General features: G+C 55.7%; 37 protein-coding genes and 1 riboswitch. Of the genes, 18 read left to right on the top strand and 19 right to left on the bottom strand.

Annotation, left to right across the window (positions count from 1 at the left end; translation table 11 throughout):
• Positions 1 to 317 precede the first annotated feature (317 nt).
• Both murI and btuB read right to left on the bottom strand, forming a co-directional pair.
• Complete coding sequence (gene murI / locus AX755_RS15315; RefSeq protein WP_032618543.1) at positions 318 to 1169, bottom strand: glutamate racemase; 852 nt, start codon at positions 1167 to 1169, stop codon at positions 318 to 320.
• Positions 1114 to 2967: a TonB-dependent vitamin B12 receptor BtuB gene (gene btuB / locus AX755_RS15310; protein WP_045294688.1), complete on the bottom strand. Its 1854-nt coding sequence runs from the start codon at positions 2965 to 2967 to the stop codon at positions 1114 to 1116. The genes murI and btuB overlap by 56 nt, the downstream gene beginning before the upstream one ends.
• Before the next feature lie 66 nt (positions 2968 to 3033).
• Positions 3034 to 3209: riboswitch (cobalamin riboswitch) on the bottom strand.
• A gap of 104 nt (positions 3210 to 3313) precedes the next feature.
• Between btuB and trmA the strand changes: the two genes are divergently transcribed.
• Complete coding sequence (trmA, locus tag AX755_RS15305) at positions 3314 to 4414, top strand: tRNA (uridine(54)-C5)-methyltransferase TrmA (RefSeq protein WP_013099295.1); 1101 nt, start codon at positions 3314 to 3316, stop codon at positions 4412 to 4414.
• Positions 4415 to 4493: 79 nt separating this feature from the next.
• On the opposite strand, the gene AX755_RS15300 is transcribed toward trmA, so the two are convergent.
• Together AX755_RS15300 and fabR are read right to left on the bottom strand one after the other, a co-directional pair.
• The gene (locus AX755_RS15300) at positions 4494 to 4853 is read right to left on the bottom strand and encodes a YijD family membrane protein (protein WP_008501783.1); all 360 of its coding nucleotides are present in this window, start codon (positions 4851 to 4853) and stop codon (positions 4494 to 4496) included.
• A 9-nt stretch (positions 4854 to 4862) separates the two neighbouring features.
• Positions 4863 to 5501: an HTH-type transcriptional repressor FabR gene (fabR, locus tag AX755_RS15295; protein ID WP_008501784.1), complete on the bottom strand. Its 639-nt coding sequence runs from the start codon at positions 5499 to 5501 to the stop codon at positions 4863 to 4865.
• A 196-nt stretch (positions 5502 to 5697) separates the two neighbouring features.
• Here fabR and sthA point away from each other — a divergent pair, with 196 nt between their 5' ends.
• Positions 5698 to 7098, top strand: a complete 1401-nt coding sequence (sthA, locus tag AX755_RS15290; RefSeq protein WP_014833741.1) for a Si-specific NAD(P)(+) transhydrogenase — start codon at positions 5698 to 5700, stop codon at positions 7096 to 7098.
• Here sthA and oxyR read toward each other — a convergent pair.
• From oxyR to argC, 4 genes are all read right to left on the bottom strand, one after another.
• The gene (gene oxyR, locus AX755_RS15285) at positions 7081 to 7998 is read right to left on the bottom strand and encodes a DNA-binding transcriptional regulator OxyR (RefSeq protein ID WP_014833742.1); all 918 of its coding nucleotides are present in this window, start codon (positions 7996 to 7998) and stop codon (positions 7081 to 7083) included. The two genes, sthA and oxyR, sit on opposite strands and share 18 nt — an antisense overlap.
• 326 nt (positions 7999 to 8324) lie before the next feature.
• The gene (gene argH / locus AX755_RS15280) at positions 8325 to 9698 is read right to left on the bottom strand and encodes an argininosuccinate lyase (RefSeq protein WP_020686924.1); all 1374 of its coding nucleotides are present in this window, start codon (positions 9696 to 9698) and stop codon (positions 8325 to 8327) included.
• Between the two features lie 74 nt (positions 9699 to 9772).
• Positions 9773 to 10549, bottom strand: a complete 777-nt coding sequence (gene argB, locus AX755_RS15275; protein ID WP_020686923.1) for an acetylglutamate kinase — start codon at positions 10547 to 10549, stop codon at positions 9773 to 9775.
• 6 nt (positions 10550 to 10555) lie between these two features.
• A complete protein-coding gene (gene argC / locus AX755_RS15270) occupies positions 10556 to 11560 on the bottom strand; it encodes an N-acetyl-gamma-glutamyl-phosphate reductase (RefSeq protein WP_020686922.1) in 1005 nt (334 codons plus the stop codon).
• An 88-nt stretch (positions 11561 to 11648) separates the two neighbouring features.
• Between argC and argE the strand changes: the two genes are divergently transcribed.
• The 3 genes from argE to AX755_RS15255 all read left to right on the top strand — a co-directional run bounded on the left by argE (position 11649) and on the right by AX755_RS15255 (position 16666).
• Positions 11649 to 12800 (top strand): acetylornithine deacetylase, encoded by a 1152-nt coding sequence (argE, locus tag AX755_RS15265; protein WP_013099301.1) that lies wholly within the window; start codon positions 11649 to 11651, stop codon positions 12798 to 12800.
• 271 nt (positions 12801 to 13071) lie between these two features.
• Positions 13072 to 15723: a phosphoenolpyruvate carboxylase gene (gene ppc, locus AX755_RS15260; protein WP_013099302.1), complete on the top strand. Its 2652-nt coding sequence runs from the start codon at positions 13072 to 13074 to the stop codon at positions 15721 to 15723.
• A gap of 94 nt (positions 15724 to 15817) precedes the next feature.
• Positions 15818 to 16666 carry an AraC family transcriptional regulator gene (locus AX755_RS15255; protein ID WP_029882884.1) on the top strand — a complete coding sequence of 283 codons (849 nt, stop codon included), beginning with the start codon at positions 15818 to 15820 and terminating at the stop codon, positions 16664 to 16666.
• On the opposite strand, the gene AX755_RS15250 is transcribed toward AX755_RS15255, so the two are convergent.
• The 5 genes from AX755_RS15250 to AX755_RS15230 are packed head-to-tail and all read right to left on the bottom strand — an operon-like array spanning position 16653 to position 21615.
• Positions 16653 to 17009, bottom strand: a complete 357-nt coding sequence (locus tag AX755_RS15250; RefSeq protein WP_062857028.1) for a PTS fructose-like transporter subunit IIB — start codon at positions 17007 to 17009, stop codon at positions 16653 to 16655. The genes AX755_RS15255 and AX755_RS15250 overlap by 14 nt on opposite strands.
• A gap of 2 nt (positions 17010 to 17011) precedes the next feature.
• Positions 17012 to 17887 (bottom strand): [formate-C-acetyltransferase]-activating enzyme, encoded by an 876-nt coding sequence (locus tag AX755_RS15245; protein WP_062857027.1) that lies wholly within the window; start codon positions 17885 to 17887, stop codon positions 17012 to 17014.
• Positions 17853 to 20147 (bottom strand): formate C-acetyltransferase, encoded by a 2295-nt coding sequence (locus AX755_RS15240; RefSeq protein WP_058651867.1) that lies wholly within the window; start codon positions 20145 to 20147, stop codon positions 17853 to 17855. Before AX755_RS15240 ends, AX755_RS15245 begins: the two co-directional genes overlap by 35 nt.
• A 53-nt stretch (positions 20148 to 20200) precedes the next feature.
• Complete coding sequence (locus AX755_RS15235; protein ID WP_029882888.1) at positions 20201 to 20521, bottom strand: PTS fructose-like transporter subunit IIB; 321 nt, start codon at positions 20519 to 20521, stop codon at positions 20201 to 20203.
• A 14-nt stretch (positions 20522 to 20535) separates the two neighbouring features.
• Complete coding sequence (locus AX755_RS15230; RefSeq protein WP_062857026.1) at positions 20536 to 21615, bottom strand: PTS fructose transporter subunit EIIC; 1080 nt, start codon at positions 21613 to 21615, stop codon at positions 20536 to 20538.
• 302 nt (positions 21616 to 21917) lie between these two features.
• Here AX755_RS15230 and ptsP point away from each other — a divergent pair, with 302 nt between their 5' ends.
• From ptsP to gldA, 3 genes are read left to right on the top strand one after another with little or no spacing between them, the layout of a single operon-like run.
• A complete protein-coding gene (gene ptsP / locus AX755_RS15225; protein WP_062857025.1) occupies positions 21918 to 24419 on the top strand; it encodes a phosphoenolpyruvate--protein phosphotransferase in 2502 nt (833 codons plus the stop codon).
• A 14-nt stretch (positions 24420 to 24433) separates the two neighbouring features.
• Complete coding sequence (gene fsa, locus AX755_RS15220) at positions 24434 to 25096, top strand: fructose-6-phosphate aldolase (RefSeq protein ID WP_062857024.1); 663 nt, start codon at positions 24434 to 24436, stop codon at positions 25094 to 25096.
• A 12-nt stretch (positions 25097 to 25108) separates the two neighbouring features.
• On the top strand, positions 25109 to 26212 hold the full coding sequence (gene gldA, locus AX755_RS15215; protein ID WP_062857023.1) for a bifunctional L-1,2-propanediol dehydrogenase/glycerol dehydrogenase: 1104 nt from the start codon (positions 25109 to 25111) through the stop codon (positions 26210 to 26212).
• Positions 26213 to 26251: 39 nt separating this feature from the next.
• Here the strand turns inward: gldA and katG are convergent, their stop codons facing one another.
• From katG to metB, 4 genes are all read right to left on the bottom strand, one after another.
• Positions 26252 to 28432, bottom strand: coding sequence for a catalase/peroxidase HPI (gene katG / locus AX755_RS15210; protein WP_062857022.1), 2181 nt, complete (start codon positions 28430 to 28432; stop codon positions 26252 to 26254).
• A gap of 147 nt (positions 28433 to 28579) precedes the next feature.
• Positions 28580 to 29467 carry a methylenetetrahydrofolate reductase gene (gene metF / locus AX755_RS15205; RefSeq protein WP_013099307.1) on the bottom strand — a complete coding sequence of 296 codons (888 nt, stop codon included), beginning with the start codon at positions 29465 to 29467 and terminating at the stop codon, positions 28580 to 28582.
• A gap of 225 nt (positions 29468 to 29692) precedes the next feature.
• Positions 29693 to 32125 carry a bifunctional aspartate kinase/homoserine dehydrogenase II gene (locus AX755_RS15200; RefSeq protein WP_048972178.1) on the bottom strand — a complete coding sequence of 811 codons (2433 nt, stop codon included), beginning with the start codon at positions 32123 to 32125 and terminating at the stop codon, positions 29693 to 29695.
• Between the two features lie 2 nt (positions 32126 to 32127).
• Positions 32128 to 33288: a cystathionine gamma-synthase gene (gene metB / locus AX755_RS15195; RefSeq protein WP_013099309.1), complete on the bottom strand. Its 1161-nt coding sequence runs from the start codon at positions 33286 to 33288 to the stop codon at positions 32128 to 32130.
• Positions 33289 to 33564: 276 nt separating this feature from the next.
• Between metB and metJ the strand changes: the two genes are divergently transcribed.
• Positions 33565 to 33882 (top strand): met regulon transcriptional regulator MetJ, encoded by a 318-nt coding sequence (metJ, locus tag AX755_RS15190; protein WP_003862042.1) that lies wholly within the window; start codon positions 33565 to 33567, stop codon positions 33880 to 33882.
• Between the two features lie 48 nt (positions 33883 to 33930).
• Here metJ and rpmE read toward each other — a convergent pair whose 3' ends face one another.
• Positions 33931 to 34143 (bottom strand): 50S ribosomal protein L31, encoded by a 213-nt coding sequence (gene rpmE / locus AX755_RS15185; RefSeq protein WP_003862040.1) that lies wholly within the window; start codon positions 34141 to 34143, stop codon positions 33931 to 33933.
• A 200-nt stretch (positions 34144 to 34343) separates the two neighbouring features.
• Between rpmE and priA the strand changes: the two genes are divergently transcribed.
• The 7 genes from priA (at position 34344) to rraA (ending at position 42311) form a co-directional block, all read left to right on the top strand.
• A complete protein-coding gene (gene priA / locus AX755_RS15180; RefSeq protein WP_062857021.1) occupies positions 34344 to 36539 on the top strand; it encodes a primosomal protein N' in 2196 nt (731 codons plus the stop codon).
• Between the two features lie 119 nt (positions 36540 to 36658).
• On the top strand, positions 36659 to 37684 hold the full coding sequence (cytR, locus tag AX755_RS15175; protein ID WP_013099311.1) for a DNA-binding transcriptional regulator CytR: 1026 nt from the start codon (positions 36659 to 36661) through the stop codon (positions 37682 to 37684).
• Positions 37685 to 37777: 93 nt separating this feature from the next.
• Positions 37778 to 38779 carry a cell division protein FtsN gene (ftsN, locus tag AX755_RS15170; RefSeq protein ID WP_062857020.1) on the top strand — a complete coding sequence of 334 codons (1002 nt, stop codon included), beginning with the start codon at positions 37778 to 37780 and terminating at the stop codon, positions 38777 to 38779.
• Between the two features lie 94 nt (positions 38780 to 38873).
• The gene (gene hslV, locus AX755_RS15165; RefSeq protein ID WP_008501802.1) at positions 38874 to 39404 is read left to right on the top strand and encodes an ATP-dependent protease subunit HslV; all 531 of its coding nucleotides are present in this window, start codon (positions 38874 to 38876) and stop codon (positions 39402 to 39404) included.
• A gap of 9 nt (positions 39405 to 39413) precedes the next feature.
• A complete protein-coding gene (gene hslU / locus AX755_RS15160; RefSeq protein ID WP_013099313.1) occupies positions 39414 to 40745 on the top strand; it encodes an HslU--HslV peptidase ATPase subunit in 1332 nt (443 codons plus the stop codon).
• A gap of 67 nt (positions 40746 to 40812) precedes the next feature.
• Positions 40813 to 41733 (top strand): 1,4-dihydroxy-2-naphthoate polyprenyltransferase, encoded by a 921-nt coding sequence (gene menA / locus AX755_RS15155; RefSeq protein WP_045901632.1) that lies wholly within the window; start codon positions 40813 to 40815, stop codon positions 41731 to 41733.
• A gap of 92 nt (positions 41734 to 41825) precedes the next feature.
• Complete coding sequence (gene rraA / locus AX755_RS15150; protein WP_013099315.1) at positions 41826 to 42311, top strand: ribonuclease E activity regulator RraA; 486 nt, start codon at positions 41826 to 41828, stop codon at positions 42309 to 42311.
• A gap of 583 nt (positions 42312 to 42894) precedes the next feature.
• On the opposite strand, the gene zapB is transcribed toward rraA, so the two are convergent.
• Complete coding sequence (gene zapB, locus AX755_RS15145; protein ID WP_013099316.1) at positions 42895 to 43134, bottom strand: septal ring assembly protein ZapB; 240 nt, start codon at positions 43132 to 43134, stop codon at positions 42895 to 42897.
• A gap of 398 nt (positions 43135 to 43532) precedes the next feature.
• Between zapB and AX755_RS15140 the strand changes: the two genes are divergently transcribed.
• On the top strand, positions 43533 to 44378 hold the full coding sequence (locus AX755_RS15140; RefSeq protein ID WP_013099317.1) for an MIP/aquaporin family protein: 846 nt from the start codon (positions 43533 to 43535) through the stop codon (positions 44376 to 44378).
• A 21-nt stretch (positions 44379 to 44399) separates the two neighbouring features.
• Positions 44400 to 45908 (top strand): glycerol kinase GlpK, encoded by a 1509-nt coding sequence (gene glpK, locus AX755_RS15135; RefSeq protein WP_038420817.1) that lies wholly within the window; start codon positions 44400 to 44402, stop codon positions 45906 to 45908.
• The last annotated feature ends 104 nt before the right edge of the window (positions 45909 to 46012 follow it).

Raw genomic sequence — 46012 nt, 5'->3', positions numbered from 1 at the left:
TCATTTTTCGTCTTGCGACGTTAAGAATCCATGTCACTTTGAGTGCCCACACAGATTGTCTGATAAATTGTTAAAGAGCAGTGCAACGCGGCTTTCGCTCACCGTTGCGAGGTCCCGTATAATACGTTTTCCTCATTCAGAGTCAAGTGATTATTTTCACTTTTCTCTGTCGGCATTCATCTCTGAACCCCGCCAACCCGGCGGCTTGCAAGCCGTTGTTCCGTGTCAGTGGAGGCGCATTATAGGGAGTTCTCAGACGTTGACAACCCCTCTTTAAAAAAAAACGTTCAACCGTCTCTTTTTTGCTCAAAACCGTGCTACAGCGCGAGTTTTTCGAGCGTTTCAAACCCATAACGGCGCAAAACGGGTAAAAGTTGTTCAGTCTCGTTTGTTAGTGCCATACAAAAAGCGATATTCGCATCGGCAGATTTGGCATCCGGCGCTTCATGTTCCAGCAGCCAGGCAGTACGACGGGCAATAGCCGCACCGGAATCCACCAGACGCGTCCCCTCCGGCAGTACTTCTAACAATTCTTCCTGTAAGAGCGGGAAATGAGTGCAGCCCAATACGACGGTATCCGGCGGTTCCGGCATACGCAGCCACGGGCGAAGAATACGACGCAGCTCCTCAAGTGGCACCGTCTTGCCATGCAGCTTCGCTTCAGCCATCTCCACCAGCTCTGCCGAACCGAGCATCGCGATCTGACATTCATTGGCAAAACGATCGATCAACTCACGCGTATAAGGACGCTTCACCGTGCCGCGCGTAGCCAGCAGACCCACAATACCATTCGCAGTCAGGCGCGCAGCAGGCTTTATTGCGGGAACGACGCCCACAACCGGGAACTGAAATTTTGCGCGCAAGGCTGGCAGCGATACCGTACTTGCCGTATTACAGGCGATGACCGCCAGCGCCAGGGGATAACGCTGCTGTACCGCGGTGACGATTTCAACGACACGCTCAACAATAAAGTCCTCACTCTTCTCCCCATAAGGGAAAGCGACGTTATCGAAGGCGTAGATATAATGGAGATCCGGCAGGAGATGCCGAATCTCATCATAGACCGAAAGCCCACCGACGCCGGAATCAAATACCAGCACGGTGGGACGCGGATTAGAAGGTGTAGCTGCCAGACAAGGTGTATTCCCGTCCTGCAGTTTGGTAGCCATAAACTGTCTCGTAATCTTTATCGAACAGGTTGGCTATTTTACCACGAACTGTAAGGTGAGAGGTGACAGGATATGAAACTGCGACATCCCACAGGCTTACCCCGCCCATTTTCACGCGTTCTGACGCATACGTGTCTGGATCGATTGCGACATCATAGCGGGTGCCGAGGTAACGGTAAGCGAGGTTCCAGTCGAGATCCCATACCTGCCAGTCAAGTTGATACTTAACCTGCTGCTTAGAACGGCGGGCCAGCACTTCATGAGTTTTGGCGTTACGCGGGTCAACATAATCATAGGAGATCTGGTGTCCAACCGGTCCAGTTTCGAACTGTGCCGTCGCTTCCACACCTTTAATACGCGCTTCGTCAACGTTGTAGTACCGATACGTATGCGGATCGCTGCTGATCAGGTTATCAATATCATTACGATAACCGGTGATACGCCAGTTGACCGGTCCCGTCAGGCCTTCAAAGCCCCCTTCCCACTGTTTACTCTCCTCCGGTTTAAGGTTCGGATTGCCGTAAGAAGCGCTGTGGATCTGGCTCATCGTCGGTGCTTTAAAAGCGGTGCCGTAAGAGGCAATCACGCGATAGCCATCCACAAACTCCCACGCTGCGCTGGTTTGCCACGTGCCATGGTTGCCAAAGTTGGAGTTGTCGTCATTACGCGCCGCCGCTTCCAGCGTCACGCTGTTGAACTGCTGCATCGCAGACGCGAACACGCCGGTATTACGTTGCTCGTAACCTTTTTCCAGGTAACCGGTCCCGGCCTGCGTCTTCTGCTTTTGCCAGTCCAGGCCTGCACCGATATTGCCATGGCCAACTTCTATAGTGTTGAGCCATTGGGTGGTGTACTGCTTCACGTCATCCATGGTTGCGGAATCAGCGTAGCGCCCTTTCTTCGGATCATAGTTCTGATCTTTACTGCGGCCGTAACCCGCCACCAGCTGTGACTGGAAAATCCCCTGGCTGTAACGCAAACCGGTATCCCAGTTCTGGCTGTAAAGCTGACGAGTATCAGGTCGTCCATCCACCATAAAATTGGCGTCGTAATGATCGTAACCGTCATACGCAGTGCGGTTGTCATAACCAAAGCCACGGAAGAACCCGCTCACGCTGTCGGTAATTTGCTGTTCCACGGAGCCGTACAGCGATTTACTCATAAAACCATCGCGGTCAGGCTGGCGCGGCGCATCCTGGGCAGCAATATCAAAGCCGCGGGTATAGGTGTAGTTACCCGCCATAGTGATTTTGGTTTTATTCAGCACCTGCTGGAAAGCGCCATCATAGGTCTGGTAGCCCTTAGAGCCGACGCCCGCTGAGATTTCCGCACCCGGCTTATCACGCCCGGTGATGATGTTAATCACGCCGCCAATCGCGTCGGAGCCATACAGCGCAGAACGCGGGCCACGGACGTATTCGATTCGCTGAATCAGCGAGGTTGGGATTTGGCTCAGATCGGGAACATTGCTAATCCCGGCGCTGTTCAACGGTACACCGTCAATCAGGACCAGAACATGACGGGATTCAGTGCCGCGAATAAAGGTAGAAGAGGTGGCCCCCAGGCCACCGCTTTGCGCGATATCTACGCCCGGCAGACGTGACATAATCTCCACAACGCTCTTTGCCTGCCAGCGCTCAATATCTTCACGCGTCACCACGGACGTCGGTGCCAGAACTGTTTTTGCCGGTTGTTCAAAACGATTTGCTGTCACCACCAACGAGTCAGCGCTATCCTGCGCCCAGCCCGAAAATGCCGTAACGGACAACGCCGTTAACAGCGATACTTTTTTAATCATTGTTAAAGCATCCACAATATAAGAAGGATGCCGCAGGCCTCATCTATAGCACGCGATGATGAAACCAAATGCGACGTGAGCCCGGCAGGTCTTCGGGCTGGGTGGCGTTTTGCGGATGAAGACTTCCCATTTTCACAGTGTCTGCAACTCTCATCCCGCCAGTCTTTACCGCTGCGCGTCAGCTCCAGATTTACACTGGATTCCCTTTTCACTCTCAGGAGACCGGAAACAGAATGCTACAATTAGACACGTATAGATGTCCAGATAGCTATTAGCCATTAAATCTGGACATCCACTGCACAATCCCTACAATCCCCGCGTAATTCTTTATCACTCAGGACGCATCATGACCCCCGAACACCTCCCGACAGAACAGTACGACGCACAGCTGGCAGAGAAAGTTGTCCGCCTGCAAAGTATGATGACGCCTTTCAACGCGCCCGTTCCTGAGGTGTTCCGTTCCCCCGTCAGCCACTACCGTATGCGCGCCGAGTTCCGCATCTGGCACGATGGCGACGACCTGTATCACATCATCTTCGATCAGCAGACTAAATCCCGTATCCGGGTTAACAGCTTCCCGGCGGCGAGTGAGCTGATTAACCAGCTCATGACTCTGATGATTGACGGTGTGCGCAACAACCCGGTGCTGCGCCATAAGCTGTTCCAGATTGACTACCTGACCACCCAAAGCAATCAGGCCATTGTCTCTCTGCTGTACCACAAGGCGCTTAACGACGAGTGGCGCGAGCAGGCAGAAGCGCTGCGCGATGCGCTACGGGCGCAAAACATCAACGTTCACCTGATTGGCCGCGCGACAAAAACCAAAATCATGCTGGATCAGGATTACATCGATGAGCGCCTGTCGGTGGCAGGAAAAGAGATGGTTTACCGTCAGGTAGAGAACAGCTTCACCCAACCTAACGCGGCGATGAACGTGCAAATGCTGGAGTGGGCGCTGAAAGCGACCGAAGGGTCAAAGGGCGATCTGCTTGAGCTGTACTGTGGGAATGGCAACTTCTCGCTGGCACTGGCGCGCAATTTCGAGCGCGTACTGGCAACGGAAATTGCCAAACCGTCCGTTGCGGCCGCGCAGTACAACATTGCCGCCAACCATATCGACAACGTGCAGATTATTCGTATGGCAGCAGAAGAGTTTACGCAGGCCATGAACGGCGTGCGCGAATTTAACCGTCTTGAGGGGATCGATCTGAAGGGCTATCAGTGCGAGACGATTTTTGTCGATCCGCCGCGCAGTGGCCTGGACAGCGAAACCGAGAAGATGGTGCAGGCATACCCGCGTATTTTGTACATTTCCTGTAACCCGGAAACGCTGTGCAAAAACCTGGAAACATTAAGCCAGACGCACAAGGTTGAACGTCTGGCGCTGTTCGATCAGTTCCCGTATACGCACCATATGGAGTGCGGTGTTTTACTTACCGCACGGTGATCTGTAGGCCGGATAAGCGTAGCGCCATCCGGCGTTTTTGGCAGGTGGCGCTTCGCTTACCTGCCCTACAAATAATTCCTTACTCTGGCAACTGGCTCTTGCGGCTGCGCATGCGAGAGCCAATCCAGAACACCAGCGCCACAGACAGAACAGCAGGGAAGAAGTTAGAGCCGATATCCGGGTACTCTGCGCGCACCACCGTGCTGTACAGCAACACACCCAGAATAAAGCAGGCAGCGGCCAGACCCGGTAACCCCACCGGCATGGTGCGGTTCAGATAACGCTGGTGCAGGCAGTAAACCGTCAGCACCAGGGCGATAAGCGGGAAAATCGAGAAGGGTACGATGGAGCTAAAAATAGCGGCAAACGTACCATTAATGGATAAGCCAGCGATCAATGCCAGCAACAGCGTCCCTTTATCCTGACCTGACTGTTTCATTACTCACCTTCACTCTTCGGTTTGATGTGCCAGTTTCTCTTGTTCACGGCGATACCAGTAGTACGCACCTTTGGAGATCATCCTGAGCTGCAATACCAGTCGCTCTTCGAGTTGCTTACGTTGTTCAATGCTGACATCCAGCGCTTCGGCACCTGCACTGAAAACAATCGTCACCATCGCTTCAGCCTGTGCTTCGGTGAACGCACGCGGCATATGGTTTTCGAGTTCAAGATAGTCGGCAAGTTCCGCAATGAAATGCTGAATTTCACGCGCGACAGCGGCACGAAATGCCGCTGACGTCCCTGAACGCTCGCGCAGCAACAGGCGAAACGCGTTGGGGTTATTGCCGATAAATTCCATAAAGGTCGACACGGAGGTACGGATAACGCTACCGCCTTTCGCAATACGCTGCCGCGCCTGGCGCATCAACTGGCGCAGCATGAGCCCACTCTCGTCGACCATGGTCAGACCCAGTTCATCCACATCACGGAAATGGCGATAGAAGGACGTTGGCGCAATCCCGGCCTCGCGTGCGACTTCACGCAGGCTCAAACTGGCAAAACTCCGCTCAGCACTCAGTTGACTGAATGCAGCTTCCACCAGCGAACGCCGGGTTTTCTCTTTTTGTTGTGCTCTTACGCCCATCACGATAGTTGAATCCTTCCAAAGGTCTGATGGCACTATACCAGAGAATAAAATTAATCTGTTTACCTGGCTTTGTGAATGATTGTTTACGCGCGCTTTGTGCTCCACTGCCGGAAAAAAGCACAACGATAATTGGGTTACCCTGGCAATGATGTTATGATTCTGTTGCTTTTATGTATAAGAACAGGTAAGCCTTGCCATGCCACATTCCTACGATTACGACGCAATAGTTATTGGTTCCGGCCCCGGCGGCGAAGGCGCTGCTATGGGTCTGGTAAAACAGGGAGCCAGAGTAGCAGTCATTGAGCGCTACCATAATGTTGGCGGCGGTTGCACCCACTGGGGCACCATCCCTTCCAAAGCCCTCCGCCACGCCGTTAGCCGCATTATTGAATTTAACCAGAACCCTCTTTACAGCGACCACTCCCGACTTCTTCGTTCCTCTTTTGCCGATATCCTGAATCATGCAGATACCGTTATTAACCAGCAGACACGCATGCGTCAGGGTTTTTACGAGCGTAACCATTGCGAAATTCTTCAGGGTAACGCGCATTTTGTGGATGAACATACGCTGGCGCTGGAGTGTCACGACGGTTCGGTTGAAACCCTCACCGCTGAAAAATTTGTTATCGCCTGTGGTTCCCGCCCGTATCATCCGGCAGATGTGGATTTCTCACACCCGCGCATTTACGACAGCGATTCCATCCTCAGCCTGCACCATGAACCTCGCCATGTGATTATCTATGGCGCGGGGGTGATCGGGTGTGAATATGCGTCTATCTTCCGCGGAATGGATGTCAAAGTTGATCTGATTAACACCCGCGACCGCCTGCTGGCTTTCCTGGATCAGGAGATGTCAGACTCGCTCTCCTACCACTTCTGGAACAGCGGTGTAGTGATTCGCCACAACGAAGAGTACGAGAAGATCGAAGGCTGCGACGACGGCGTGATCATGCATCTGAAGTCTGGCAAAAAGCTGAAAGCCGACTGCCTGCTGTATGCTAACGGCCGTACCGGTAACACCGATTCACTGGCGCTGGAAAACATCGGTCTGGAGACGGACAGCCGTGGTCAGTTGAAGGTTAACAGCATGTACCAGACTGCCCTGCCGCACGTTTACGCGGTCGGTGACGTGATTGGTTACCCGAGCCTCGCTTCCGCGGCCTATGACCAGGGGCGCATTGCGGCGCAGGCGCTGGTAAAAGGCGAAGCGACGGCGCATCTGATCGAAGACATTCCAACGGGGATTTACACCATTCCGGAAATCAGCTCCGTAGGGAAAACCGAGCAGCAGTTGACCTCCATGAAGGTGCCTTACGAGGTGGGTCGCGCCCAGTTTAAACATCTGGCACGGGCACAAATTGTTGGCATGAGCGTGGGAACGCTGAAGATCCTGTTCCATCGCGAGACGAAAGAGATCCTCGGTATTCACTGCTTTGGTGAACGCGCGGCGGAAATCATTCATATCGGCCAGGCGATAATGGAGCAAAAAGGTGGCGGTAACACCATTGAATACTTCGTTAACACCACCTTTAACTACCCGACCATGGCGGAAGCCTATCGGGTCGCCGCGCTGAACGGTTTAAACCGCCTGTTTTAACGCGTTGTCAAAATGGCCATCCATCGCACCACGGATGGCCTCTGCCAACTGCTCATAGCGGCTGCGCAGCGGTGACCCCGGACGATAAACCAGACCTATAGTACGACGTGGCTCTGGTTTAATGCACGGCAGGTAAACCACACCGTCACGTTTACGCTCGCGCGGCACGGCCAGCGCAGGCAGCAACGTAATACCACTTCCCGCCGCCACCATATTACGCAGCGTTTCCAGGCTGGTTGCGCGGAAATGGGTATCTTCATCCGCTCCCGCTTCAAAACAGAAGCCCATCGCCTGATCGCGCAGGCAGTGACCGTCTTCCAGCATCAGCAGCTTTTCACCGGCCAGATCGGCCATCGGCACACGATCGCGGTTCGCCCATGGGTGATCTTCGTAGATCGCCAGCATCATCGGCTCGTCAAACAGCGGCACTTCGATAAAGGCTTCGCTCTCTTTTACCAGCGCCAGAATGGCGCAGTCGAGCTTGCCGCTATCTAACTGTGCCAGCAGCTGATGGGTTTGCGCTTCATGCAGATACATTTCGAGTTTCGGGAACGTCTGGTGCAGCATCGGAATGATGTGCGGCAGAAGGTACGGACCAACGGTTGGGATCAGGCCAATATGCAGCGGGCCGGACATGGTCTCCCCTTGCTGACTTGCCATTTCCTTGAGCACTTTGACCTCGCGCAGCACGGTGCGCGCCTGATCTACCAGCAGCAAACCCGCCTGAGTGAACAGCACTTTACGACTGGTGCGCTCCAGCAGCATCACGCCCAGCTCATCTTCCAGCTTGCGGATCTGACCGCTCAGCGTAGGCTGGCTGACGTGGCAGGAATCTGCCGCACGGCGAAAGTGGCGATGCTCGGCTAACGCTACCAGGTATTCAAGATCACGAATATTCATTATTCATCCTCCGTCGCCACGATAGTTCATGGCGATAGATAGCATAGCAACGAACGATTATCCCTATCAAGCATTCTGTTGAATAATACACCACATAGACGAGGCGGCACGTGTTTGACCCTTGACGTCCCCGCACCGTCAGCGAGTTTCTCTCAAAACTCGAACAACTAAAGCCAACGTGAACTTTTGCGGACCCCGTGGTCCGCTTTTTTTTGCGTAAAAAAGCCCGGGGGTAAAAGCAAAATGGCAACCGAAGTTGCCATTTTTAGGGTTTGCTCCCTCTCCCTGTGGGAGAGGGCCGGGGTGAGGGCGCCAGCCCGCACAAATCAAACCAACCGGTTTTTTGCGTCCGCAATCGCCTGCGCCACCTGCTTCGGCGACACACCGCCTTTCGCCGCACGCTTATCCAGGCATGACTGCAACGACAGAATCGGGTACACATCCTCCCCGATAACCGCACTGAATTTCTGCAGGTCGGCAAGCGCCAGCTCTTCCAGCGGTTTCCCCTGACGAATCGCTTCCACTACCGCTTCGCCCACAATGTGGTGCGCTTCACGGAACGGTACGCCTTTCGCCACCAGGTAATCCGCCAGTTCGGTCGCGTTTGCATAACCCTGCTGCGCCGCTTCCTGACAACGAGAACGTTTCACCTGAATGCCGTCCAGCACCAGCGCACCCATATGCAGGCAGTCCAGCCAGGTGTCGAGCGCGTCGAACAGCCCTTCTTTGTCTTCCTGCATATCTTTGTTGTACGCCAGCGGCAGCCCTTTCAGGGTCATCATCATGCCGGTCAGTGCGCCCTGTACGCGGCCACACTTCCCGCGGATCAGCTCCAGCGCATCCGGGTTTTTCTTCTGCGGCATCAGGGAAGAGCCGGACGTCACACGGTCAGACAACTCCACAAATCCGGCTTCGCCAGAGTTAAAGAAGATCAGGTCTTCGGCAAAGCGTGACAGGTGGACCATCCCGATAGAAGCATTCGACAGCAGTTCCAGCACGTGGTCACGGTCAGAGACGCTGTCCAGACTGTTACGGGTGGCAGACGCAAAGCCCAGCCAGCCTGCCAGCTGCTCGCGGTCAATTTCATATGCCGTACCCGCCAGCGCACCGCTGCCCAGCGGGCTGACGTCCAGGCGCTTCAGGGTATCCTGCAGGCGGCTTTCGTCACGCGCCAGCATCTCGACATAGGCCAGACACCAGTGCGCAAAGGTCACCGGCTGCGCGCGCTGCAAATGGGTATAACCCGGCATCACCGCGTCCTGGTTGTTCTGTGCCGTTTCCACCAGCGCGCTCTGCAGCTGACGGTTAGCCGCCAGCAGCTCCGCGACGGTATCTTTACACCACAGCTTCAGATCGGTAGCGACCTGGTCGTTACGGCTACGGCCGGTGTGTAGCTTTTTACCCAGCTGGCCAACTTTGTCGATCAGTTTGCCTTCTACCCAGCTGTGAATATCTTCGGCATCGCTTTGCAGAATTTGCTGCGGATCCAGACGCACTTCTTCCAGCAGATTATTGAGCGCCTCTTCCAGCTGCTGCTGCTCCTCTGCGGTCAGCACGCCCACCGTCACCAGCGCTTTAGACCAGGCCACAGAGCCGACGATATCCTGTTCGGCCAGGCGGTAGTCGAAGCGCAAAGAGTCGTTGAACTGTTTGAACCGTTGATCCGCTGCCTGTGTAAAACGCCCACCCCAAAGTGCCATAACATCGTTCCTTTATTCGTTAGTTCCGCCGGGTGGCGCTGCGCTTACCCGGCCTACGGTCATTCATTAATAACTTACGCTAAAATACGCGTGCCAATTGGCGTGCCGTTAAACAGCGCCGGAAGCTGCTCCGCGTGACGCCAGGAGGCGATATCCACCGGTCGACCGAGCGTACGGGCGGCATCCAGCGCGGCATTCACTTTGACGATCATCCCGTCGGTAATAATGCCCTGGGCGATCAGCTGTTCGGCTTTTGCCGCGGTCATTTCCGCAATGCGCTGGCCTTTGCCGTCCAGAATACCGCTCACATCGGAGAGCAGGATCAGGTCCGCGCCCAGCGTTGCCGCCAGTGCCGTCGCCGCCTGGTCCGCATTCACGTTCATCAGCTCACCCTCTTCGGTCACCCCGATAGAGCTCACCACCGGCAGGAAACCGCCTTCCAGCAGCGTGTTAATCAGCTTAGGCGAACCTGGCTGCGCCAGTCCAACGTGGCCGAGTTCTTCATCGAGCTGGGTCACTTTTACGCTGTCACCGTCGCCCAGATAGAGGCCAACGGAGGCAATGTGGTGTTTCTTCGCCCAGGACAACAGAGTCTTATTCGCCGTACCTGCCAGCGCACCGGTGATGATGTCAATCTGGTCGGCAGGCGTCACGCGCAGGCCGTTTTTCTTTTTCACCGGCAGGTTGAGCCCTTTCATCAGCTCATCCACTACGCAGCCGCCGCCGTGCACAATCACCAGCGGACGCTGGTGTGATTCGCGATAGTTAACCAGCGCGGTAAACAGACGCTCCAGCGCTTCTTCGCTGTCCAGCAGTACACCACCGAGTTTGATAATTAATGGGTTCATCATCACACCTTAAATAAGAGCCTGCGTTTCCGGGAAACCGAAACGAATATTTGCACACTGCATTGCCTGAGCGGCAGCGCCTTTGAGTAAGTTATCTTCTGCTGCCACCACGATCAGATGCTCGCCCTGGACGGCATAGCCGATGTCACAGAACGGCAGGCCAACCACGTTTTTCAGCGCGGGCACGCCTTTGTCGTAGAGACGCACCAGCGGTTTATCCGCATACGCCTGAGTAAAGGCCTCGCTCACCTGGTCTTTGGTCACGCCCGGTTTCAGGCGGCAGGTAATGGTTTCGAGGATCCCACGCGGGAAGCTGCCCAGGTGCGGTGTAAAGATGACATTGGCCCCCAGATGGGTAGTGATTTCCGGATGATGGCGGTGATTAAACACGCCATACGGCTGCAGGCTGACTTCACAGAAGCTGTTAGAAATAGCAGCCTTGCGTCCGGCACCGCTGACACCACTGGTGGCGTTGATCACCGGCCACTGGTTCAGATCCAGCAGGTCTGCGTCGATCAGCGGCTTCAGAGAAAGCTGTGCGGCCGTCGGGTAGCAGCCCGGCACGGCAATCAGATCCGCTTCTTTCAGCTTGTCTGCGCTCCACTCCGCCAGCCCATACACGGCTTTTGCAAGCAGGTCCGGGTGCTGATGGGTAAAGCCATAGTATTTTTCGTAGAACGCGCCGTCGTTAACACGGAACGCGCCGGAGAGGTCGAACACCACGCAACCGGCCGCCAGGAATTGCGGCGCCAGGTCGTGACTGACCTCGTGCGCGGTGGCCAAAAACACCACGTCGACGCCGTCAGTGAACTCGCTGATGTCAGACATTGGCTGCAGTGGCAAGTCGACAATGCCCTTAAGCCACGGATGCAAATCGGAAATTAACTTTCCTGCATCATTGCTTTGCGCTGACACGGTCAAAGCGGTTATGGTCATATGTGGATGGCGATTCACGTAGCTTACAAGCTCTGCGCCCGCATAACCGCTAGCGCCTACAATCAGCGTATTCAACATCGGGTTCCTTTATGCTCAACGTTAATGTATTTTTATTCACATTTATTGCATGAATATTGATACTATCACGACCTAAGGTGTGTCAACAATGAAAATGAACTTACCGCCATTTATCGAGATTTACCGCGCCCTGATTGCCACACCCTCCATCAGCGCGACCGAAGAAGCGCTGGATCAGAGCAATGAGTCTTTAATCAATCTGCTGGCGGGTTGGTTTAGCGATCTTGGCTTTAACGTTGAGGTTCAGCCCGTACCTGGAACACGCCATAAATTTAACCTGCTCGCCAGTACCGGACACGGCGCAGGCGGACTGCTGCTGGCCGGTCATACCGACACGGTGCCGTTTGACGATGGCCGCTGGACCCGAGACCCGTTTACCCTGACCGAGCATGACAACAAGCTTTACGGCCTTGGCACCGCCGACATGAAAGGCTTCTTCGCCTTTATCCTTGACGCGCTGCGTGACGTGGACGTGACAAAACTGAAAAAGCCGCTCTACATTCTGGCGACCGCCGATGAAGAAACCAGCATGGCGGGGGCGCGTTACTTCTCAGAAAACACATCGATTCGCCCGGATTGCGCCATCATCGGTGAGCCAACGTCATTACAACCGATCCGTGCGCATAAAGGCCATATTTCCACGGCAGTGCGCGTGATGGGCCAGTCTGGCCACTCCAGCGATCCGGCGCGTGGCGTGAACGCCATTGAACTGATGCACGACGCCATCGGCCGCATCATGACTCTGCGCGACGAACTGAAAGAGCGGTATCACTACGATGCCTTCACCGTGCCGTATCCGACCCTGAACCTCGGTAGCCTGCACGGTGGCGATGCCTCTAACCGTATCTGCGCCTGCTGTGAGCTGCACATGGATATCCGTCCGCTGCCGGGCATGACGCTGAGCGATCTCGACGGCTTGCTGACCGAAGCGCTGGCCCCGGTGAGTGAACGCTGGCCTGGCCGCCTGACGGTGTCTGAACTGCATCCACCGATCCCGGGTTATGAATGTCCACCGGATCATCAGCTGGTTGAAGTGGTGGAAAAACTGCTCGGCGAGAAAACCGACGTGGTGAACTACTGCACCGAAGCGCCGTTTATTCAGACGCTGTGCCCGACGCTGGTACTTGGCCCAGGCTCCATCAACCAGGCGCACCAGCCGGATGAATACCTGGAAACCCGCTTCATCAAGCCCACCCGCGAACTGATTACCCAGGTCGTGCATCACTTCTGCTGGCATTAAGACCGCACCGATTAGTCCCCTCTCCCGGTGGGAGAGGGTTAGGGTGAGGGCAACAAATCCCGCGATCTCCGTCACATTCCCATAAGCATCTCTTATCTGACGCAATGCGAATTAAATTTCGTAAATTGCCCGCATTTATTCGTTTGCTGAACCGTTTTCGCAGCAATTGACGACGGGGGTTTTACGTGGCTTTATAAAGGGAGATGACAAAATAATGTCCAGAAGATTTTCGCATGGGCATAAACAAAAATGATGGGGTGACTGGGTTTTTATGAACGAACAATATTCCGCGTTGCGTAGTAATGTCAGTATGCTCGGCAAAGTGCTTGGAGATACCATCAAAGATGCGTTGGGGGAAAACATCCTCGACCGCGTTGAAACCATCCGCAAGCTGTCTAAATCTTCCCGTGCCGGTAACGAAGCGAGTCGTCAGGAGCTGCTCACTACCTTGCAGAACCTCTCTAACGATGAGCTGCTGCCCGTTGCACGCGCATTCAGCCAGTTCCTGAACCTGGCAAACACGGCTGAGCAATACCATAGCATTTCGCCAAACGGCGAAGCTGCCAGCAACCCGGAAGTCATTGCCCGTACGCTTCGTAAACTCAAAGACCAGCCAAACCTCAACGAAGCCACCATTAAAAAAGCGGTGGAGTCCCTTTCGCTGGAGCTGGTGCTGACCGCCCACCCAACCGAAATCACCCGTCGTACCCTGATCCACAAAATGGTTGAAGTGAACAACTGTCTGAAACAGTTGGATAACAAAGACATTGCCGACTACGAACGTAACCAGCTGATGCGCCGTCTGCGCCAGCTGATTGCGCAGTCCTGGCACACCGATGAAATTCGTAAGCATCGCCCAAGCCCGGTAGACGAGGCCAAATGGGGCTTTGCGGTGGTGGAAAATAGCCTGTGGGAAGGGGTGCCGAACTACCTGCGTGAGCTGAACGAACAGCTGGAAGCAAACCTGGGCTATCGCCTGCCGGTAGATTTTGTCCCGGTACGCTTTACCTCCTGGATGGGCGGTGACCGCGACGGTAACCCGAACGTGACAGCAGAAATCACCCGCCACGTGCTGCTGCTGAGCCGCTGGAAAGCCACCGATCTGTTCCTGAAAGACATTCAGGTGCTGATCTCCGAGCTGTCGATGGTGGAAGCAACGCCAGAACTGCGCGCGCTGGCCGGTGAAGAAGGTGCCAGCGAGCCGTATCGTTTCCTGATGAAAAAACTGCGCAGCCAGCTGATGGCGACCCAGGCCTGGCTGGAAGCACGCCTGAAAGGCCAGCGCCTGCCGAAGCCGGAAGGTCTGCTGAGCCAGAACGAACAGCTCTGGGAACCGCTATACGCTTGCTATAAATCACTACAGGCCTGCGGGATGGGCATCATCGCCAATGGCGAACTGCTCGACACCCTGCGCCGCGTGAAGTGTTTTGGCGTGCCGCTGGTGCGTATCGACGTGCGTCAGGAGAGCACCCGCCATACCGAAGCGCTGGGCGAACTGACCCGTTATCTTGGCATTGGCGACTACGAAAGCTGGTCTGAAGCCGACAAACAGGCCTTCCTGATCCGCGAGCTGAACTCCAAGCGTCCTTTGCTGCCGCGCAACTGGGAGCCAAGCAACGAAACCCGCGAAGTGCTCAACACCTGTAAAGCGATCGTGGATGCGCCAAAAGGATCGGTCGCCGCCTATGTGATCTCGATGGCGAAAACCCCGTCCGACGTGCTGGCCGTTCACCTGCTGCTGAAAGAAGCCGGTATCGACTATGCCCTGCCGGTCGCCCCGCTGTTTGAAACCCTCGACGACCTGAACAACGCCAATGATGTAATGACCCAGCTGCTGAACATCGACTGGTATCGCGGCTTTATTCAGGGCAAACAGATGGTGATGATCGGCTATTCCGACTCCGCAAAAGATGCGGGCGTGATGGCGGCATCCTGGGCGCAGTATCAGGCGCAGGACGCGCTGATCAAAACCTGCGAGAAAGCCGGTATTGAGCTGACGCTGTTCCACGGTCGCGGTGGCTCCATTGGCCGTGGCGGTGCGCCTGCGCACGCGGCGCTGCTCTCTCAGCCGCCGGGAAGCCTGAAAGGCGGCCTGCGCGTGACCGAACAGGGCGAGATGATCCGCTTCAAATACGGCCTGCCGGAAGTGACCATCAGCAGCCTGTCTCTCTACACCAGTGCGATTCTCGAAGCAAACCTGCTGCCACCGCCGGAGCCGAAAGAATCCTGGTGCCGCATTATGGATGAGCTGTCTGACATCTCGTGCGACCTGTACCGCGGCTACGTGCGTGAAAACAAAGACTTCGTACCTTACTTCCGCTCTGCTACGCCAGAGCAGGAGCTGGGCAAACTGCCGCTGGGTTCACGTCCGGCCAAGCGTCGTCCGACCGGCGGCGTGGAGTCTCTGCGTGCAATCCCGTGGATCTTCGCCTGGACGCAGAACCGTCTGATGCTGCCAGCCTGGCTGGGTGCCGGTGCGGCGCTGCAGAAAGTGGTGGAAGATGGCAAACAGAACGAACTGGAAACCATGTGCCGCGACTGGCCATTCTTCTCTACCCGTCTGGGTATGCTGGAGATGGTCTTCTCGAAAGCTGACCTGTGGCTGGCGGAATACTACGATCAGCGCCTGGTGAAACCAGAGCTGTGGGCGCTGGGTAAAGAGCTGCGCGAACTGCTGGAAGGCGACATCAAAGTGGTGCTGGATATCGCCAACGACTCCCATCTGATGGCCGATCTGCCGTGGATTGCCGAGTCTATCCAGCTGCGTAACATCTATACCGACCCACTGAACGTCCTGCAGGCGGAGCTGCTGCACCGTTCGCGTCTGGCGGAAGAGGAAGGTAAAGATCCGGATCCACGCGTTGAACAAGCGCTGATGGTGACAATTGCGGGTGTTGCAGCGGGTATGCGTAACACCGGCTAATGCTCACTGCCCGGCGGCGCTTCGCTTGCCGGGCCTACGACAGGTAGGCCGGGTAAGCGTTAGCGCCACCCGGCAATACCTCGGTATTTACACCATGCAGCATGATATTACCCACATCCTGACTGACCTGATTAGCGGTACGATGCCGCTGCGTCAGGTTCATTTCGCCAACCCCGCCCTCTGCGCACCCGAACTCGCCCTGCAGGTTGATTTCCCCCGTCTGGAGATCGTGCTCGAAGGCTCGGTGAAAGACCAGGCGGCTTGCGTATTACAGCAGGGTGATGTTTTATACGTCCCGGCGGGAGGCTGGAACGATCCGCAATGGCAAACGCCCGCGACAACGCTGAGCATCCTGTTTGGTAAACAGCAGCTTGGATTTAGTCTTTTACACTGGAACGGCGTGGATGCTCGTAATCTTGCAAAACAGCACGTCGCCCGTCGGGGGCCACGCATCGGATCCTTCCTGTTACAGACGCTTCATGAAATGCAGATGCAGCCGCACGAGCAGCAAACAGCGCGACTGATTGTTGCCAGCCTGCTTAGCCACTGCGTCGATTTGTTGGGTAGCCAGATCCAGACCGCCTCCCGAAGTCAGGCGCTGTTTGAAGCTATTCGCGTTTATATCGATGAACATTATGCGACCCCGCTTACCCGGGAATCCGTAGCGCAGGCGTTTTACATCTCTCCGAACTATTTATCGCATCTTTTTCAGAAAACCGGCGCGGTAGGTTTTAATGAGTACCTGACCCACACGCGGCTGGAGCACGCGCGTCAGTTGCTGAAAGGGTATGACTTAAAGGTAAAAGAAGTGGCGCATGCCTGCGGTTTTGTCGACAGTAACTATTTCTGCCGTTTATTCCGTAAAAACACGGAGCGCTCGCCGTCGGAATACCGTCGTCAGTATCACAGCCAGCTAATCGGAAAAGCGGCTAATCCAGAATGACCTGCGTATGCTGCGGTGCGGATACCATTTTTCGTACCGCTGCCATGACCTTTTGCGGGTCCCGCAGGAAAGCATTAATGCCGCATTTCACATAGCGGGCGGATTCGAAGCGTTCGTTGCCCGCCAGCTCAATATCCGTGATAAGTAATACGACATCGGCGCGGCGGATATCGTCCTCCGTCAGCTCACTTTCAATACCTAACGCCCCTTGCGTCTCAATGCGCACTGACCATTTCTCCTGCTGGCAAATCCGCTCCAGCCGTTCTGCGGCCATGTACGTATGTGCCACGCCGCTCACGCACGCGGTTACCGCCACCAGATAACGCCCTGCTATTACTGTCATTTTTAACCTCCAATGGTGACATGAAACCCTTTATCTTCGGCCATACGGCGCATTGCCGCGACCTCGTCAGCTGTCGGAGAACTCACCTCCCGCATCGACCATTGTTGCCCAAGCAGACGGTATTTTGGTTCACCATAAGAGTGAAACGGTAATAAATGCAGCTGCCGTATCCCTGAAGGTAATAAAAATGCCAGCACGCTCGCCATGTTGGCGTCAGTTAGCGTATAGCCCGGAATAAGCGGCACACGGGGGATGACGTTTATGCCTTCGGCCACCAGCTGCGTAAGGTTTTCCATCACCCTGGGAAGATTTACTGCCGTCACCGAACGTGCCTGCTCAGGATCCATAATCTTCAGGTCAAACAGTACTTCATCACACTGGCGTGCCAGCGGCAGCAATCGGGACAGGGGCGCATCTCCCGCCGTCTCAATAGCGGTATGAATACCGTAGCGGCGCAAACGCTTAAGCAGCTGCGTCGCAAAGGGTGCCTGCATTAATACTTCCCCGCCTGACAGCGTCACCCCGCCTCCCGATGAGCGAAAGAAGACGTCATCCTTCATCACTTCGCGTTCCAGCTCGTCCAGCGTCACGTCGCGTCCGATGCGTTCAAACGCGCCGGACGGGCATTCGTCCGCATCACGCAGGCAGGGAGCGCAGTGCAAACATTTACTCTCCCGGCGAACCGTCTCTATTTTCGGCGAGATCGACTCAGGATTGGCGCACCACGGGCAACGGTGAGGACAGCCTTTGAAAAAGACTACCGTACGAATACCTGCTCCGTCGTTCAACGAATAACGCTGAATATTGAAAATACGCGCTACGTCGGCGCGTGTTTCAACGACGTCACAGCTGATGCGCGGTCCGACGGATAATGTCATCCTGGATCTCCTTCGACAGCTCAACAAAGAAGGCGCTGTAGCCGGCAACGCGTACCACCAGCCCGGCAAAATCCTGAGGACGCCGCTGCGCCTCACGCAGGGTTTCCGCGTTGACCACGTTGAACTGGATATGCTGTAACTTAAGCTGCGTAAACGCACGGAGGAAGTCAGCCAGCTTCTGCAACCCGGCATCGCCTTCCAGCGTGGCTGGGGTGAATTTAACGTTTAGCAGCGTACCGTTAGATAACAGATAGTTATCCAGCTTACTCACCGACTTCAGCACAGCCGTCGGCCCCTGCATATCCTGGCCGAGCATCGGAGAAAGCCCTCCATCCGCCAGCTGTTCGCCCGCCAGGCGGCCATCCGGCGTAGCCCCCACGACCGCGCCAAGCGGCACATGGGCGGAGACGGTGTACGAGCCAGGCGTGAAGATTCCACCACGCGGGTTGCGGTATTTTTCGACCTCTTTACAGTAATGGCGCAGCAGTTCCGCACTGATATTATCGACATCGTCGATATCATTACCGTATTTCTCAAAGCGATTGATCAGCCGCGCGCGTACCTTTTCGCCCTCCGGGGTGGCAAAATTCGCTTTTAACACCGCCAGCAGCTCGTCAAAACTTAAGCGTTGCTGTTCAAATACCAGCCCTTTCAGGGCGTGAAGCGAGTCGCTCAAATTAGCAATACCAATCCCCTGCACACCGGAGAAGTTATAGCGCGCGCCACCGTCAGTAATGTCTTTCCCCGTTTCCAGACAGTCGCTGATAAAGGAGGAGAGCAACGGCACGGGTGCCCAGTCGCGATGGCCGATATCGCAAATGTTGCTTCCTTCCACCATCAGTGCAATGTAGTGATTAATCCTGGCGCGTATATGTTCAATTAACCCCTCGTACGTCAGCCCGCTATTGCCTTCGTTCTCCTGCATGGCGATTTCCATTACCTTCAGCAGATTAAACATGGCGATATCATGCAGGCCGTAAGTTTTCCCTGGAATCGACAGTTCAACGCAGCCGACAACCGCATAGTCACGCGCATCTTCCAGCGACACGCCGCGATTCAAAAAGGCAGGTACTATCACTTCATCGTTAAAAATCTGTGGAATGCCGGTGCCCAGCCGAATAGTCTCCGCTGTTTTCAGCAGGAAAGGCCGGTCGATCAGTTCGTTTACCCGTACGCCGAGGTTAGGCTGGGGAAGCTGAACGCTCTGGTAGGCATCCAGACACAGGAACGAAAGCACGTTCACCGCGCTACGCCCGTTTTCCGTCAGGCCACCCAGCAGCGCGGTATACCCGGTCGGGAACCCGGCAAAATAACGGGCGCTGCTGGTCGAGCGCAAGAGCACCACATCGTTACACTTCACCCACAGCGACTCCAGCAACTCTTTCAGAAACGCTGGATCGTCTCCCTGCGTTAACGAGGCCTGATAAAACGGCAGCATATACTGGTCAAAACGCCCGATGGAGAGCGAACTGGCGTTAGATTCGTACTGCAAAATGACGTTCATGTACCAGAACAGCTGACACGCCTGCCAGAAGGTTTGCGGCTTATGCTGTGCGTTGTGTCGCGAGATGTCGGCCATTGCCAGCAATTCTTCGCGGCGAGTAGCATCGCTGCTCTGAGCCAGTTCTTCAGCGAGCGCCGCATAACGCAGAATATGGCGCTGGGACGCTTCGAGCAGAATGAGCGCCGCTGCATAGAACGTGTTTTGCGTATCACGAGCGCAGCGTTCACGCATTTCCGCCACCAGCGCGCCCAGCCCGTTATTAAGCAGGCGAGGATAATCAATAATGATATGCCCCTGCCCTTTATCCGTCTGGTTGACGCTAAAAATCTGCGTCCCTACGGCGGCCTTCACCTCCTCCGTCATCTGGCTGTTGATGAAATCTTTCATCGACCGGTTTTCCCAATAGGGATACAGCACCTCACGGTAGGTCTGCTTATCCTCATCGCTGATTTCAAAGCGATCCTGCGGACGGATGGCGAACTGGTCCAGTTCCTTAAGCAACCAGTAGGGATCCATCTCCGGTGACATAATGCCTGCACGCGGCTTAACGGTGCGGTTTCCGGCAATCAGTTCTTCATCACGAATCGCGATTTCCACATGGTCGAGAATGTGCGCCGTTGCTTTCGCGCGACGGAGAATAACCGGCTCGCCTTCCGTCTGTTGATGGCTGGCTGTATAGAGTAGCGCACGTTCAAGCGAGATCTCGCGAGGGTTGGCAAAGAGCGCATTTTTCAAACGCGGTATACGATTCGTCATGAGGGAACTCCTGTAACGGAAAAAACCAGCCCGCCCCGAAGGGCGGGAGAGCATCAGGCGGTTTGCGCCAGGTGGGCATCGATTTTGTTCATGATGGCGTCGGCACGTTTTACCGCGTCGCTGATATTGACGCGCACGATGGTTTTCCCGGCAAAACGCTCTTCGAATTTAATGCCGATATCTTTAGTCAGGATCACCATATCTGCTGCGGCGATATCCTCTGCCGTCAGTTCGTTCTCAAGACCAATCGACCCCTGCGTTTCTACCTTCACTTCCCAGCCTTTCGCTTTTGCGGCGCTTTCCAGCGCTTCGGCAGCCATATAGGTATGGGCAACGCCAGACGGACATGCGGTTACTGCGATAATTCGGGCCATGTTCTCTTCCTCACTCAGTTAATTTCGAAATCCAGATCCAGGTCATCCTCTTTTTCCTCGACCTGCTTTGTGTTCTTTCGGGCAATACGCTTTAGCACGTTGACGCTGACCGCCGTCACCACTGCACCCACGGCAACCGCCGCGATATAGCCGAGCTTGCCGTCAACCACGGGAAGCACAATTAACCCGCCCCATCCGGCATAGCATTGCGCGCCCATAACCGCAGCCGTGACCGCGCCGCAGGCGGAGCCCAACATAATGGAAGGAATCACGCGTAGCGGGTCCGCTGCGGCAAACGGAATCGCTCCCTCGGTGACACCCACGCAGCCCATCACCAGCGCCGCTTTACCTGCTTCACGTTCTTCACCGGTAAAATTCTTACGGCCGATAAGTGTTGCCAGGCCTAACCCCAGCGGCGGTATGCAAATGGCCACGGCGGCAATTGCAACGACGGTATAGACGCCTTGAGCAACGCAAATCAGCATGAAGGCATAAGCCACTTTGTTGACCGGGCCGCCCATGTCGAACGCCAGCATGAGACCGATAATAATGGCGAGTACCACAATGCTGCCCTGCTGCATGCCTTGCAGCCACTGGGTGAGACCGGTAGTAAGCGCGCCTACAGGCTCGCCCAGTCCCCACATCATGATGCCTGCGGTAATAAACGTGCCGATAATCGGGATGATGAAGATAGGCATAACGGAACGCAGCACTTTCGGCACGGACAGCTTTTTCAGATACCAGACGACAATGCCACCGAAAATCCCGGCGATAATTGCGCCAAAGAACCCTGCACCGAAGCTGTTGCCCACCCAGGCGGCAATAGCACAGGGAGCAAGCGCGGCGCGTTCTGCAATGGAATAACCAATATAGGCGGCGAGGAATGGCACCATCAGTGTTAAACCCGCCACACCGATGTCAAAGAGCTTTTTCAGATTGGGATCGGTTGCGGCATCGGGCACCGCACCTTTGCCGTATAGCATGACCGAAACCGCCAGCAGAATGCCGCCCGAGACCACAAACGGGATCATGTGCGACACCCCTGTCATCAGATGCTGTCGCGTGTTCTTGAGAATATGCACCAACGCTTTCATATGCCGCTCCAGGCCTTTATCCACAAAGATGTTGTGGCAAACAATAGGCAATCAGGAAGACGGCGGACAGGAGACAAAAAGGCCATTTACTGGATTTTTGTAATATCGGAATGAAAATGCGATCCGCCTCGACATTTCTCATCGACTTCGCATTACGCAAACGGTCACAACTTGTGAGTGAAATCTCAATTTTAAGGTGACATTACATTTGTCCAGTTTTTGGCAGTTTTGTCACATGGCGCGCCTCATCATCACGCTCGTATGCTGTTCCGCATAATTGACGATTAGTTTCAGGAGTGTGTATGGCTCTGGTAGTGGAATTTACCTGTGAATTGCCCAACGGCGTTCACGCGCGTCCTGCAAGTCATGTAGAAACGCTGTGCAACACTTTTATCTCGCAAATTGAGTGGCATAACCTGCGTACGGATCGTAAAGGCGACGCCAAAAGCGCGCTGGCGCTGATTGGTACCGATACGCTGGCGGGCGATGCCTGCCGCCTGGTGATAAACGGTGAAGACGAGCAGCATGCCCGGCAGCGGCTGGAGCTGTGGCTAAGAGAGGAGTTTCCGCATTGCGACGCGCCGCTTGAAGGGGTAATCAGCACGGAGCTGGATCCCTTGCCTGAATCACTGACACGCCTGAACCCGACGCTGTTTCGCGCTACTCCGGTATGCAGCGGGAGTGCACATGGCGTCCTGACGTTATTGTCCTCGCTGGATCTCAACGCCCTGACCGATTTGCCCGACGCGCAAAGCGTGGAAACTGAGCAGTCGGCGCTGGATAACGGCCTGACGCAGCTGATCAAACACATTGAGCTGCGCGCCCTGGACAGCGACAGCACTGCCAGCGCTATTCTTGAAGCCCACCGCTCGCTGGCTACAGATACCTCGCTGCGTCAGCACCTCCTGTCAGGGGTCAGCCAGGGTCTAAGCTGCGCCCAGGCCATCATCGCCACGGCGAACCATTTCTGCGACACGTTCTCCCGTTCCAGCAGCTCCTATTTGCAGGAGCGGGTGCTCGACGTGCGCGACATCTGCTACCAGCTTTTACAACATATCTATGGTGAAGCGCGTTTCCCGGCTCACGGCCAGCTGACGCAGCCGAGCATCTGCCTTGCTGACGATCTGACTCCCGGTCAGTTTCTTGAACTCGATAAAACGCAGCTTCAAGGACTGCTGCTGAAAAGTGGCGGCACCACCTCGCATACCGTGATCCTCGCGCGTTCCTTCAATATTCCGACGCTGGTTGGCGTCAACAGTGAAAGCCTGCTGCAATGGCGCAATCAGCCTGTATTTGTGGACGGCAATGCCGGTGCGGTGGTCGTCAATGGCAGCGACGCCGTAGCGCGTTACTATCAGCAGGAAGCGCGCGTCCAGCAGGCGATACGCGAGCAACAGCGCGTCTGGCTTGACCGTGAAGCCAGAACCGCCGACGGCCTGCGGGTAGAAATTGCCGCCAATATTGCCCACGCGGTGGAGGCCCAGGCAGCATTTGGAAATGGTGCCGAAGGCGTGGGCCTGTTCCGCACCGAAATGCTCTATATGGATCGTGCCAGCGCACCCGGCGAAAACGAGTTATACAACATTTTCTGTCAGGCACTGGAAAGTGCAAATAGCCGTAGCATTATTGTGCGTACTATGGATATCGGCGGCGACAAGCCGGTGGAGTACCTGAATATTCCAGCTGAGAACAATCCCTTCCTCGGCTACCGCGCCGTACGCATATATGAAGAGTATTCTTCGCTGTTCACGACCCAGCTTCGGGCGATCCTTCGCGCCTCTGCCCACGGAAACCTTAAAATTATGATCCCGATGATCTCCTCCATGGAGGAGATCCTGTGGGTAAAAGAGAAGCTCGCCGACGCGAAGCAGCAGCTCCGGGCTGAACATATTCCGTTTGATGAGAAAATCCCACTCGGCATTATGCTGGAAGTCCCCTCGGTGATGTTCATCATCGATCAGTGCTGCGAAGAGATTGATTTCTTTAGCATCGGCAGCAATGACCTGACACAGTATCTGCTTGCCGTCGACCGCGACAACGCCAAAGTCACGCGCCATTACAACAGCCTGAACCCCGCCTTCCTGCGGGCGCTGGACTACGCGGTGCAGGCCGTTCACCGTCAGGGTAAGTGGATTGGCCTCTGCGGTGAGTTAGGCGCGAAAGGGTCGGTACTGCCGCTGCTGGTGGGCCTGGGGCTGGACGAACTGAGCATGGGCTCCCCTGCCATTCCTGCCACCAAAGCACGCCTGGCGCAGCTTGATAGCCGCGCCTGTCGCCAGCTGTTGAACCAGGCCATGGCGTGTCGCACCTCGCTTGAAGTAGAACATCTGCTCGCCCAGTTCCGTATGAATCAGCAGGATACGCCACTGGTGACGCCACGCTGTATTTCTCTGAATAACGACTGGAACAGTAAAGAAGAGGTCATGAAAGGCATGACCGATAACATTTTGCTCGCCGGGCGATGCCGCTATCCGCGCAAGCTGGAAGCCGATTTATGGGCACGCGAAGCCGTATTTTCCACCGGGTTGGGTTTTGGATTCGCCATTCCACACAGCAAATCAGAACACATTGAGCAATCCACTATCAGCGTCGCACGCCTGAAAGCGCCTGTTATGTGGGGTGACGAGGAGGCGCAATTCATCATCATGCTGACGCTGAATAAACACGCCGCTGGCGACCAGCATATGCGTATTTTCTCCCGCCTGGCCCGTCGCATCATGCATAACGATTTTCGCAGTGCTCTGGTTAATGCCAGTTCCCAGGAGGCTATCGCTTCCCTGCTGCAACACGAATTAGAACTCTAAAACGAGGAAAAATAATGGAACTGTATCTGGATACCGCCAACGTGGCAGAAGTAGAACGCCTTGCGCGCGTTTTCCCCCTTGCAGGCGTCACCACCAATCCGAGCATCATTGCCGCCAGCCGTGAGTCAATCTGGGAGGTGCTGCCGCGCCTGCAAAACGCCATTGGACCGAAAGGCAGGCTATTCGCCCAGACAATGAGCCGCGACGCAGAAGGCATGGTGGCCGAAGCCAAACGCCTGAGCAATGCTATCCCGGATATCGTGGTGAAAATCCCGGTCACCACCCAGGGGCTTATCGCCATTAAGGCGCTAAAAACAGCGGGCATCACTACGCTGGGTACCGCCGTGTACAGCGCCGCGCAAGGCCTGCTGGCCGCGCTGGCCGGGGCAAAATATGTCGCGCCATACGTAAACCGCGTGGATGCCCAGGGCGGGGACGGCATTCGCATGGTTCAGGAGCTGCAATCCCTGCTGGAACAGCATGCACCGGAGAGCAAGGTGCTGGCAGCCAGCTTCAAAACCCCACGCCAGGCGCTGGACTGCCTGCTCGCCGGATGTGAAGCAATCACGCTTCCCTTAGATGTAGCGCAACAAATGCTCGGCACGCCAGCGGTAGAGTCAGCAATAGAGAAGTTCGAGCAGGACTGGAAAAACGCGTTTGGTAACCTCAACCTCTAAGGGAGATATGTTATGGACCGTATCATTCAATCGCCGGGAAAATATATCCAGGGCGCTGATGTTCTCACCCGTCTCGGCGACTATCTGAAACCTCTGGCTACACACTGGCTGGTTGTTGGCGATAAATTTGTGCTGGGTTTTGCCGAAGAGACCCTGCGCCAGAGTTTTAAAAATGCAGAGCTACATGCCGAAATCGCGCCGTTTGGCGGCGAATGTTCGCAGAATGAGATCGATCGTCTGAAAAAACTGGCCGACAGTGCCGACTGCATGGCGGTGCTGGGTATTGGCGGCGGTAAAACGCTGGATACCGCCAAAGCGCTGGCACATTTTATGGACGTGCCGGTCGCTATCGCCCCGACTATCGCCTCCACCGATGCCCCGTGCAGCGCCCTTTCTGTGATTTATACCGACAGCGGCGAATTCGAACGCTATCTGATGCTGCCGCATAACCCCAATATGGTGATTGTCGACACCAAAGTGGTGGCTGGTGCGCCGCCGCGTCTGCTGGCTGCCGGGATTGGTGATGCCCTTGCCACCTGGTTTGAAGCACGCGCCTGCTCGCGCAGCGGCGCCACGACCATGGCGGGCGGCAAGTGCACGCAGGCCGCGTTAGCGCTGGCCGAGCTGTGCTACAACACGCTGATTGAAGAGGGCGAGAAAGCGATGCTTGCGGCGGAGCAGCACGTCGTCACCCCCGCGCTGGAACGCATTATCGAAGCCAATACCTATCTGAGCGGCGTAGGGTTTGAAAGCGGCGGGCTGGCGGCAGCGCATGCCATTCACAACGGGATGACGGCAGTGCCGGATGCGCATCACTTCTACCACGGTGAAAAAGTGGCGTTTGGTACGCTGACGCAACTGGTGCTGGAAAACGCGCCGGTTGAGGAGATCGAAACCGTCGCGGCGCTTTGCCACAGCGTTGGATTGCCGATCACGCTGGCGCAGCTGAATATCAAAGAAGACATTCCGGCCAAAATGCGCCTGATTGCCGAAGCGTCTTGCGCTGAGGGAGAGACCATTCACAACATGCCGGGTGGCGTGTCGCCGGATCAGGTTTACGCGGCACTGCTGGTTGCCGACCAATATGGACAGCGTTTCCTGCAGGAGTGGGAGTAACAAAAAAGCCGGGTGCGCTACGCGTACCCGGCTCAATGTTTATTTCACGTCAAAACGGTCCAGATCCATCACCTTCGCCCACGCTGCAACGAAGTCGCGAACGAACTTCTCGTGAGCATCACTGCTGGCGTACACCTCTGCCAGCGCGCGAAGGACAGCGTTAGAGCCGAAGACCAGGTCAGCGCGAGTGGCGGTGTATTTCACTTCACCGCTGGTGCGATCGCTTCCGGCAAACAGCTCGTTCGATTCATCGGTCGCCTTCCACTGGGTGTTCATATCCAGCAGATTCACGAAGAAGTCATTGCTCAGCACGCCTTCGCGGTTGGTAAACACACCATTTTTACTGCCGTCAAAGTTTGCACCCAGTACGCGCAGGCCGCCGATCAGCACCGTCATTTCTGGTGCGGTTAACGTCAACTGCTGGGCTTTATCAATCAGCAGCGATTCGGTGGTGGAAACATCAACCTGCGCACGATAGTTACGGAAACCGTCAGCAATCGGTTCAAGCAGGTTAAACATATCGATATCCGTCTGATCCTGACGTGCATCCACACGGCCCGGCGTGAACGGTACGGTGACGTAAACGCCTGCCGCTTTCGCCGCCTGCTCAACGCCTACCACACCCGCGAGCACGATAATATCGGCCAGTGAGGCTTTATTGGTGGTGCGCTGAATAGCTTCCAGAGCAGGCAATGCACGTACGGCTGCGGCGTTAACATCCCAGTTGCGCTGAGGCGCAAGCGCCAGACGCGCACCGTTGGCACCGCCACGCTTATCGCCGCCGCGGAAGGTTGAGGCTGACGCCCATGCCACGGAAATCAGTTCGCTCACGGAGAGCCCGGATGCTGCAATTTCCGCCTTCAGGCTCTCAATGTCCTCTTTGGTCGGATTGAATACTGCCTCCGGCAGCGGATCCTGCCAGATCAGATCTTCTTTCGGCACTTCCGGGCCAAGATAACGCGATTTTGGCCCCATATCGCGGTGGGTCAGTTTGAACCACGCGCGGGCGAAGGCTTCGTTGAAAGCCTGCGGATCGTTCAGGAAGCGGCGGGAAATTTTTTCGAATTCCGGGTCAAAACGCAGCGTCAGGTCGGTAACCAGCATAGTCGGTTTGCGTTTTTTCGACGGGTCGAACGGGTCTGGCATGATCTCAGGCGCGTCCACAGCTTCAAACTGAATCGCACCGGCCGGGCTGCGGGTTTGTACCCATTCGTATTTGAACAGGTTCTCGAAGAAGTAGTTGCTCCACTGGGTCGGGGTTTGTGACCAGATGACTTCCAGACCGGAAGTAATGGCGTCAGCGCCAATACCGGTACCGTGCGTGCTGGCCCAGCCCAGGCCCTGCGCTTCAATCGGTGACGCTTCCGGGTCTGTGCCAACGTGCGTTGCTTCACCCGCACCGTGGGTTTTACCGAGCGTATGCCCCCCGGCAATCAGCGCCACGGTCTCTTCGTCGTTCATTCCCATGTTACCGAAGGTGGCGCGAATGGCTGCCGCCGCGGACAGCGGTTCACCGCTGGCGTTTGGTCCTTCCGGGTTAACGTAGATCAGCCCCATTTCAGTGGCCGCCAGCGGACGTTTCGCCAGCGCTTCCGGGTCACGATGGGTCAGCCAGGCTTTTTCATCCCCCCAGTTAACGTCGAGATCCGGTTCCCAGACATCTTCACGCCCGGCACCAAAACCAAAGGTACGGAAGCCGGAGTTTTCCAGCGCCACGTTACCCGCAAGAATAAACAGGTCAGCCCAGGAGATTTTTTGACCATATTTTTGCTTGATCGGCCACAGCAGACGGCGAGCTTTATCCAGACTGACGTTATCTGGCCAGGAGTTCAGCGGCGCAAAGCGCTGTTGACCGCGTCCGGCACCGCCGCGTCCGTCAACGGAGCGATAGGTTCCCGCACCGTGCCAGGCCATGCGAATAAACAGGCCCGCATAGCTGCCCCAGTCGGCAGGCCACCACGGTTGAGAGTCGGTTAAGAGTGCTTTGAGATCGCCCTTGAGGGCGGAGTAATCCAGCTTGCTAAATTCTTTGCGGTAGTCGAAGTCTTCACCCATAGGGTTCGAACGATTGGAATGTTGGTTAAGAAGATCGATGCGGAGTTGTTTTGGCCACCAGTCGCGGCTGCCTGTACCTGCCCCCGCGCTGTGATCGACGCCGCCCTGGTGGAACGGGCATTTGCCGACTGATGCCGCTTTATTGCTCTCGTCTGACGTGCTCATCGCTATGCTCCCTTTTACAGTGTTACCGTTACGATATACACCACTAGCAATAAGATATAGTTGAATTAATCCACAGATTCGATAGCTAATACCTTTTAACTTTTAGCCAGACTAAAAAGCCCTCCATTCAGGAGGGCTTGATGTTTATTACGCCGGGCGAACACCGAGCGTATGACAAATGGCGTAGCTCATTTCCGCGCGGTTCAGCGTGTAGAAGTGGAAATCTTTTACCCCTTCCCGACTTAAAATTTTCACCATGTCCATTGCGATATTGGCACCCACCAGCTTGCGCGTTTCCGGATCATCGTCCAGCCCTTCGTACATTTTGGACATCCACAGCGGAATGCGTACGTTGGTCATATCGGCAAATTTCTTCGCCTGTTTGAAGTTAGAGACCGGCAGAATACCCGGGATGATTTCCACGTCGATACCCGCAGAAACGCAGCGGTCACGGAAGCGCAGGTAGCTTTCCACATCAAAGAAGAACTGAGTAATGGCCCGGTTCGCACCGGCATCTACTTTACGCTTCAGGTTAAGGAGGTCGGCCTGAGCGCTTTTCGCTTCCGGATGCACTTCCGGGTACGCCGCCACGGAGATATCAAAATCGGCAACGTCTTTCAGCAGCGCGACCAGATCCGCCGCATACATTTCGGGCTTACCGCTACCCGGCGGCAGGTCGCCGCGCAGGGCGACGATATGACGAATCCCGTTATTCCAGTAATCCTGGGCGATAGCACGCAGCTCGTCACCGGTGGCGTCGATACAGGTCAGATGCGGCGCCGCTTCCAGACCGGTTCTGTCTTTAATGCCTTTAATAATGCTGTGCGTACGGTCACGCTCGCCGGAGTTCGCGCCGTAGGTCACGGAGACAAATTTCGGTTTCAGGCTGCTCAGGCGATCGATAGAGCTCCAGAGGGTTTGCTCCATTTCACTGGTGCGCGGCGGGAAAAATTCAAAAGAGACGTTAATCTGGCCGTTTACTTCGGCCAGGCTCTGATTCAGGGCTTCCCGCTGGTTGGCGTGAAAAAAGCTCATACCTTACCTCTATCTTTCGCGTGTCGTTGTTTGTTGTGTTGTGAACTTCTATACGTTTAGACGTCCAGATGTAAAAATGACGGAAAAGCGGAGTGACGTCAACAGAAATAATCAACAATAACGGTGAGGAATGCTCAGGGAAGATGAAGGAAATTCATGATGGGGTGAGTGCGGTTGCTTGCCCTCACCCTGGCCCTCTCCCACCGGGAGAGGGAACATGCGGGATTACAGCAACTTAGCGAGACGATTGATGTCCGACTGGATCGCCCCGGCGGTGACATCGCGCCCTGCACCCGGGCCACGGATCACCAGTGGGTTATCGCGGTACCAGCGGCTTTCGATTGCAAAGACGTTATCGCACGGCAGCAGCGCCGCCAGCGGATGTTCAGGACGCACCGCCTCAACACCCACACGCGCTTTACCGTTGGCCTCGAAACGCGCCACATAGCGCAGCACCAGCCCCATCTCGTTTGCGGCTTCCAGACGTTGCAGCATCTGCTCGTTCAGTTCATCACCGTTTTCAAAGAAGTGATCAATGGATCCTTCCTCGCAGCCTGCCGGCACCAGCGACTCGACGCGAACAGCGCCGGGTTCAATGTCATAACCGGCTTCACGCGCCAGGATCACCAGCTTACGCATCACGTCTTTACCGGAAAGATCGACGCGGGGATCGGGTTCGGTTAGCCCCTGCTGCCACGCCTGATCCACCAGGTCAGTGAACGGTACGGTGCCATCAAACTGCAGGAACAGCCAGGAGAGCGTACCGGAGAAAATACCGCTCAGCGCCAGAATGCTGTCGCCGCTTTCAATCAGATCGCGCACGGTATGGTTAACCGGCAGACCCGCGCCTACGGTGGCGTTGTAGAGCCAGTGACGACCGGTTTTTTCGAACGCGTCGTGGATCTGACGGTACTTATCGGTGCTGCTTGCCCCCGCCAGTTTGTTCGCACTGATGACGTGGAAACCGTGGCTGGCGAAATCAAGATACTGATCGGCAAGCTGTTCGCTGGCAGTAACGTCCAGCACCACCAGATCGTCATACGGGTGCGCGCGCATCCACAGGAACAGCGACTCTTCGTCCTGTTCAACCGCTTCATCATTAAAGAAGGCAAGTGCGCGGCTGGCATCCAGCCCCTCGTAGTTCAACAGACTGCGGCGGCTGTCCACCACTCCGGCGAGGATAAATTCAAAGCCGGTACGTGCTGAGAGCGTGACCTGCTCGCGCGCGAACAGCTCCAGCCAGCGAGAACCGATGTTGCCTTTACCGAACAACACCAGGCCGATGCGTTTTTCCGCACGGAACAGAGAGGTATGCAGACCCTGAATCAGGCTCTCAGTTGGCCCTTTACGCAGGACGGCAACGAGGCTGATGCCCTCTTCCGACTGCCAGGTAAATTCAACCGGTTGCCCTTTCAGCTGTTGCCAGAAGCGGTGGCAGTGCAGTGGGTTACGGGTGACGCCCGCGCCCACCATCGCCACCAGCGCCAGCCCCTGACGCAGACGAAGCTCGCCCGGCAGGCCCGCTTCATCCAAAATTTTTAGTGCGCTGTCTGCCACTTCGGCGGTGTAGCAGAACTGCAGCAGTTGACGGTCGTTATGTACGCCAACCGCCAGCGGACGCACCTGAGCACGTTTGAGGATCGTGTCGATATCTTTATGCGCCAGTTTGAAGTCCTGGCCCGCCGGGACCTGGAACTCAATCAGGCAGATGTCGTCGTGGCTGGTGACAATACGCGCCCCCGTACCGGATGCCAGCACGCGTTCGATGCGCGTGGAGCCCTGATCCGGGGTGTAACTGCAGCGCAACTGCAGATCGATATCGCTACCGGAAACCGGCTGCAGCGTACGCGCATGCAGAACCGGCGCGGCCAGACGTGCCAGCTCGCTGGCTTCATCCAGGCGCAGCAGCGGCAGCAGGCAGGCGTCTTTCACCTTACGTGGATCAGCACTGTAAACACCGGCGACGTCACTCCAGATGGTGACGCGGGACACACCCGCCAGGGCACCGATTTGCGTCGCCGAGTAGTCAGAGCCGTTACGCCCCAACAGCACGGTTTCCCCGGCATTGCTGCGGCTGATAAAGCCGGTCACCACAATGCGTTTACCCGGATGCTGTACCAGCAACTGTTGCAGCAGCGGGTAGGATAGACCTTCGTCCACCTGTGGCTGTGCGGCGCGTTCGGCACGCAGGAAATCACGCGCGTCGAGCCAGGCAGCCTCAACGCCCAGATGTTGCAGCACGGCGGCCATCAGGCGCGCAGACCACACTTCACCGTGACCCACCACCTCGGCGTACACCGCATCGTTAATACCGCTGTCCAGCAGGGCGGCCAGACGCTCAAGGTCATGCGTAAAAGCGCTAATCAGCCCATCCGCCACGTCTGCAGGCAGCAAACCGGCAATCAGCTCGCTCTGGTAACGGCGTAAGGACTGTTGCACCTGATGCGCAGAGAGGCGATCGGTCTGGCTCAATTTCAGCCAGCTAATCAGCTGGTTGGTGGTGCTGCCCGCCGCGGAGACAACCATCATGTCACCCGGCTGTGAATACTCTGTCATGATCCCTGCAACGCGCAGGTAACACTTCACATCAGCAAGACTACTACCACCAAACTTGTGCAGTTGACGACCCTTCGCCCCTGCCTGCGCTATCACACTCATGATTACCCCTTGGCTGCGACCCGGAAGCCATTTTCCAGATCGGCAATTAAATCTTCAGAATCTTCAATACCGGTTGAGATCCGCAGCAGCGTCTCAGAAATCCCGGCGGCGGCACGTGCCTCTGGTGCCATACCTGCGTGCGTCATGGTCGCAGCGTGGGAGATCAAACTTTCAACCCCACCTAACGATTCCGCCAGCGTAAACAATGACAGCCCGCTCAGGAAGCGACGCAGCGTTTGCTCGTCACCGTCCAGTTCAAAACTTAACATCGCGCCAAACCCTTTCTGCTGACGCGCGGCAATCTCGTGCCCCTGGTTTTCAGGCAGCGACGGGTGATAAAGCTTCTTCACCAGCGGCTGCGTTTTCAGGAAATCGACAATCGCCTGGGCATTGCGCTGTGCCACCTCCATACGCGGCGACAGCGTGCGAATCCCGCGTAACAGCAGATAGCTGTCGAAGGCCCCGGCGGTGACGCCAATGTTATTGGCCCACCATGCCAGTTCGGTGACAACGTCGGGATCTTTTGCAATCACCACGCCTGCGACGACATCAGAATGACCGTTCAGATATTTAGTGCATGAATGCAATACCAGATCTGCACCCAGCGCCAGTGGGTTCTGAAGGGCCGGACTGAGGAACGTATTATCCACTACACTTATCGCTCCCGCATCCCTTGTGAGCTGACAAATTTTCGCAATATCGACAACGCGCAACAATGGATTGCTTGGACTTTCCACCAGCACCAGCTTCGGCTTCTCTGCCAGCGCCTGTTTCAGCGCCTGTTCGTCATTTTGATCGACAAACAACACCCGGTAACAGCCGCGTTTTGCCAGGCTATCAAACAGACGATAGCTGCCGCCGTAACAGTCGTGCGGCGCAACCAGCAGATCGCCCGGCTTCAGGAACACGGTAGTCACCAGATGAATGGCAGACATGCCGGTATTGGTTAATACTGCCCCTGCGCCACCTTCCAGTTCCGCCAGCGCGCGCTGGGTAACATCACGCGTAGGGTTGCCACGACGCGAGTAGTCATGCGCACGGGGTTCATTAAATCCGGTGAAATTATAGGTACTGGAAAGATGAATCGGCGGGACAACACAGCCGTACTGCTCGTCATCATTCAATCCGCTACGCACTGCGATGGTGGCCTGTTTACGCGTCATGGTGAAGGCTTCCTGGCTAATTAGGTGAAAAGTCAGGCACCAGAGTAAACATTGAAAGTATGGACGTCAATACATCTGGACATCTAAACTTCTTTGCGTATAGATTGAGCAATGCGCAAATAGCCGTTAAAATTATATGCTTTAGTGCACGCTGCAGCGGCAATATCCGTGCCACGGTATCGTCTCTACGGTAAACTACGCAGGTTTACGGTTCAAAACCGACGGTTACAGGTTTTGCACCTTTAGATTAATGACTGAGAGGATTAAAGGTATCTCATGGCTGAATGGAGCGGCGAATATATCAGCCCATACGCTGAGCACGGTAAGAAGAGTGAGCAAGTAAAGAAAATTACGGTTTCCATTCCTCTGAAGGTGTTGAAGATCCTCACCGATGAACGTACGCGTCGTCAGGTGAACAACCTGCGCCACGCAACCAACAGCGAACTGCTGTGCGAAGCGTTTTTGCATGCGTTTACCGGCCAACCGTTGCCGAACGATGACGACCTGCGCAAAGAGCGTAGCGACGAAATCCCGGAAGAGGCGAAGGTGATCATGCGTGAACTGGGTATCGACCCGGAGACGTGGGAATACTGATAAGCGGATACAAAAAAGGCACCTTGCGGTGCCTTTTTTTCGGGAAACTTATTTAGCGCCCGGGATGCTGAAACGCTTGTTGAAGCGGTCAACACGGCCACCGGTTGCAACGTCACGCTGCTTACCAGTGTAGAACGGGTGGCATTTGCCGCACACGTCCAGGTTCAGATCGTGACCCACGGTAGAGCGGATCTGGATAGAGTTACCGCAAGAGCAGTTTGCAGTAATCATTTCGTATTTCGGGTGAATATCTTTTTTCATGGGAGAACCTCAGTTAAGGCCGCGTCGCTCTTCCAGCCCTAACGCCAGACACCACGCGATGTTGAATGTAAGTTCTTTGGCGTAAAGTACACCAAAGGCGGCGAATCATACAGAATTTGACCAACGTATGCAAACTGATCCGCACGCCGCTTTCACTAATGTGTATACTAACGCGCCACTTTTCAAGTCAGGAAGATTCGATGCCCGTCGCTCACGTTGCCCTGCCCGTTCCGCTTCCCCGCACGTTTGACTATCTGCTGCCCGACAGCATGAGCGTTAAAGCGGGCTGTCGCGTGACCGTGCCCTTTGGCAAACAGCAGCGCGTAGGGATCGTCGTCTCCGTCAGCGACAAGAGCGAATTGCCGCTTAACGAACTGAAATCGGTCGTTGAGGTGCTCGACAGCGAGCCCGTTTACTCCACCAGCACCTGGCGACTGCTACTATGGGCGGCGGATTATTATCATCATCCGATTGGCGATGTTCTGTTCCACGCTTTACCGATTATGCTGCGCCAGGGCAAAAGCGCCAGCCACGCGCCAATGTGGTACTGGTTTGCGACCGAACAGGGCCAGGCGGTGGACATTAACAGCCTGAAGCGCTCCCAGAAACAACAGCAGGCGCTGGCCGCCCTGCGTCAGGGGAAAATCTGGCGCCATCAGGTCGATGAGCTGGAAGTCAGCGAAACCGCGCTCCAGGCACTACGAAAAAAAGGGCTGAGCGAACTGGCAAGCGAGGCTCCGGCCCTGTATGACTGGCGGGAGCGATTTTCCGTCTCGGGCGATCGCCTGCGCCTGAACACCGAGCAGGCCACCGCCGTGGGGGCGATCCACAGTGCCTCCGGCCATTTCTCCGCCTGGCTACTGGCCGGGGTCACCGGTTCCGGCAAGACAGAAGTCTATCTCAGTGTGCTGGAAAACGTGCTCGCGCAGGGCAAACAGGCGCTGGTGATGGTGCCGGAAATTGGCCTGACGCCGCAAACCATCGCGCGCTTTCGCGAGCGGTTTAATGCGCCGGTTGAGGTGCTGCACTCTGGCCTGAATGACAGCGAACGCCTCAGCGCCTGGCTGAAAGCGAAAAACGGCGAAGCGGCGATCGTGATTGGCACCCGTTCATCACTGTTTACACCGTTCAAAAATCTTGGCGTCATCGTCATTGATGAAGAACACGACAGCTCTTATAAGCAGCAGGAAGGCTGGCGGTATCACGCCCGCGATCTGGCCGTCTATCGCGCGCACAGCGAGCAAATCCCCATTATTCTGGGCTCTGCTACCCCGGCGCTCGAAACGCTGCATAACGTTCGTCAGCGTAAATACCATATGCTGCGCCTGACGCGTCGCGCGGGGAATGCGCGTCCGGCCATTCAACACGTGTTGGATCTGAAAGGTCAGCAGGTGCAGGCGGGGTTAGCACCTGCCCTTATCACCCGGATGCGTCAGCATTTGCAGGCGGGCAATCAGGTTATTTTGTTCCTCAACAGACGCGGCTTTGCCCCGGCACTGCTGTGTCACGACTGCGGCTGGATCGCAGAATGCCCGCGCTGCGACCACTACTACACCTTCCATCAGGCCCAGCGCCATTTGCGCTGCCACCACTGCGACAGCCAGCGCCCGGTGCCGCGTCAGTGCCCGTCGTGCGGGTCAACGCACATCGTGCCGGTCGGTCTGGGCACTGAACAGCTGGAACAGGCCCTGGAGCCGTTCTTCCCGGATGTGCCCATTTCCCGAATCGACAGGGACACCACCAGCCGTAAAGGGGCGCTGGAGCAGCAGCTGGCGGAAGTGCATCGCGGTGGCGCGCGCATCCTGATTGGCACCCAGATGCTGGCCAAAGGTCACCACTTCCCGGACGTAACGCTGGTTGCCCTGCTAGATGTCGATGGCGCACTGTTCTCTGCCGATTTCCGCTCAGCCGAGCGTTTTGCCCAGCTTTATACCCAGGTGGCCGGACGCGCGGGACGCGCCGGGAAACAGGGCGAAGTGGTACTGCAAACGCACCATCCTGAGCATCCGTTGCTGCAAACCCTGCTGCACAAAGGCTATGACGCGTTTGCCGAGCAGGCGCTGGCTGAACGCCAGACCATGCAGCTTCCCCCGTGGACCAGCCACGTGATCATCCGCGCGGAAGATCATAACAACCAGCAGGCGCCGCTTTTCCTGCAGCAGTTGAGAAACCTTCTGCAGGCCAGCCCGCTGGTCGATAATCAATTGTGGATTTTAGGGCCGGTTCCGGCGCTGTCCCCCAAGCGCGGCGGACGTTTTCGCTGGCAGATTTTGCTCCAGCACCCTTCGCGCATCCGTTTACAGCACATCGTCAGCGGCACGCTGGCCTTGATCAACACCCTGCCAGAAGCGCGCAAAGTGAAGTGGGTGCTTGACGTTGATCCCATCGAAGGCTGAAGCCGGATCGAAAAATTTAACGTCCCTCACACTTTTTATGAAAATTCTGTAACCGATTCCATTAACTATCTGTAAAAATGGTGGCGTCAGAAGTTCGGTGTTCAGGCGAGGAGAAGACGTTGAAGTCCAGGAAAGAGGTTGCCACGGCGACCATGAAAGACGTTGCCCAGAAAGCACAAGTCTCTACGGCAACCGTGTCCCGCGCATTAATGAACCCGGATAAAGTCTCTCAGGCGACCCGCAACCGGGTAGAACAGGCCGCGCTGGAAGTGGGGTATTTCCCACAGGCGATGGGGCGTAACGTTAAACGTAATGAGTCGCGGACCATCCTGGTGATTGTACCGGACATCTGCGATCCCTTCTTCAGCGAAATTATTCGCGGCATCGAAGTGACCGCTGCGGAGCAAGGGTATCTGGTGCTCATTGGCGACTGCGCGCACCAGAATCAGCAGGAAAAAACCTTTATCGACCTCATTATCACCAAGCAGATCGACGGCATGCTGCTGCTTGGTTCGCGCCTGCCGTTTGATGCCAGCATTGAAGAGCAGCGCAATTTACCGCCGATGGTGATGGCCAACGAGTTTGCGCCGGAGCTGGAACTGCCAACGGTGCATATTGATAACCTGACCGCCGCGTTCAACGCCGTTAACTACCTGCAGGAGCTGGGGCATAAACGGATTGGCTGCATTGCCGGCCCGGAAGAGATGCCGCTGTGTCACTATCGCCTGCAGGGCTATGTTCAGGCGCTTCGCCGAACCGGCGTGACGGTTGATCCGCACTACATTGCGCGCGGTAATTTTTCCTTCGAAGCCGGTGGTCAGGCGCTGGAAAAACTACTGGCGTTGCCTGAGCCGCCTACCGCAGTGTTCTGCCACAGCGACGTGATGGCGCTTGGGGCATTATCGTATGCGAAACGCCGCGGCCTGCGCATACCGAAAGATTTGTCGATTATCGGTTTCGATAATATTTCGCTTTCAGAATTTTGCGATCCCCCGCTCTCAACCGTTTCGCAGCCACGCTACGACATTGGCCGTGAAGCGATGCTTCTTTTGCTCGATCAGTTGCAGGGTCAAACAGTTAGCAGCGGATCGAGGTTGCTGGACTGCGAACTGATTATTCGCGGTTCTACCCAGGCATTGACTTAAAGTAAATGTCTTTAGGACACCCTTATCTGGTCAAAGCCCCGCCGCTTAAGTAACATGGCGGACTGACGAACGAATAAATACAGCGAAACGATAGTGGCACAACGAGATTATGTACGTCGCGGCCAGCCGGCACCTTCGCGACGCAAAAAGAGTAGCGCAAAGAAAAAGCAACGTAACCTGCCTGCTGTCTCGCCAGCAATGGTCGCTATTGCTGCGGCGGTACTGGTGGCCTTCATCGGCGGCCTGTACTTTATCACGCACCATAAAAAAGAAGAGGCTGAGGCCCTTCAGGGCAACAAAGTGGTTGGAAATGGTCTGCCACCGAAGCCTGAAGAGCGCTGGCGCTATATTAAAGAGCTGGAAAGCCGTCAGCCTGGCGTGCGTGCGCCGACCGAGCCATCCGCCGGTGGCGAGGTGAAAAATGCCGATCAGCTAACGGACGAACAGCGTCAGTTGCTGGCACAGATGCAGGCCGATATGCGCCAGCAGCCTACGCAGCTGAATGAAGTGCCGTGGAATGAACAAACGCCGGCGCAGCGTCAGCAAACACTGCAACTGCAGCGCCAGCGTCAGGCACAGATTCAGCAGCAACAACAACAGCAGCAGTGGACGCAAAACCAGCCGGTACAGCAGCCTAAAGCGCAGCCGCGCGTGACGGAACAGCCGTACCAGCAGCCGCAAACGCGAACGGCGCAGTCTCAGCCTGCTCAGCAGCCGAAGACCCAGACGCAGAAGCAAACGGCTCAACCGTATCAGGATCTGCTGCAGACGCCTGCGCATACCACCGCGCAGCAGCCGAAAACACAGCAGGCCGCACCGGTCACCAAAGAGACCGAGGCACCGAAGCAGACGGCTGAGAAGAAAGACGAACGCCGCTGGATGGTACAGTGCGGTTCGTTCAAAGGCGCCGAGCAGGCCGAAACGGTCCGCGCTCAGCTGGCATTTGAAGGATTTGACTCGCGCATTACCACCAATAACGGCTGGAATCGCGTGGTGATTGGCCCGGTCAAAGGCAAAGAAAATGCCGATGGCACCATTTCTCGTTTGAAAGTCGCCGGTCACACAAACTGCATCCGACTTGCTTCCGGGGGTTGAAACCCCCAAATTCCCCCCCATCTATCTTTCTATTCAGCCCTGAGCACAGGCTCAGGGCTTCTGTTTCCCGATTCTGTAACCAGGGGGTCTGCTCGTGACAACAATAGTAAGTGTACGCCGTAACGGCCACGTGGTAATCGCCGGTGATGGCCAGGCCACGCTGGGTAATACCGTAATGAAAGGCAACGTGAAAAAAGTCCGTCGTTTATACAACGACAAAGTGATCGCCGGTTTTGCAGGCGGCACGGCTGATGCTTTCACGCTGTTTGAACTGTTTGAACGTAAACTGGAAATGCACCAGGGTCATCTGGTGAAAGCCGCCGTTGAGCTGGCGAAAGACTGGCGAACCGACCGCATGCTGCGCAAACTCGAAGCGCTGCTGGCCGTGGCCGATGAAACCGCATCGCTGATCATCACCGGTAACGGTGACGTCATTCAGCCAGAAAACGACCTGATTGCCATCGGCTCTGGCGGCCCTTATGCCCAGGCTGCGGCTCGCGCACTGTTGGAGAATACCGACATGAATGCGCGTGATATCGCTGTGAAGGCGTTGGATATTGCGGGTGATATCTGCATCTATACCAACCACAACCACACCATCGAAGAATTGACCTCTAAAGCGTAAGGATCTCCCATGTCTGAAATGACCCCACGCGAAATTGTCAGCGAACTGGACAAACATATTATCGGCCAGGATAACGCCAAGCGTTCCGTGGCTATTGCTCTGCGTAACCGCTGGCGCCGCATGCAGCTCGACGAAGAGCTGCGCCATGAAGTGACGCCAAAAAACATTCTGATGATCGGCCCAACCGGTGTCGGTAAAACCGAAATCGCGCGCCGTCTGGCTAAACTGGCTAACGCGCCGTTCATCAAAGTTGAAGCCACTAAGTTCACCGAAGTGGGCTATGTAGGTAAAGAAGTTGACTCTATCATCCGCGATCTGACCGACTCGGCAATCAAGATGGTTCGCGTTCAGGCGATCGAGAAAAACCGCTATCGCGCGGAAGAGATGGCTGAAGAGCGTATTCTTGACGTGCTGATCCCGCCGGCGAAAAACAACTGGGGCCAGGCTGAACAGCAGGCTGAACCGTCTGCGGCACGTCAGGCATTCCGCAAAAAGCTGCGCGAAGGCCAGCTGGATGACAAAGAGATTGAGATCGATCTCGCCGCCGCGCCAATGGGTGTGGAAATCATGGCACCTCCTGGCATGGAGGAGATGACCAGCCAGCTGCAGTCCATGTTCCAGAACCTGGGCGGTCAGAAACAGAAAGCGCGTAAGCTGAAAATCAAAGATGCGATGAAGCTGCTGATTGAAGAAGAAGCAGCAAAGCTGGTGAACCCGGAAGAGCTGAAGCAGGATGCGATCGACGCGGTTGAGCAGCACGGTATCGTGTTTATCGACGAAATCGATAAGATCTGTAAGCGCGGTAACGCGTCCGGCCCGGACGTCTCCCGTGAAGGCGTGCAGCGCGACCTGCTGCCGCTGGTTGAAGGCTGCACCGTCTCCACCAAGCACGGGATGGTCAAAACGGACCACATCCTGTTTATCGCCTCCGGTGCGTTCCAGATTGCCAGCCCGTCTGACCTGATCCCGGAACTGCAGGGCCGTCTGCCTATCCGCGTTGAGCTGCAGGCGCTGACCACTGAAGATTTCGAACGTATCCTGACCGAGCCAAACGCGTCTGTGACCGTACAGTACAAAGCGCTGATGGCGACCGAAGGCGTGAACATTGAGTTCACCGAAGACGGTATCAAACGCATCGCCCAGGCGGCCTGGCAGGTCAACGAAACCACCGAGAACATCGGTGCGCGTCGTCTGCACACAGTGCTGGAACGCCTGATGGAAGATATCTCTTATGATGCGAGCGACCTGAACGGTCAAACCATTACCATTGACGCAGAATATGTGGGTAAACACCTGGATGCGTTAGTGGCAGATGAAGATCTGAGCCGTTTTATCCTATAATCGCGGTTACTGCATTCTCATCACATTTAATGGGGGCTAATGCCCCCATTTTTTTGGCTTAATAACTATGACTGATATCAGCCGTACTCAGGCGTGGCTCGAAAGTCTGCGCCCTAAAACCCTTCCTCTGGCCTTTGCCGCGATTATCGTCGGTACCGTCCTTGCCTGGTGGCAGGGGTATTTCAATCCGCTGGTTGCCGTGCTGGCGCTGGTCACCGCCGGTTTGTTGCAGATCCTCTCTAATCTCGCCAACGACTACGGCGATGCGGTTAAGGGTAGCGATAAGCCTGACCGTATCGGCCCTCTGCGCGGGATGCAGAAAGGGGTGATTACGCAGGCACAGATGAAGCGCGCGTTGATTATCACCGTGGTACTGATTTGTTTATCCGGCCTGGCGCTGGTGACGGTCGCCTCGAAAACCACCAGTGATTTCATTGGTTTTCTGGTGCTGGGCCTGCTCGCTATTATCGCCGCCATTACCTATACCGTCGGCACGCGCCCTTACGGTTATATCGGCCTGGGTGATATTTCCGTGCTGGTATTTTTTGGCTGGCTGAGCGTGATGGGCAGCTGGTACTTACAGGCGCATACGCTTATCCCTGCCCTGTTCCTGCCCGCCACCGCCTGCGGTCTGCTGGCAACGGCGGTACTTAATATCAACAACCTGCGCGATATCGACAGCGACCGTGAGAACGGCAAAAACACGCTGGCCGTGCGTCTGGGGCCGGTTAACGCGCGTCGCTATCATGCCTGCCTGCTGATGGGCGCCCTGCTCTGCTTCGCACTGTTCAACCTGATCTCGCTGCATAGCCTCTGGGGCTGGCTGTTTGTGCTCGCCGCGCCGCTGCTGATTAAGCAGGCCCGCTTTGTGATGCGTGAGCTCAGCCCGGCAGCCATGCCACCGATGCTTGAGCGCACGGTAAAAGGCGCATTGCTCACTAACCTGTTGTTCGTGATAGGGATTGTCCTGAGCCAGACGCTGAGTTAACTGACAAATATCAATTAACAATTGATGATTTTGCCAACAACGCATTTCGCACGATATACTGAACACATTCGCAGCAACAGAGCGTTAAACCTATGAAATACGATACCTCCGAGCTTTGTGACATCTACCAGGAAGATGTCAACGTCGTTGAACCGCTGTTCTCCAACTTTGGTGGACGGTCTTCGTTTGGCGGACAAATCATCACGGTGAAATGTTTCGAGGATAACGGGTTGCTGTACGATCTGCTCGAACAGAACGGTCGTGGTCGCGTGCTGCTGGTTGATGGCGGCGGCTCCGTACGTCGTGCATTGATTGACGCAGAACTGGCCGGAATTGCCGTGCAAAATGAATGGGAAGGCATTGTGGTCTACGGTTCAGTCCGCCAGGTGGACGATCTCGAAGACCTCGATATCGGCATTCAGGCGATTGCCGCCATTCCGGTAGGCGCCGCAGGTGAAGGCATTGGCGAAAGCGATATCCGCGTCAATTTCGGCGGCGTGACCTTCTTCTCCGGCGACCATCTCTATGCCGATAACACCGGCATTATCCTCTCCGAAGATCCGCTGGATATTGAGTAGTAAACAGTAAGCGAGCGCCATAAAAAAACCGCCAACAGCAATGTGGCGGTTTTTTTGTCCCTCGGGATTCGCGGTCCGTTGGGAAGGCTTGCAGGCTAATACCAAGGATCTTCATCATACTCTCGTCCAAACCTTGGGCAACCCCTCAGAAGCTTTATAAAATCCTAATTCTTTATGAATACCTTAACACCACGGTTGCTGCTTATTATGATGCAGCGTCCCTTTCCGCCATCTCGCAAATGGGCATCGGTCCAGGGAAAGGTGTATTCACAACCGTAAAACAGGCTAATACCAGGGCTTGTGTCCACCGACTTATCACCGGTGGTGAACGGTGGAGCGGTTAGCTGCAGGGACCGCATAATGAAACGCTATTTATGTATCGCGTTCATTGTCGCCAGCGTACTCGTTGTGAAGAGTGATGAACCCAATGTGTTCTTTGCTTTTGCTACGACAGCGCAGGACAAGTAGCGTTAAGGCCGCCTTGGGCGGCCTTTTTTATGGTTATTACCCATTCGCGATAACCATAAAAAAGCCGGGTGGCGGCTTCGCCTTACCCGGCCTACTCAGTTCAATCCCAGGGGAATTAAACCTCTTCCATACGTCCCAGCAGTGCCTGCAGACGTTCCTGCCAGCCGTTCTGCTGTTCACGCAACTGGTTGTTTTCGCGCTCCAGTTCTTCACGGCCGTGCTGAGCTGTCTGCACTTCTTGCGCCAGGCTGTTGTTCTTTTCTTTCAGCTCTTCAATTTCCATCTGCAGCAGCGTGATGGTGTCAATCGCCTGCTGTACTTTCGATTCCAGTTTCTCAAACACTTCTAAAGACATGATCCTACCTCTCCTGAATTGCAAGGCGACGCTTTAACGTAAACGCGCACAACATCTATGCCGATTGTATGAAGCCCCGTCGCCCCTGTCCAGCGACACACCGCGCAGATCGCGGTTTGCAACACTTTTCGGCCTCGTCCTGGTGCGTTCGCGGCAATTACCCCTAAGTTGTTAACTCATTAGTTAATGAAATGATTCAGCTCACACTCTCGCGCTGATGCAAAAATGCGCTTTATGGCGCGTAAACGCTCATTTTATTGACGCAGACCACACATTTTAATTTCGATATTTCTCGTTTTTGCTCGTTAACGATAAATTAACACTATGTCTACAGGACATCATGGCTGTCACGGGCGGCCATGCTAACAATAAACATCAATCTCTTCAGGATTCCGATTATGAGTCAGACATCAACCTTAAAAGGCCAGTGCATTGCCGAGTTCCTTGGTACCGGGTTGTTGATATTCTTCGGAGTGGGCTGTGTTGCTGCACTGAAAGTGGCAGGTGCCAGTTTTGGTCAGTGGGAAATCAGTATTATCTGGGGTCTGGGTGTGGCGATGGCCATCTACCTGACTGCAGGGGTTTCTGGCGCACATCTTAACCCGGCGGTGACCATCGCACTGTGGCTGTTCGCGTGCTTCGACGGACGCAAAGTTGTTCCTTTCATTATTTCTCAATTTGCCGGCGCGTTTTGCGCAGCGGCGTTAGTTTACGGGCTTTATTACAATCTTTTCATCGACTTCGAACAGACGCATCATATGGTGCGCGGCAGCGTCGAAAGTCTGGATCTGGCAGGTATCTTCTCAACGTATCCAAACCCGCATATCAATTTTGTGCAGGCGTTCGCAGTTGAAATGGTGATTACCGCTATTCTGATGGGCGTTATCCTGGCGCTGACCGACGACGGAAACGGCATTCCGCGCGGCCCGCTGGCACCTCTGCTGATTGGCCTGCTGATTGCGGTGATCGGCGCATCCATGGGCCCGCTGACCGGCTTTGCGATGAACCCGGCGCGTGATATCGGACCAAAAGCGTTCGCCTTTATCGCAGGCTGGGGCGACGTGGCCTTCACCGGTGGCAAAGACATTCCTTACTTCCTGGTTCCGCTGTTTGCGCCGGTTGTCGGGGCTGCGCTGGGTGCGTTTAGCTATCGCAAATTAATTGGTCGCCACTTACCGTGCGACACCTGTGTGGACGAGGAGAAAGAGACGACTTCTACCGCACAACAAAAAGCTTCGCTGTAATCTGACTACGGGACTTACACCATGACCGAAAAAAAATATATCGTTGCGCTCGACCAGGGCACCACCAGCTCCCGCGCTGTCGTAATGGATCATGACGCGAACATTGTCAGCGTGTCACAGCGTGAATTTGAGCAAATATATCCTCGTCCAGGCTGGGTAGAGCACGACCCGATGGAGATCTGGGCATCGCAAAGCTCCACGCTGGTCGAAGTGCTGGCGAAAGCCGATATCAGTTCTGACGAAATAGCCGCGATTGGTATTACCAACCAGCGTGAAACGACAATCGTCTGGGAACGTGAAACCGGCAAGCCAATTTATAACGCCATCGTCTGGCAGTGTCGTCGTACGTCAGAGATTTGCGAACAGCTGAAGCGCGACGGTATGGAAGAGTACGTCCGCAGCGCCACGGGCCTGGTAGTCGACCCGTATTTCTCGGGTACCAAAGTGAAGTGGATCCTTGACCACGTGGAAGGTTCACGTGAGCGTGCAAAACGCGGCGAACTGCTGTTCGGTACCGTCGATACCTGGCTTATCTGGAAGATGACCCAGGGTCGCGTCCACGTCACGGACTACACCAACGCCTCGCGCACCATGCTGTTCAACATCAACACGCTGGAGTGGGATGACAAGATGCTGGACGCGCTGGATATTCCACGCGCTATGCTGCCAGAAGTACGTAAATCTTCTGAAGTGTACGGTCAGACCAACATCGGTGGTAAAGGCGGCACGCGTATTCCTATCGCCGGTATCGCCGGTGACCAGCAGGCGGCGCTGTTCGGCCAACTGTGCGTTAAAGAAGGGATGGCGAAAAACACCTACGGTACCGGCTGCTTTATGCTGATGAATACCGGCGAGAAAGCGGTGAAATCAGAAAACGGTCTGCTGACCACCATCGCCTGCGGCCCACGCGGTGAAGTGAACTATGCGCTGGAAGGTGCGGTGTTCATGGCGGGTGCATCCATCCAGTGGTTGCGCGACGAAATGAAGCTTATCAGTGATGCGTTCGACTCCGAGTACTTCGCCACCAAAGTGAAGGATACCAACGGCGTGTACGTGGTACCTGCGTTTACCGGTCTGGGCGCACCGTACTGGGATCCGTATGCACGCGGCGCGATTTTCGGCCTGACGCGTGGTGTGAATGCTAACCACATTATTCGCGCCACCCTGGAATCTATCGCTTACCAGACGCGCGACGTACTGGAAGCGATGCAGGCTGACTCCGGCATCCGTCTGCACGCTCTGCGCGTGGACGGCGGTGCGGTCGCGAACAACTTCCTGATGCAGTTCCAGTCCGACATTCTGGGCACCCGCGTGGAACGCCCGGAAGTGCGCGAAGTGACCGCGCTGGGTGCGGCGTACCTTGCGGGTCTGGCGGTCGGCTTCTGGCAGAATCTGGACGAGCTGCAGGAAAAAGCGGTTATCGAACGTGAATTCCGCCCTGGCATCGAAACCACCGAGCGTAACTACCGCTACAGCGGCTGGAAGAAAGCGGTGAAACGCGCCCTGGCGTGGGAAGAGCACGAAGAGTAATCATACATTCCCTCTCCCCCGGGGCTGAGGGTTCCCCAGAAAAATGAAAAGCACGATGAAGTGTGATCTACTGGTTGCGCTAACAAATCAGAAGAGACCTCATC

Source organism: Enterobacter sp. SENG-6 (assembly GCF_001605945.1).
GTDB classification, from domain to species: Bacteria; Pseudomonadota; Gammaproteobacteria; order Enterobacterales; family Enterobacteriaceae; genus Enterobacter; species Enterobacter cloacae.
This window is presented reverse-complemented; position numbering and strand designations above follow the sequence as displayed.

Excerpts from the sequence above, each read along its gene's own strand:
- murI (WP_032618543.1), bottom strand. The coding sequence starts at position 1,169 with ATGGCTACCAAACTGCAGGACGGGAATACACCTTGTCTGGCAGCTACA.
- btuB (WP_045294688.1), bottom strand. The coding sequence starts at position 2,967 with ATGATTAAAAAAGTATCGCTGTTAACGGCGTTGTCCGTTACGGCATTT.
- trmA (WP_013099295.1), top strand. The coding sequence starts at position 3,314 with ATGACCCCCGAACACCTCCCGACAGAACAGTACGACGCACAGCTGGCA.
- AX755_RS15300 (WP_008501783.1), bottom strand. The coding sequence starts at position 4,853 with ATGAAACAGTCAGGTCAGGATAAAGGGACGCTGTTGCTGGCATTGATC.
- sthA (WP_014833741.1), top strand. The coding sequence starts at position 5,698 with ATGCCACATTCCTACGATTACGACGCAATAGTTATTGGTTCCGGCCCC.
- oxyR (WP_014833742.1), bottom strand. The coding sequence starts at position 7,998 with ATGAATATTCGTGATCTTGAATACCTGGTAGCGTTAGCCGAGCATCGC.
- argH (WP_020686924.1), bottom strand. The coding sequence starts at position 9,698 with ATGGCACTTTGGGGTGGGCGTTTTACACAGGCAGCGGATCAACGGTTC.
- argB (WP_020686923.1), bottom strand. The coding sequence starts at position 10,549 with ATGATGAACCCATTAATTATCAAACTCGGTGGTGTACTGCTGGACAGC.
- argC (WP_020686922.1), bottom strand. The coding sequence starts at position 11,560 with ATGTTGAATACGCTGATTGTAGGCGCTAGCGGTTATGCGGGCGCAGAG.
- argE (WP_013099301.1), top strand. The coding sequence starts at position 11,649 with ATGAAAATGAACTTACCGCCATTTATCGAGATTTACCGCGCCCTGATT.
- ppc (WP_013099302.1), top strand. The coding sequence starts at position 13,072 with ATGAACGAACAATATTCCGCGTTGCGTAGTAATGTCAGTATGCTCGGC.
- AX755_RS15255 (WP_029882884.1), top strand. The coding sequence starts at position 15,818 with ATGCAGCATGATATTACCCACATCCTGACTGACCTGATTAGCGGTACG.
- AX755_RS15250 (WP_062857028.1), bottom strand. The coding sequence starts at position 17,009 with ATGACAGTAATAGCAGGGCGTTATCTGGTGGCGGTAACCGCGTGCGTG.
- AX755_RS15245 (WP_062857027.1), bottom strand. The coding sequence starts at position 17,887 with ATGACATTATCCGTCGGACCGCGCATCAGCTGTGACGTCGTTGAAACA.
- AX755_RS15240 (WP_058651867.1), bottom strand. The coding sequence starts at position 20,147 with ATGACGAATCGTATACCGCGTTTGAAAAATGCGCTCTTTGCCAACCCT.
- AX755_RS15235 (WP_029882888.1), bottom strand. The coding sequence starts at position 20,521 with ATGGCCCGAATTATCGCAGTAACCGCATGTCCGTCTGGCGTTGCCCAT.
- AX755_RS15230 (WP_062857026.1), bottom strand. The coding sequence starts at position 21,615 with ATGAAAGCGTTGGTGCATATTCTCAAGAACACGCGACAGCATCTGATG.
- ptsP (WP_062857025.1), top strand. The coding sequence starts at position 21,918 with ATGGCTCTGGTAGTGGAATTTACCTGTGAATTGCCCAACGGCGTTCAC.
- fsa (WP_062857024.1), top strand. The coding sequence starts at position 24,434 with ATGGAACTGTATCTGGATACCGCCAACGTGGCAGAAGTAGAACGCCTT.
- gldA (WP_062857023.1), top strand. The coding sequence starts at position 25,109 with ATGGACCGTATCATTCAATCGCCGGGAAAATATATCCAGGGCGCTGAT.
- katG (WP_062857022.1), bottom strand. The coding sequence starts at position 28,432 with ATGAGCACGTCAGACGAGAGCAATAAAGCGGCATCAGTCGGCAAATGC.
- metF (WP_013099307.1), bottom strand. The coding sequence starts at position 29,467 with ATGAGCTTTTTTCACGCCAACCAGCGGGAAGCCCTGAATCAGAGCCTG.
- AX755_RS15200 (WP_048972178.1), bottom strand. The coding sequence starts at position 32,125 with ATGAGTGTGATAGCGCAGGCAGGGGCGAAGGGTCGTCAACTGCACAAG.
- metB (WP_013099309.1), bottom strand. The coding sequence starts at position 33,288 with ATGACGCGTAAACAGGCCACCATCGCAGTGCGTAGCGGATTGAATGAT.
- metJ (WP_003862042.1), top strand. The coding sequence starts at position 33,565 with ATGGCTGAATGGAGCGGCGAATATATCAGCCCATACGCTGAGCACGGT.
- rpmE (WP_003862040.1), bottom strand. The coding sequence starts at position 34,143 with ATGAAAAAAGATATTCACCCGAAATACGAAATGATTACTGCAAACTGC.
- priA (WP_062857021.1), top strand. The coding sequence starts at position 34,344 with ATGCCCGTCGCTCACGTTGCCCTGCCCGTTCCGCTTCCCCGCACGTTT.
- hslU (WP_013099313.1), top strand. The coding sequence starts at position 39,414 with ATGTCTGAAATGACCCCACGCGAAATTGTCAGCGAACTGGACAAACAT.
- menA (WP_045901632.1), top strand. The coding sequence starts at position 40,813 with ATGACTGATATCAGCCGTACTCAGGCGTGGCTCGAAAGTCTGCGCCCT.
- rraA (WP_013099315.1), top strand. The coding sequence starts at position 41,826 with ATGAAATACGATACCTCCGAGCTTTGTGACATCTACCAGGAAGATGTC.
- zapB (WP_013099316.1), bottom strand. The coding sequence starts at position 43,134 with ATGTCTTTAGAAGTGTTTGAGAAACTGGAATCGAAAGTACAGCAGGCG.
- AX755_RS15140 (WP_013099317.1), top strand. The coding sequence starts at position 43,533 with ATGAGTCAGACATCAACCTTAAAAGGCCAGTGCATTGCCGAGTTCCTT.
- glpK (WP_038420817.1), top strand. The coding sequence starts at position 44,400 with ATGACCGAAAAAAAATATATCGTTGCGCTCGACCAGGGCACCACCAGC.